The following is a 57,671-nucleotide window of genomic DNA, read 5'->3' as shown; positions in this document are numbered from 1 at the left end:
CTACATTTATGGTTATCGTAGCTAATACTTTAGATTTAATGAGTATGTGGAATTTATTCTTCTGGAGTACATTGGTTATTACTTTTATTGTAACGGCAATTTCTGCACACTTACCTCCAATTTCAGGTGAGTCAGAAGCTTATTATAATAATCAACAAGGTCAAAAAGAAGTTAAAGTTAAAGGCAATTATTTTAAGGCAGCATACAGAGAAGCAAAGCTTCAATCACATCAATCATTAACATTATTTAAAAACATCATGGCAAATTTAAAAGATGGTATAGAAATGACAATGGCAATATTACCTTCAATCTTATCAATTGGATTTTTAGGATTAGTGTTAGCTAATTTTACGCCTATTATTGACTGGTTAAGTTATATATTCTATCCGTTTATATATCTGTTCCCAATCGATGATAAAGCATTATTAGCAAAAGCTTCTACAATATCAATCATAGAAATGTTCTTACCATCATTACTTGTTGTGAAAGCAGCGATAGAAGTTAAGTTTGTTACAGCTATTACAAGTATCTCAGCAATTATATTCTTCTCTGCTTTGGTACCTTGTATTTTGGCAACAGATATCAAAATTCCAATTTGGAAATTGGTAGTAATTTGGTTTATTCGTGTCGCACTCACATTATTAATTGCGATACCGTTCAGTTTATTAATTTTTTAGAAAAGGGGAAATGACAAATGTCTAGAGAAATTAAAGCTAAAAAAGGTTTAGAAATTGAATGTAAAGGTTGGGAACAAGAAGCGGTACTTAGAATGTTATATAACAATCTTGATCCTGAAGTGGCAGAACATCCTGAGAAATTAGTTGTGTATGGTGGTATTGGTAAAGCGGCTCGTAACTGGGAAAGCTTTGATGCAATTGTTGAAACGTTAAGAAGATTAGAAAGCGATGAAACAATGCTTGTACAATCAGGTAAGCCAGTAGCTGTATTCAAAACTCATGAAGAAGCACCAAGAGTATTATTATCAAACTCTGTACTTGTACCTAAATGGGCAAATTGGGAACATTTCCATGAATTAGATAAAAAAGGGCTAATGATGTATGGTCAAATGACTGCAGGTAGTTGGATTTATATCGGTTCTCAAGGTATCGTTCAAGGTACTTTTGAAACATTTGCAGAACTTGCAAATCAACATTTTGGTGGTTCATTAAAAGGTACAATCACTTTAACTGCTGGGTTAGGTGGAATGGGCGGTGCTCAACCATTAGCAGTAACAATGAATGAAGGGGTAGTAATTGGTGTAGATGTCGATCCTTCAAGAATCGAAAAGAGAATTGAGACTAGATACTGTGATATTATTACGGAATCTTTAGATGAAGCTTTAGAAAAAGCTGAAGAAGCTAAAAAAGCAGGTAAACCACTTGCAATAGGTTTAGTAGGTAATGCAGCTGAAGTACATCATGAAATCTTAAATAGAGGATTTAAAATTGATATCGTAACAGACCAAACTTCAGCACATGATCCTTTAAATGGATATGTTCCAGAAGGTTATTCATTAGAAGAAGCGGACAAATTACGAGAAAGTGATCCTAAAAAATACGTTAAATTATCTTCAGCATCTATGAAAAAACATGTCGATGCAATGTTGAAATTCCAAGAAAAAGGTTCAGTAGCTTTTGACTATGGAAATAATATTAGACAAGTAGCATTTGATGAAGGTTTAGAAAATGCTTTTGACTTCCCAGGATTTGTACCTGCTTATATTCGTCCATTGTTCTGTGAAGGTAAAGGTCCATTTAGATTTGCAGCATTAAGTGGAGATCCAAAAGATATTGAAAGAGCAGATCAACTAATGAGAGAGTTATTCCCAGAAGATGAAAAATTAATGCGTTGGTTAGATATGGCAGCTGAAAAAATCGCATTCCAAGGGTTACCTTCTAGAATTGCATGGTTAGGATATGGAGAACGTGCAAAAATGGGCTTAGCTTTAAATGAACTTGTTAGAAATGGTGAAATTTCAGCTCCAGTCGTAATTGGTCGTGACCACTTAGATTCTGGATCTGTAGCATCTCCAAACAGAGAAACAGAATCAATGAAAGACGGATCAGACGCTGTAGGTGACTGGGCAATATTAAATGCACTTGTTAATACTGCGGCAGGTGGCTCTTGGATTTCAGTTCACCATGGTGGTGGCGTAGGTATGGGTTATTCATTACATGCTGGTATGGTAGTTGTAGCAGATGGTAGTGAACGTGCTGATAGACGTCTAGGAAGAGTATTAACAACAGATCCGGGTATGGGTGTAGTAAGACATGCAGATGCAGGTTATGACATTGCAATCGATACTGCAAAAGAAAAAAATGTAGATATTCCAATGTTAAAGGAGAAAGATAACAATGAATGATATTTTAATTCAAAACATAGGCGAATTAATTTTACCAAAAAAGACTGACCGACCTCTTAAAGGTAAAGAATTAAACGAATTAACAGTAATTAAAAATGGTACTGTAGCTGTTAAAGATGGCAAAGTTATATATGCAGGAGAGCATTCTGAAGAATATGAAGCAAAAGAAGTAATAGATGCTTCAAACAAAGTTGTCTCTCCAGGTTTAATAGATGCACATACACATTTAGTGTTCGGTGGGTCTAGAGAGCATGAAATGGCGCTTAAACAACAAGGTGTGAGTTACTTAGATATATTGAAACAAGGTGGCGGTATTTTAAGTACAGTTGAATCAACGCGCAAATCAACTGAAGAAGAACTTTACAATAAATCTAAAAAAGAAATTGTTAGAATGATCCAATTTGGTACAACGACAGTTGAAGCTAAAAGCGGTTATGGATTGGATAAAGAAACAGAATTAAAACAATTAAATGTTGCGCATCAATTGGATAAAGATACACCTATCAGAATGAAGCACACGTTCCTTGGACCACACGCAGTTCCTAAAGATGCTAAAGATAATGCTACATTTTTACAAGAAATGATAGATTTATTAGATGATGTGAAAGATAAAGCTGATTTTGCAGATATATTCTGTGAAACTGGTGTATTCACAATTGAAGAATCAAGACGTTATATGAAAGCAGCAAAAGAAAAAGGATTAAAAGTTAAAATCCATGCTGATGAAATTGATCCTCTTGGTGGATTAGGACTAGCAATTGATGAAGGTGCAATTTCAGCAGACCATCTTGTCGCTTCAAGCGAAGAAGATAAAGCTGCTTTAAAAGATAGTAATACAGTTGCTGTATTATTACCTGGTACAACATTCTATTTAGGCAAAGATCAATATGCAGATGCTAGAGGGATGATTGATCAAAATGGTGCAATTGCAATTGCGACAGACTTCAATCCAGGTAGTTGTGTAACAGATAACCTTCAACTAGTGATGAGTATTGCTGCTTTAAAATTAAAGCTTACACCTAATGAAATATGGAATGCTGTTACAGTGAATGCTTCTAAAGCAATAGATGCTGATGCAGGAACTCTTGAAAAAGGCGATCAAGCTGATGTAGTCGTTTGGGATATTCCAAACCATGAATATTTACCTTATCATTACGGAGTTAATCATGCTCAAACCGTTATTATCAATGGTAAAAAAGTGTATGAAAATACAGGCTTATTAACTGAATCATAAGTATATCTTGAAAATGTGATGTCGATTTGATATATTTAGGTTAATTTAATATCCATATTGTTTAGGAATAAGTAATTTAAGACGTAATGTAAAGAGAGCTTGTGGTTGGTGGAAACAAGACATGAAACTTAAATGAATCTATCCTTTTAAGAATAACAATCGGTTTAAACCGTTATATGACTTAGAGTGCAGTCCTAGTGACTGTTAAATAGGGTGGCAACGCGTAAGCACCACGTCCCTTGTGTAACAACAAGGAACGTGGTGCTTTTTTTCTTAAACAATATTGGAATAAGAGGGAGGAAATTATTATGTTAGACATTAGGTTAATTAGATCTGAACCAGAATTCGTTAAAGACAAAGTAGCAAAAAGAGGTGATGACCCAAAAGTCATCGATGAAATTCTAGAACTTGATAAAAAACGTCGTGAGTTAATTGCTCAAACAGAAGAACTTAAATCTCGTCGTAATAAAGTAAGTGGAGAAATCGCTCAGAAAAAACGTAATAAAGAAAATGCGGATGATGTTATTTTAGAAATGCGTCAAGTTGGAGACCAAATTAAAGAAATAGATCAAACTTTAAATCAATTAAATGATGATGTTACTTATAAATTAGTTAGAATTCCTAATTTAATTAGTGACGAAACACCAGTTGGTAAAGATGAAAATGACAATGTAGAAGTTCGTAAATGGGGTACACCTAGAACATTTGATTTCGAATCTAAAGCACATTGGGATTTAGTTGAAAGCTTGAAAATGGCAGATTTCGAAAGAGCTGCTAAAGTCTCTGGTGCACGTTTCGTATTTTTAACTGGTAAAGGTGCACAACTTGAAAGAGCACTTATGAATTTCATGGTAACGATGCATACAACACAACATGGTTATACTGAAATGATGGTGCCACAACTTGTAAATGCTGATTCTATGTTTGGAACTGGTCAACTACCTAAATTTGAAGAAGATTTATTCAAAGTTGAAAAAGAAGGATTATATACAATTCCTACAGCAGAAGTACCATTAACAAATTTCTATCGTAATGAAGTACTACAAAATGAACAATTTCCTATTAAATTTACAGGGCAGTCAGCATGTTTCAGAAGTGAAGCAGGTTCAGCTGGTAGAGATACAAGAGGCTTAATTAGATTACATCAGTTTAATAAGGTAGAGATGGTAAGATATGAAAGACCTGAAGATTCATTTAAAGCATTAGAAGAGCTTACAGAGCATGCTGAGAATATCCTTAAAACGTTAGAATTACCATATAGAACAGTTAATCTATGTACAGGTGATATAGGCTTTGGAAGTACTAAAACATACGATATAGAAGTATGGTTACCAAGCTACAATGATTACAAAGAAATTAGCTCATGTTCAAATATGACTGATTTCCAAGCAAGAAGATCAAATATTAGATTTAAACGTGATAAAGATGCGAAACCTGAATATGTACACACATTAAATGGTAGTGGTTTAGCAGTTGGTCGTACATTTGCAGCAATCGTTGAAAATTATCAAAATGAAGATGGATCAATCACAGTCCCTGAAGCATTAGTACCATTTATGGGCGGACAAAAAACAATTGAATTATAATTGAATTAAAACTTTGAAAAAGGGTAATCATATATTGGTTACCTTTTTTTTAGATTTAATGCTTGAATATACTTTTTATATCTGATATACTAAGTATACAATATAAATAAAGGGAGTTTTGACACATGACTAATTTCAATTTTGACAAAGCACACAGTAGTTTAGAATTTACAGTAAAACATTTAATGGTATCTCGCGTAAAAGGTACTTTTGAAGATTATGATGTAGCAGTATCAGGAGATATAAATGATCTTTCATCATTAAAAGCAACAGTAACAATTAAATCAAACTCAATTAACACTAAAAATCCTGACCGTGACGCACATTTAAAATCAGCAGATTTCTTCAGTGCAGATGATAATCCAAACATTACGTTTGAAACAAAATCTATTAGTGAAGATTCAATCACTGGTGATTTAACAATGGCTGGTACAACTCATGAAGAAACATTCGATGTTGACTTCAATGGCGTTAGTAAAAACCCATTAAACGGTGAAACAGTTACAGGTTTCGTAGTTAACGGTAAAATTGATCGTGAAAAATATGGCGTATCATTTAACCAAGCACTAGAAACTGGTGGCGTAATGATCGGTAGAGAAGTTAAATTCGAAGCAAGTGCAGAATTCGGTTTAAGCGAATAATTTAAAATAGATCATTTAATGATTAGAGAGTTTAGGACATGAATCCTAACTCAAAATAAATAAGCATATCACGTAACTGATTTTTTACAGGTTACAGTGATATGCTTATTTTTTAAATCTTACGATTTTGTACGTGCATGCTTGCCTAGGGGTATGGTTCGAGCCTGTAGTCTCTCACGCATACTATTCCCTCAGGCGTCTGCACTATACAAAATCGTTACTAATAATCTATTTTTATAAAATCTTATGATTTTGTACGTGCATGCTTGCCTAGGGTAGGGCACGATTCTGTAGTTTCTCACGCATACTATTCCCTCAGGTGTCTGCACTATACAAAATCGTAGCTAATATTTATTTTTATAAAATCTTACGATTTTGTATGTGCATGCTTGCCTAGGGTATGGTTCGAGCCTGTAGTCTCTCACGCATACTATTCCCTCAGGCGTCCGCACTTACAAAATCGTTACTAATAATCTATTTTTATAAAATCTTATGATTTTGTACGTGCATGTTTGCCTAGGATAGGGTACAATTCTGTAGTTTCTCACTCATATTTTTACCTCAGGTGTCTTTTTTTAGGCAAGAAAGGTTATGAAAATTGATTTAATATACAATCAGGTCTTATTGCTAAAGTGCGGTATGTATGATAAAAATAAGACATATTTAAAAATAAAAAAAGAGGTAAGTCAGACTGAGGTTAGACAAACGTTAGACTAACCTGAATGGCGTTATGTAGTTTGGAGGTAGGCAATTGACCAGTTCTAGTATGACGAATAAAACTTTATTTCTTCAAGGTGTTAAAGATTGTATACCTACGATGCTTGGGTATTTTAGTGTCGCATTAGCGTTTGGAATTGTAGGTGTTTCATCAGGCTTATCTATTTTAGAAATTGCTTTGTTATCTATCTTTGTATATGCAGGTGCGGCTCAATTTATTATTTGTGCGTTAGTTGCAATTCAATCTCCTATTTCTGCTATTTTATTAACTGTATTTTTTGTTAATTCTAGAATGTTTCTTCAAAGTTTAGCGCTAGTCCCAGCGTTTAAAGGTAATGGGTTTTGGTCTAACATCGGTATAGGAACACTCGTGACAGACGAATCATTTGGTGTTGCAATAACAAATTATGCTAAAGAAAAAGCTTTAAATGCTACGTGGATGCACGGTTTAAATATTTCTGCTTATTTATTGTGGATATTGACTTCAATAATAGGTGGTTTAGTAGGAAACTTGATTCCGAAGCCTGAAGCTTTTGGTTTAGATTACGCTTTAACAGCGATGTTTATATTTTTACTCGTTGCACAGTTTGAAACAATACATAAAACCAAAGTTTTCTTTTATATAATTTTAATTGTCTTAACAACCATTTGTATGATAATTCTTACATGTTTTATGCCGACTTATTTATCTATTATTTTAGCGACGATCATTGCTTCAGTCGCAGGGGTGGTGTTTGATAAATGAGTATTTCAATGTATTTAATGCTTATTATTATGGGCTGTTTTATTTTAACATGGGTTATAAGGGTATCGCCCTTTGCATTTTTATCAAAGGTTGAATTTCCTAAAAGTGTGATTAAATGGCTGCAATATGTGCCTGTATGTTTATTTACAGCATTGATTGTTGAAGGCATGTTAAATCAAGAGGGTCATTCTGGGTTCACATTCAACTACGAAAGTATTTTCGTTGCCATTCCAACATTGATGATAGCTTTAATTTCTAGAAGTTTAACGATATCAGTTATAGCAGGAATGTTCATCATGGCGATTGTTCGATTAGTCTTTTAATTTCATTCGTTAACTTATTGAAAGAAATGCACTTTTCTAGTATTCTTAATATAAATTATATAGCAAAGCTTATTCAGAGAAGTTAAGGGATTTGGCCCGATGACACTTCAGCAACCGGTCGTTTAAGATACGGTGCTACTACCAACGAGTTTACTCGCATAATAAGGATGATGAGGACTTCTTACTTCTTTAACGAGTAAGAAGTCTTTCTATTTAATAACAAGGAGGTTCTAATATGCTTATTTCTCGAGACACAGGTTTAGTTGAACTAGGACATTTCGAAACAGAATCTGGTGAAGTGATAGATAATTTAAAGCTTCAATATGAATATGTAGGTCACAAAGGACAGCCTTTAGTTGTTGTTTGTCATGCTTTAACAGGGAATCATCTTACTTATGGAGATGATGAAAATCCAGGTTGGTGGAGAGAAATTATTGATGGTGGTTATCTTTCAATCAATGATTATCAGTTTATAACATTCAATGTGATTGGTAGCCCTTATGGTTCAAGCTCTAGATTGAATACGCCCGACTTTCCTGAGAGATTGTCTATGAGAGATATTTCTAAAGCAAATATTTTAGCGTTAAAACATTTTGGCTACGAAAAAATAGATGTATTAATAGGTGGTTCTCTAGGTGGAATGCAAACTTTAGAAATGCTTTATGACGGATCTATTGAAGTTAAAAAAGCTGTTATATTAGCAGCTACAGAGAAGACCTCATCATATAGTAGAGCGTTTAATGAGATTGCTAGACAAGTTATAAATATGAATGGACAAGATGGCTTAAGTATCGCAAGACAGATAGGCTTCTTAACTTACCGTTCAAGTAAAGATTATGAATCAAGATTTTCAGCGGATGATGTAGTGAGTTACCAAAAATATCAAGGTAATAAATTTAAAGATGTCTTCAATAAAGATTGTTATTTAACATTGTTAGATGTATTAGATAGTCATGACATATTTAAAGGTCGTGATGATGTCGAAGAAAGATTACAACAACTCGAAACGAAAGTATTAACTTTAGGTTTCGCTGATGATTTATTGTATCCAGATGATCAAGTTAGAGCTTTAGGTAGATTCTTTAAATATCATAGACATTTCTTCGTACCAGACAATGTTGGCCATGATGGATTTCTATTAAACTTTGGAGATTGGGCACCTTACGTATATCACTTCTTAAAATTACATAAATTTAAAGCGCGGTAATATCATCTAAAAAGTCACGTACGTTGTTTTAAGCGTTAAAAATCTGTAAAATAGAGAAAGATGTTTAAATTAGATTGGGAAGTGAAAAATTTGTCTTTTAAAGTCGATATAAAAGCGACAATTATTGCAATATTAGTACTAGTGCTCAGTGTGGTTGTCATGAGTCTTGTACCATATTTAGCGATTATTATATTACCATTCATTACGATACCCGGAACAATACTCTGGTATCGATCTAAACCGTCATTTTTTGTGACAGTCGTCGTGACCTTATGTGCGACCGTATTATTCAATAATGTATTTTTATTAACAGTCATGACGCTTATGATATTTATGAGTGTTTTCATAGGTCAATTGCTCGTTGAACGTACATCAAAAGAACGTATTCTATACTTAGTGACAACGTTTATGAGTATTTTAACAATAGGTAGTGTATTAATTTTACAAATTACGGGAAACCTACCTTTAACAAGCAAGTTTTTCAGTCAGTATCATGATATTTTAATTTCTTACTTTGAAATGGGTGGAAATTTAACGACTGAAATTGAAGAAACATTACAAACTTCATTAGAAATATTACAAGCAAGTATTCCTGGGTATATAGTATTATGGGTATTTTTATTAGTATTTGTTAATTTACTTGTGACATTCCCTATACTAAGAAAATTCAAAGTAGCGACACCAGTATTTAGACCATTATTTATGTGGCAAATTAATAGAAGTGTAGCTTTTGTATTTGTGATAACCGTGCTGATAAGTTTGTTTGTAACGAAAGAAAATGTTGTGATGTATGGCATAGTCACTAACTTACAATTTGTGTTAGAATGGGTTATATTTATTCAAGCATTATCGTTGTTCCATTTATTTGTAAAAGTGAAAAAACTACCTGTTGTTGTAGGAGTTTTGATATTTGTATTGGCATTTGTGTTTAAACCATTTGCGTACTTATTTGGATTGATGGATATTTGGTTTAATTTAAAACAACGCATAAAAAAGTAAATTGAGGTGAGTTTATGAACCGTCAATCAGTTAAGAAAGCCCTAATATTTCCGTACATAATTATGATGATATTAGCTTTAGTGATACTTGTATTCAGTTTTTTTAATTCTATATATTGGGCGATTATTTCGACGGTTGTTACAGTAATTCTAATTGCAGTGAGCATATTTTTTATTAGAAAGAGCTTCTTAAAATTAGATTTATATATTGGGAGTTTAGCCGGAAGAATTACTAAAAGTAAAACGAGTGCTGTCAGTGACTTACCAATAGGTGTAATACTATTAGATAAAAAAGATCATATCGAATGGATTAATAATTTTATAAATAAACGTATAGAACGAGATGTTTTAGACGAACCAATTAATGAAGTTTTTCCAAATATTTTAAAAAGATTAGAAAACACACATGAAGTAGAGATTGAAGAAGGTTCTTATAAATATAAAGTTACATATACTGAAGATGAAAAAGCTATTTATCTGTTTGATATAACAGAGTCTTCACATGTATATGAATTATATGAAAATGAAAAACCGATCATAGCGACAATTTTCTTAGATAACTATGACGAAATTACTCAGAACATGAATGATTCTCAACGTTCTGAAGTCAATAGTATCATTACACGTGTTGTAGACGATTGGTCATCACGTTATCAACTATTTATTAAACGATATAGTTCTGATCAATTTATAGCATTATTAAATAACAGTATTCTAGAAGATATTGAAACATTGAAGTTCAATTTATTAGATGACTTAAGAGATAGAACAAGAGAAATTGGACACCAGTTAACATTGAGTATCGGTATTGGTGAAGGTAGTGAGAACTTAATTGAATTAGGTGAGCTATCACAATCAAGTTTAGACTTAGCGCTCGGACGTGGTGGAGATCAAGTTGCAATTAAGAATAGTAATGGTAATGTGAGATTTTACGGCGGTAAAACAGACCCAATGGAAAAAAGAACAAGAGTCCGTGCCCGTGTTATTTCACATGCATTAAGAGATATCTTAATTGAAGGTGACAAGGTTATTATTATGGGTCATAAATCACCTGATATGGATGCAATCGGTGCAGCAATCGGTGTTTCTCGTATAGCCAAAATGAATAATTTAGAATCTTATATTGTGTTGAATGACTCTGATATTGATAGTACATTAGAACGTGTTATGACTGAAATAGACGAGAAGCCTGACCTTAAGGAAAGATTTATTACTTCAGAAGAAGCATGGCATGAAATGACACCACGTACAACACTAGTGGTTGTAGACACACATAAACCTGAACTTGTAATAGATGAGAACTTATTGAATAAAGCAAATAGAAAAGTAGTGATCGATCATCACCGTCGAGGGGAAAGCATTATATCTAGTCCGCTACTTGTTTATATGGAGCCTTACGCAAGTTCAACTGCTGAACTTGTAACAGAATTGCTAGAATATCAACCAACAGAACATCGTTTAACAAGAATAGAATCAACCATTATGTTAGCAGGTATTATAGTCGATACACGTAACTTTACGTTAAGAACTGGATCACGAACATTTGATGCAGCAAGCTTTTTAAGAAGTCATGGCGCAGATACAATTCTTTGTCAGCATTTCTTAAAGGATGATATAGATACGTACATTAAACGTTCGGATTTAATTAAGACAGTTAAACTGTTACGCAATGGTGTCGCAATTGCTCATGGAGAAGATCATCAGACTTATCACCCTGTTACAGTTGCACAGGCTGCAGATGAGTTGCTAGGCTTAGAAGGTGTGGAAGCATCTTACGTAGTAGCAAGACGATCTGAAGATACAATTGGTATTTCCGCACGCTCGTTAGGTGAAGTGAATGTACAATTAACAATGGAAGCATTAGGTGGAGGCGGTCATTTATCAAATGCCGCAACACAAATTAAAAATACATCAGTAGAGAAAGCAATCGAAGAATTAATTAAGGTTGTTGAATCAGACGAAAAAGGAGTGGAAGAATAATGAAAGTTATTTTCACACAAGACGTTAAAGGTAAAGGTAAAAAAGGCGAAGTAAAAGACGTACCAGTAGGTTATGGTCAAAATTACTTAATAAAAAATAATTTTGCTGTTGAAGCAACTCCAGGTAATATGAAACAATTAGAACAACAAAATAAACGCCAAGAAGAGTTGAAACAACAAGAAATAGATGATGCAAAAGCACTTGCAGAAAAATTAAAAGAATTAGAAGTTGAAATTTCTGCTAAAACAGGTGAAGGTGGTAAATTGTTTGGTTCAGTAAGTACTAAACAAATTACACAAGCATTAGAAAAACAACACCAAATTAAAGTAGATAAACGCAAAATGGACTTACCTAATGGCATTCATAGTTTAGGTTATACAAATGTTCCTATTAAACTTCATAATAAAGTTTCTGGAACATTAAAAGTACATGTTGTTGAAGCTTAAGTAATCCATTAAAATGGTCGGTATTTGATTTACCGACCTATTTTAATGCGTTATAATAAAAAATATTAAAAACGGAAAGGAGTAATCAGTATGGATGGTATGGATAATATGATGAATGCGAAACAAATGCCCCATAGTATAGAGGCTGAACAATCTGTTATCGGTGCAATCTTGATTGATCCTGAACTGATTAACTCAACAGGTGAAACATTAATACCTGAAGCTTTCTATCGTGCAAATCACCAACATATCTTTAGAGCAATGTTGATGTTAAGTGAGCAGAATAAAGAAATTGATTCGGTAACACTGATGGATGAGTTAGCAGCTGAATCTTTGTTAGAAGAAGCGGGTGGCCCAGCATACTTAGCTGAATTAGCAAACAATGTCCCAACAACTAGAAATATTCATTTCTACATAGATATAGTGTTTAAACATGCAGTGAAACGTCAATTGATTCGTGTAGCAGATAGTATCGCTGAAGATGGGTATAATCCAGAGCTTGATTTAGAATCGTTGCTAGGTGACGCAGAAAAAAGAATATTAGAAATTTCTGCTTCAAGAGGTACAGAAGGATTCAAAGACATAAAAGATGTCTTAAGTATAGTATTTGATAATGCTGAGCAACTAGACCAAAACAGTGGTCAAACGCCAGGAATACCAACAGGATATAGAGATTTAGACCAAATGACAGCAGGATTTAACCGCAATGATTTAATTATTATTGCTGCACGTCCTTCTGTCGGTAAGACTGCCTTCGCATTAAATATTGCTCAACAAGTAGCAACACATCAAGATCTATACTCTGTTGGAATCTTCTCACTTGAAATGGGTGCAGACCAGCTGGCAACACGTATGATTTGTAGTACGGGTAATGTTGATTCAAATAGATTGCGTACAGGTTCTATGACAGAAGAAGACTGGAGCAGATTTACAGTTGCAGTAGGTAAGCTGTCTCGTACAAAAATATTTATTGATGATACACCAGGTATTCGTATAACGGATATTCGTGCAAAATGTCGTAGACTGAAACAAGAGCATGGATTAGATATGATTGTAATTGACTACTTACAGTTAATTCAAGGTAGCGGTTCACGAAGTTCGGATAACAGACAACAAGAAGTATCTGAAATATCTCGTATGCTTAAAGCAATAGCAAGAGAATTAGAGTGTCCAGTTATCGCATTAAGTCAGTTATCTCGTGGCGTTGAGCAAAGACAAGATAAGAGACCGATGATGAGTGATATTCGTGAATCAGGTTCTATTGAGCAAGATGCTGATATTGTTGCCTTCTTGTATAGAGATGATTATTATTCAAGAGGCGGAGAAGACGAAGATGGTGAAGCAGTTGATGCTGGTGCACAAGATGATAATGGTGAAATAGAAATTATCATTGCTAAACAACGTAACGGTCCAACCGGCACAGTTAAACTGCATTTCATGAAACAATATAACAAATTCACAGATATCGATTATCAACATGCAGGAATGGAATTTGGATAAAAAAGTTTTTTAGCTCAAAGACGTACATTTATAGAACTTTCTATTATAATGTACGTCTTTTGTTTTGTGTAAAGACACTATTATTTCTTTATGTTTGTGTTTTTATAGTTAGTGATTTTGGTTTAAAACCTTTTAATTACTATGGTTAAGGCGTTTATTAGACATTGTGATGTGATTACAAAATGTAAAAAAACACTCATAACTAATGTTCGTTTTTAGTTTGCAATTTAGTTATAGGACTGATAGAATACTTAATGGTTAATGAGAAAAAGCGGAGGTGCTCACATGTCATCAATCGTAGTAGTTGGGACGCAATGGGGAGACGAAGGTAAAGGTAAAATTACAGATTTCTTAGCAGAGGATGCAAACGTTATTGCACGTTTTTCAGGCGGTAACAATGCAGGTCATACAATAAAATTTGATGGAGAAACTTATAAATTACACTTAGTACCATCAGGTATATTTTATAAAGAGAAATCAAGTGTTATCGGTAATGGCGTAGTAGTTGATCCAGTAGCTTTATTAAAAGAATTAGATGCTTTAAACGAACGCGGAGTTGAAACAAACAACTTGAGAATTTCTAACCGTGCACAAGTAATCTTGCCATATCATTTAAAACAAGATGAACTAGAAGAAGAAAAACGCGGTGATAACAAAATTGGTACAACTAAAAAAGGTATCGGTCCAGCTTATGTAGACAAAGCACAACGTATCGGTATTCGTATGGCTGATTTATTAGATAAAGAAACATTTGAAAAGCTTTTAAAAAATAATCTTGAATATAAAAATGAACTATTTGAAAAAATGTTCAATGCTGAAGGTTTCACTTTTGAAGAAATCTTTGAAACATATTTTGCTGCAGGTCAACGTTTGAAAGATTACGTTACTGACACAGCTAAATTATTAGACGATGCTTTCGTAAACGAAGAAAAAGTTTTATTTGAAGGTGCACAAGGTGTTATGTTAGACATCGATCATGGTACTTATCCATTCGTAACTTCAAGTAATCCAATTGCTGGTAACGTTACAGTAGGTGGCGGAGTTGGCCCAACATACGTATCAAAAGTTATCGGTGTATGTAAAGCTTATACATCACGTGTAGGAGACGGCCCATTCCCAACAGAACTATTTGATGAAGATGGTCATCATATCCGTGAAGTAGGTCGTGAATACGGTACAACAACAGGACGTCCTCGTCGTGTAGGTTGGTTTGATTCAGTAGTATTACGTCACTCACGTCGTGTAAGTGGTATTACAGACTTATCAATCAACTCAATTGATGTATTAACAGGACTTAAAACAGTTAAAATTTGTACAGCATATGAAATTGATGGCGTAGAAATTACAGAATACCCAGCAAACTTAAACGAATTAGAACGTTGTAAACCAATCTTCGAAGAACTACCAGGTTGGGAAGAAGACATTACAAGTTGTCGTTCATTAGATGAACTACCAGATAACGCACGTCGTTACTTAGAACGCATCTCTGAATTATGTAACGTGAAAATTTCTATCTTCTCAGTAGGACCAGATAGAAACCAAACAAACTTATTAGAAAACTTATGGAACTAAGTTTTTATATAGATAAAGTAGGAGGCAATTCAGCATATAGCTGAATTGCTTCATTTTTGTTTGGATTAGACGTATTTAGTGTTTCTGGACCGATAAAATAAAATTAGCGGTCCAGAAACGAGAAATACGGACCGATAAAATAAAATACCGGTCCAGAAATGAGAAATACGGACCGATAAAAATAAATAGCGACCCGGAAATTGAAAATACAGGCCGATAAAATAAAATAGCGACCCGAAAACGAGAAATACAGGCCGATAAAAATAAATAGCGACCCGGAAATCGAAAATACAGGCCGATAAAAATATTTATCGGCCTGTAAATTTCATAATATATTAATCACTACATAAAATTGAAATAAAAAAGCACAAGAACTCAATTTGTAAGAACTACTATGACTGTCGGCATGAATCTCGACCATCTACTATGTAACTAACAATTCTTTAGACTACCCGCTCACATAGATGTCTAAAAAAACGATAGTGTAATCATTAATTCTCATGCGTTTTTATTCAATTTGTTAATGGATTTCTCTCTTTTTAAAGCGTCCACCTTTTACTTCGCTAACATCTCCTATTGATAGGAATGCTGTATTATCTATTTCTGTAACGATATCTTTTAATTTAGATTCTTCTAATCGTGTGATTACGCAGAACACTACTTTTTTATCTTCTCCTGTATATGCGCCTTCTCCATTAAGATATGTAACACCTCTACCTAGACGGTCGTTGATTGCTTCTCCTATGTCTCGATATGTATCACTGATTATCCATACTGCTTTAGATTCATCAAATCCTTGTACTGTTACGTCAATCATCTTAGCTGCTATAAAATATGCGATAACCGAAAACATAGCTGACTCCCAATTGAATACAAAGCCTGCAGCTGTGAATATGAAACAGTTAATAAGCATCACGATTTCTCCGACTGAAAACGGTGCTTTACTACTTATCAATATTGCACTGATTTCTGAGCCGTCTAAAGATCCACCATATCTAATAACTAGACCGACGCCTAGTCCTATAATTGCCCCTCCGAAAATAGTAACTAGAAATGTCTCTTTGATAAAAGGGTCAAAATGATGTAAATAAGCAGTTGTAATTGATAAGACTGTTATGGCATATATTGTTGAAATCGTGAATGTTTTACCAATTTGTTTATAACCTAAAAAGAAAAAGGGGATATTTAGTAAGAATATAAATAGCCCGAGCTTCAAATTTGTTAAATGGCTTAAAATAATCGCAATCCCTACAATTCCTCCATCGAGTAATTTGTTTGGTACTAGGAATAGTTCTAACCCAACACCCATTAAAACACTCCCGATTGTGATAAAAATGAACCGTTTAAGGATTTCTCCTTTACTTAATTTACGGTGTCCTTTTTTAATAACTTGCGCTTGCTCCATATCATCATCCCTTTTTATTACTTCTATTTTATATTATATAAAAAATTTAAAATAAAATCTTGTCTTCTGTATAATAGTCATGCTATAATCAATCTTGTGTCTAATATAGGCCCCTTGGTCAAGCGGTTAAGACACCGCCCTTTCACGGCGGTAACACGGGTTCGAGTCCCGTAGGGGTCACCATCTAAATTAAATACATATAAGGTCCCGTGGTGTAGCGGTTAACATGCCTGCCTGTCACGCAGGAGATCGCGGGTTCGATTCCCGTCGGGACCGCTTTTAATGCTTATCGTAATAACGATAAGCATTTTTTTGTTGTTCAATTATAGAATAACATCAAACAATAGAATTAATGGACAAATAGTGTTAAATTATAGTATAGGATATCATGCACAATTGTGTGCTTGAAGATACTTATTTTCAAAAAGAAATGAGGTAAATAGCATGGCTAGAAAAATAGTAGTCGTTGATGATGAAAAACCAATTGCAGATATACTTGAATTTAACTTAAAAAAAGAAGGTTATGATGTTTATTGCGCGTATGACGGTGATGACGCAGTAGATTTAATATATGCAGAAGAACCAGACATAGTGCTCTTAGATATTATGTTACCAGGTAGAGATGGCATGGAAGTATGTCGAGAGGTTCGTAAGAAATTTGAAATGCCAATCATTATGTTAACAGCTAAAGACTCAGAAATTGATAAAGTTTTAGGTCTTGAGCTTGGTGCAGATGATTATGTAACTAAACCATTTTCAACACGTGAATTGATTGCGCGTGTTAAAGCGAACTTGCGTAGACATTATTCTCAACCTACTCAAACTGAAGATGAAGAAACAAATGAAATTGTTATTAAAGATATTACAGTATACCCGGATGCATATTCAATTAAAAAACGTGGTGTGGATATCGAATTAACACATCGTGAGTTTGAATTATTCCATTATTTAGCTAAACATATTGGACAAGTTATGACGCGTGAACACTTACTTCAAACAGTGTGGGGTTATGATTACTTCGGTGATGTGCGTACTGTAGACGTGACAATACGTCGACTACGTGAAAAAATCGAAGACGATGCATCTCACCCAGAATATATCGTTACACGTAGGGGTGTGGGTTATTTCCTACAAACTCAAGAGTAGGCTGATCATATGAATTGGCTAAAGAAATTTCAGTCCTTACACATTAAACTTGTCGTCATTTATGTTTTATTAATCATTATTGGTATGCAAATTATCGGTTTATATTTTACAAATAGCCTTGAGAAGGAACTGACACGTAACTTCAAGACGAACATTGAACAACACGTGAAACAGATTAATTACAACATAAAGAAAACGTACAATTCAGAAGATCCTAATCGGAACTTCCAAAAAGAGATACAAAGTATATTAGATGACTACGCAAACCGAACTGAAATTGATGAGATTAGGTTTATTGACCAAGATCAAATCATCGTTGCGACATCTAAAGCTACAAATCAAAATACCGTCAATCAAAAAGTAAACGATAGCTCTGTAAAAAAGGCGTTATCATTAGGCAAAGCAAATGATAAAATCGTTTTGAAAAATGATTCCTCGGATAGTAACCGAGTATGGATTAAAAATAAACCTGTTGAATACGAAGGTAAAGTTGTCGGGGATATTTATGTAGAATCAGATATTGATTCTGTATATGAACAGTTAAACAACATTAACCAAATTTTCATTATAGGTACAGCAATCTCATTATTGATCACAATTGTGCTCGGTTTCTTTATTGCGAGAACAATTACGAAACCAATATCAGATATGCGTAACCAAACTTTAGAAATGTCTAAAGGTAACTATACACAGCGCGTTAAAATATATGGGAATGATGAAATTGGCGAACTTGCACTTTCATTCAATAATTTATCGAAGCGTGTACAAGAAGCTCAAGCGAATACTGAAAGTGAGAAACGACGACTTGATTCAGTTATTACACATATGAGTGATGGTGTATTAGCGACAGACAGACGTGGTCGTGTACGTATTATCAATGAAATGGCACTTAAAATGTTAGGTTTAGAGCGTTCAGATGTAGAAGCTAAACATATACTAGACATTCTCAATATTGATGATAATTATTCATTAGATGATTTGCAGGAGAATAATGATAGCTTCATTATTGATGTAAACGAAGAAGAAGGCATAATCGCTCGTGTTAACTTCAGTACAATCATACAAGATACAGGCTTTATAAATGGTTATATTGCGGTATTACACGATGTTACTGAACAACACATTCTAGAAAATGAACGACGCGAATTTGTTGCGAATGTTTCACATGAATTACGTACGCCATTAACATCAATGAGAAGTTATATAGAAGCACTAGAAGAAGGGGCTTGGCGTGATCCAGAAGTTGCGCCAACATTCTTAAATGTTACGCGTGAAGAAACAGATCGTATGATTCGTTTAGTTAACGATCTCTTACAACTATCTAAAATGGATAGCTCAAGTGATCAGATGAATTCAGAGTTGATTGACTTTAATATGTTCATTAATAAAATTATTAATAGACATGAAATGACTCAAGGTAAGAATGTAACGTTTATACGTGATATACCTGTTAAAGGATTATTTGTTGAAATCGATCCTGATAAAATGACTCAAGTGTTTGATAATGTAATTACAAATGCGATTAAATATTCTCAAGAATCTCATAAACGTGTAGAGTTTCATGTGAAACAAAATACGTTATATAACAGAATGACGATACAGATTAAAGATAATGGTATTGGTATTCCAGTTAATAAAGTTGATAAAATATTTGATCGATTTTATAGAGTAGATAAAGCAAGAGCACGTAAGATGGGCGGCACTGGATTAGGTTTAGCGATTACTAAAGAAATCGTAGAAGCACATAAAGGTAGAATATGGGCGAATAGTAAAGAAGGTCAAGGCACATCCATTTATATTACTTTGCCATGTGAATTCATAGAAGATGAGTTTGGTGATTGGGATGCGTAATAGAGAAGTTATTAAATCTGTTATTCTCATAATTCTCGTTCTAATTAGTGTGTTTATGACATACCGTGTATGGACATTTACACCTGAATTGACTGACTTGGAAACGGATGTTAATGCTGATACACCTTCTATTGGACCTAAGATTAGTAAGCCTATCGATAGTGTGATTATGCCTTTTAGAATGATTAATCGTAATGGTACGGACGTGAAAGGGACGTCTAATATGAAAGATATCAAAAAGGTAACGGATCAAATGTTGAGTAAAGAAGTTAAGAAGGTAGATGTCTTAAGTAGCGAATCAGTTGTACAACTTGAAGATTTATCTGAACGCTATACAATTTTAGACTTCCCTGACAGTGTCCCTAGTGAAATGTATTTGAATCAAGTATTAGGTATGAATATGAGTTATTATCCTAGTGTTAATTTTGATAGAATTTTAGTAGATACGAAGTCAACAAATGAAGCGAATGTTTATTTGTTAAGTGAGAATAAGCAAAAAGCAGTAAAGCTACAGACAACGATGAAAAGTCATAAATTTGATCAAATGAATAAAGAAGTTGCGAAAGATTTAAAACCTTATACAGGCATTATTACGAATGAAACAACGACGAATGAAATTAATCAAATTTATGCACCTGAAAATGCTTATAGTATGAATGTATATCGTTATGTGTCTAACAAAATATCTGTTTCTGACTTAAATGATGTCATTCTTGGAGATTCTGTTATTGCGCGCAGTAACGAAGATCAAGTTTCAACGTATAATAATAACACGGGTATTTCTACAGTAAACGAAGAGAAGCAAACATACCGTTATACAAATTTATCCGAAGATGAAAATCAGCAAAAAGATATTTCTAAATCTATTACGAATTCATTTAAATTTATTAATGAACATGCAGGGTATACAGATGAATTCCGATTATTTAATACAGATCAAAAGACAGGTAAAATAGATTACCAAATGTTCTTAAACAACTACCCAGTATTTAATGATGATAAGTTATCTTCAATCGAAGCTGTGTGGGGTAGAAATGCTATTAATGAATACAACAGAGGCTTAATTACAACTGGTGTAGCTGTGCCATCTAAAAAAGAAGCAGATGAATTACCTTCATCTGAAGAAGTTAGATATGGTTTAGCTTCTAATGGAGAAATAGATTTCAATAAAGTTACGAATATGGCAATTGGATATGATTTATCATTACCAAATGATGAACTTGATAACTTACAAGATACAATTGAATTCACGCCAAAATGGTACATTAAATATGACGATGAATGGAAAAGATACGAGAATGGAGGGCTAGCTTAATGGATTGGAAACATGCCAAGTCACTCTTCATTATTGTGTTCATTCTAATCAACATTGGATTAGTCGTTGTTTACTTTAATAAAGTGAACAACTCGATAGTCCAAGAATCTAATGCACAATCAGAGGTAAACTTTTCAAAAGAAGGAATAGATATTCCACAGTTACCAGATTATAAAAATAAAGAAATGCAAGCTATAACAGGAAGCAGTAAGTCATTTAATGCGGATGAGCTTGAAGGTGTGTATTCATTAACTGAAAAAGACACACAGATTAATAAAGATATAAATGTAGATCTAGATAAAGATAGTAAACAAGAATCGTTCAAAAACTTTATCAACAAAGAATCTTTTAAAGGTAAAGAATATCAATATCAGAACAATAACTCGAATAAAAATAAAGTAGTCTACGAACAAAATTATGAAGATTTGCCAATACTAAATAATAGTAAAGGTCAAATCGTCTTTGAAATGGAAAACGGTAAAGCAAATAAATATACACAAACATATTTAGATAAACTTAAACCTGGTAATGGAGATAATAACAATAAGCAAAAAATTGTGAACGCTAAGACAGCTTTAGAAACATTGTATTACAACACGTACCTAAAAAAAGGTGATAAAGTAGAATCCGTGAGATTAGGTTATTACAGTGTCGTTAAAGAAATTGGAGGACAAGTACTAGTACCTTCATGGGAAGTGAAAATTAAATCCGAAGAAGACGGCAAAAGTAAAACAAAAGTATTGTACATCGATGCAATCAAACCTGAATCAACCGTACTAGAAGAATCTTAAGAGAAGCAGTAATTAAAGGAGATGAACACTTGTGATCGCAATGAGCGTACTCGCAAGTGGCAGTACAGGAAATGCCACTTATATAGAATCAGATAATGGAAGCCTACTCGTAGACGCTGGATTAACAGGTAAAAAATTAGAAGGCCTGTTTCAACAAATAGACCGTAATATCAGCGACTTAGAAGGCATCTTAGTAACCCACGAACATATCGATCACATAAAAGGATTAGGTGTGCTTGCAAGAAAGTATAAATTACCTATCTATGCCAACAAGAAGACTTGGCAAATGATAGATGATAAAGATAAAAATATACCACTTGATCAAAAGTTCAACTTTGAACCATATGAAACAAAGACATTAGCAGGTATTGATATTGAATCATTCAGTGTGTCACATGATGCAATAGATCCACAATTCTACATCTTTAATCATGACTATAAGAAATTAACAATGATTACAGATACAGGATATGTATCAGACAGAATGAAAGGTATGATACATGGAAGTGATGCATTTGTATTTGAAAGCAATCACGATGTAGATATGTTAAGAATGGGTAGATACCCATGGAAGACCAAACAACGTATATTAAGTGATATGGGTCACGTATCAAACGAAGATGCAGCACATGCTATGTGTGATGTTATAACAGGAAGTACGAAGCGTATTTATCTATCTCACTTAAGTCTAGATAACAACATGAAAGACTTAGCAAGAATGAGCGTAGGACAAGTATTAAATGAAAATGATATAGATACAAATAAAGAAGTCATATTGTGTGACACAGATAAAGAAAAAGCAACACCAATATATTATATATAAACAAAAGATATCCTCAATTTCAGAATTGGGGATATCTTTTTAGTTTGTGCACATATATACCCACAGTTATACACAACTGTCCACAATCTGTGTATAAGTAAGCAGGTTATCCACTGATTTGTCCACAATGTATATAATTCAGTGGATAAATCACAACAAAATGTATAAAAATAAACAACTAAATATTAAGAAAACATTCACAAATTTTCGATTGTTGATATAATAAGAAATAAAACTGTGTATAAGTTAATAACTTGTGGATAACTTTTAAGTTAATGAATAAAGGTGGATAATGATGAAAATAACAATCATAACAGTCGGTAAACTAAAAGAGAAATACTGGAAACAAGCCGTCGAAGAATATAATAAAAGACTAGGTGCTTATACCAAGACCGAATTAATCGAAGTAGCAGACGAAAAAGCACCAGACAATATGAGTGAAAAAGACATAGAAATCGTGAAGGAAAAAGAAGCGGATCGAATCATGTCTAAAATCAAACAAGACAGTTACGTTATTACCCTGGAAATACAAGGTAAAATGCTCACAAGCGAACAACTCAGTAAAGAAATAGATAGTCTGATGACAAGAGGAAACTCACACATCACATTTATCATCGGCGGATCAAACGGATTACATAGCAAAGTATTACAACGCAGCAACTACGCACTATCATTCAGCAAAATGACATTCCCACATCAAATGATGAAAGTCGTGTTGATGGAACAAGTATATAGAGCATTTAAGATAATGCGAGGGGAAAGTTATCATAAGTAGGTGGGAATTATTAGTTATAATGTTTAATAGTGATATGAGAGGACTGATTAAATGATTAGTGAAATTATACTTCCGCAAGATCGATTTTTAGATGTAAGGCTTACAAATCTGAAACGAAAAAACTTTATTTATGGGAAAAATGGAACTGGAAAAAGTTCAATTACACATGAAATTCTGAAGCAGTATTCAGAAAGTCATACTGTTCTTGTATTTCAAGGATTTCAAAGTGTTATTGCAGAAAATGGTAAATTAAACGCAATATCTTTGGGAGATAAAAATTCAGAATTGCAACCTCAAATTGATAGTCAAAATGAACTAGTTAAGAAATTGTATGAAGACTTAACGTATTTAAACGAAACCAATGACAATACTTTAGCAAAATTAAAAAAATCTAAAGAGAAAAGTAGAGAGTTAGAAAGAAAAGTTGAAAATTTTTACAAAAAAGCAGCTAGCAGGATAAAAAATGAGCACTCGGAATGGACAGGTATAAAATATGATAAAAATGATTTTGAAAAAGATATTAATTTTTCTAATTCCTTGAGTGATAAAGAAATAATAGAATTAAAAAAAAATGAAAAGCAAACTACTATGGATAATATAAAAAGAACTTATATCAATGATGTTAAAGCTGGAGACTTTTTAGATTCTGTAAATCACATTATTACAGTGAATATTACAGAGTCAGCAGTTTTAAACTTTCAATCAAAAGAAAAGAGGAATTGGGTAAAAGAAGGATTGTATTTACATAAAGAAGGAGAACTATGCGCTTTCTGTGGTTCAAAAGTAAATAAGAGACGATTGGAAGAGTTAAATAGCTACTTTAATGATGAAATGAAAGGGTTAGAAAAAAAGATAGATGATGAAGTATTGAAAATTAATAATAAAAAAATAGAAGTGGAAAATATCAAAAAAATAGATAGTAACAACTTTTATCCAAATTTTCATTCTGAAATAGATAAGCTAAATTTAGAAATAATGGATATAAAAGATAATTATACTAAATATTATGAATTGATGCTTCAAGCACTTAAAGAAAAAAAAGAGAATATTTTTTTACCTTTAAAAAAGTTGATAATAGATACTCCTTCTGATTTTAGTGGAATAATACAAAAAAATAATGATTTATTTGCAAAAAATCTACACTTTAATGATAATTTAGAAGAAATAAAAAAAGAGGCACAAAGGAAACTCAAACTCAATGAAGTATCAAGGGAACTTAATGAAAACGATTATTTCGAAATGAAAAAGAAACTTGATGAACTTCAAAACCATGAAAAAGAAATGCAACAAAATTTTGATAATCAACAAAATAAACTATCAAATGAGGAGCAGAAGTTGAAAGAATTGATATCCAAAACAGTTGATGAAAGTAAGGCCGCAGAGAATATAAATAAGTTTTTAATAAATTTAGGAAATCAATCTTTTACATTAATTAATGTAAAAGAAGGTGAACAAAAAGGGCAATATAACATAAAAGGTCACGATAATGTACCTAGGGATATTGAAACATTGAGCACGGGAGAGAAAAATATAGTAGCATTTCTTTGGTTTATTTCTAAATTAGAAGATAATGATATAGAAACCAAAGATAACACAATAATTATTTTTGATGATCCGATGAATAGTAATGATGATACAGTACAATATTTAATAATCACTGAACTTCAAAAATTACTTAGGAACATTGGAAAAAGGCAAGTATTTATTCTTACACATAATGTACATTTTTATTTAAATACTAGATATCAATGGTGGAATGGTTCTTCAAAGTCTAATTACGATAAAACTACTTATCATTTAATTAAAAATGGTGTTAAGACTCAAGTTAGTCGTATAGACAATAAAGATGATGATTTGAAAACTAGCTATGACTCGCTGTGGTCTGAAGTTAAATGGCTTAATAGTTATAAAAAGCCAGATATGATGCTAAATCCTTTAAGGAGAATCTTTGAAACATATCAAAAATTTAATAAAATAGAAGATATGTTTTACAATGATACTGAGGCCAGTAAATTATTTAATGTAAATTCTCATTCAATAGATGATTTTGAGGCAGATTTAAATGGTAAAAACGAAGTAGAACTTATGAATAAAGTAAAAAGAATATTTTATGATTTAGGTGCAGAAGAACATTTTAATCATTATTGGAAATGAGTTTTTATTAAGGAGAATAAGTATGATTACAGGAATAATGAAAAACAAAATAGATCGTATATGGACGATACTATGGACAGAGGGAAGCACAAATCCTTTAACTAACATTGAACAATTAACTTATCTAATCTTTATGAAAGGTCTTGATGAATCTGAACTTGAAAAAGAAAAAGATAACGAACTTTTGGGTATAAACGATTATATAGGTATATTTCCCAGAGATAAACAACATATTAGATGGAATAGTTTTAAAAATTTAGGTGATGCTCAACAAATATATTCGATTATTCAAAATGAAGCATTTCCTTTTATAAAATCACTTGGCGGTAAAGAGGAATCAGCATTTTCTGTGTACATGAAAGAAGCTATATTTCAAATAAATAAACCTGCTACATTACAACGAATTATAAGTATAATTGATGAATTACCTACTGAAGATAATGATACTAAAGGGGATATATACGAATATTTACTTTCTAAACTTGCTCAATCTGGAACAAATGGTCAATTTAGAACACCACGTCAAATTATAGAGATGATGGTAGAATTAATGCAACCGAAACCAGAAGATTCAATTATTGATCCAGCTATGGGAACTGCAGGTTTTTTAGTACAAGCTAGTGAATACTTAAGAAAGCATCACGATGACTTATTTAATATTCATTCACTTAATGAACATTTCCATAAGTCAATGTTCTTTGGTAATGATATGGATAATACAATGTTACGCATTGGTGCAATGAATATGATGTTACATGGTGTGGACGAGCCACAAATATCTTATCGAGATTCCCTATCTGAAGATAATGTTGAGCGTGATAAATATACTTTAGTACTTGCCAATCCTCCATTTAAAGGTTCATTAGATTATGAGTCTGTATCTAATGATTTATTAACAATAGCTAAAACAAAGAAAACAGAATTATTATTTCTCAACTTATTCTTGAGAATATTAAAACCGGGAGGTCGAGCGGCAGTTATAGTACCTGATGGTGTGCTATTTGGTTCATCAAAAGCACATAAAGATGTCCGTAAAGCCATTGTTGAAGATAATAAATTAGAAGCTATTATAAAAATGCCTAGTGGTGTATTTAAACCATATGCAGGTGTTTCCACGGCAATATTAATTTTTACAAAGACTAATGATGGTGGGACGGATAATGTGTGGTTCTATGATATGAAAGCTGACGGATATTCTCTTGATGACAAACGTTCACCAATTAAAGAAAATGATATTCCAGATATTATAGAGCGTTATCATAATATTGATAAAGAATTAGAAAGAAAACGTACTGATAAATCTTTCTTTGTATCGTTTGAAGAAATTAAAAAGAATGATTGGGACTTATCTATCAATAAATATAAGGAAATAGAATACGAGAAAAAAGAATATCGTAAACCATCTTCTATCATAGAAGATATAAAAAAAGCAGAAAATGATATTATAAATAGTGTTAGAACATTGGAGGACTATTTAAATGAAAACAGTTAGACTTGGCGATTATGTGAATATTCGTACTGGAAAGCTTGATGCTAATGCAAGTGATGAAAATGGAGAATATCCTTTCTTTACATGTTCAATTAAGCCATTAAGAATAGATTCATATTCATATGATTGTGAGTGTGTACTTGTAGCAGGGAATGGAGATTTAAATGTAAAATATTACAACGGTAAGTTCGATGCTTATCAAAGAACATATATAATACAAACAAAAGATAAAAGTATTTTAGATGTTAAATTTTTGTATTATTTTATGAGTAAATATATTAGAATATTACGTAATCAGTCAATTGGTGGAGTAATAAAATACATAAAATTATCGAATTTAACTGATGTAAATATTGCTTTACCGGATATTGATTTACAAAAAAAATATGTTGAAATTGTAGACTTAACAAAAGAAACACTATTTCATACGCAACAACAAGTAAATTTATTTGATGAATTAGGAGAAAGTTTATTTATTGATATGTTTGATGATATATTAATTTCAAGTAATAATTTGGTTTTGTTTAATGAAATAATAAGTATAGATACAAATAGTACAAAGAACTTCGAATTTTATTCAGAATTCCCTCATGTTGGTATTGAAAATATAGAAAAACAAACTGGGAAATTAAAAAATTTAAAAAAAGTAAAAGATTCTAATTTAAAAAGTATTAAATATATATTTAATGAGAATCATATTATATATAGCAAAATACGACCTTATCTAAACAAAGTTGCTATGCCAAACTTCTCTGGATTATGTAGTTCTGATGCTTATCCTCTAGTAGTTGATGAAGATTTTACTAATAAAATCTTTATAGGTCATTTGTTGAGACAAGATATATTTCTAAATTATATTGAAAAAAATAGCACAAGAACTAATATTCCAAAAGTAAATAAAGCACAACTTAACAATTTTTCTTTTAATCTTCCTCCTTTATCTTTACAGAACGAATTTGCTGAGAAAATTGAAAAAATCGAAAAACTTAAAAAGCAATGTCAAAAAAGTTTGAAATACTGTGAAGAATTGTATGAAACAATGCTACATAAAGCGTTTAATGGTGATTTATTTAATTAATAATTTGTCTATTTAATTAATAAAGGAGTAATTAGATGAGAAACTTTGATTTTATTGTACAAAAGAAAAAATATAAAGATTTTGCACATAATTGTTTGGAAGCAGAGCAATCATTAATGATAAGCCCAAGTTCCTGTGCGATGTTGACACGTCGTGCACTTGAATTGGCTGTAAAGTGGGTGTATCGATTCGATGACGATGTGAAGGTTCCTTATCGGGATAATCTATCGAGTTTAATCCATAATAGATCATTTATTGAAATTATTGATGGCGATTTATTACCAATGATTAAATTTATTATTAAATTAGGTAACTCAGCTGCACATACTAGTGTTCAAATTACGCGTGATGAAGCTATATTATCATTAAACAATTTATTTCAATTTATTTCATGGATTGATTACTGTTATTCAGATAAATACACAGCAGGAGAATTTCGTGAAAATATTCTTCCAAAAGACGGACTTAAATCTAGTGTTGGGCCTGAATCCACTATCAATTATGAAGTGACAATGGGTAGGAAAGATAAACCATTAATTGAACAACGTGAAAAAGACTATCAAATTAGAAAAGATGTTTCTAATCAGCGTCATGAACATAGTGAATTTTATGACTTTGAAGTAGCTACACCAACTGAAATGGATACACGTAAAATTTATATAAATTTAGATTTAAAACTTGCCGGTTGGGTCTTTAATCGTAATATGCAAGCAGAGTATCAAGTTCAAGGAATGCCAAATAAATCTGGAAAAGGATATGTAGATTACGTATTGCGAGGAGATAACGGTAAAATTATTGGATTAGTAGAAGCTAAAAGAACAACTAAGACACCTGAGGCAGGCAGACAACAGGCCGTATTATACGCTAATTCTATAGAAAGAGAACAAGGATTAAGGCCAGTAATATTTTATACAAATGGTTTTAGAACATTTATATTACATGATGATTATCCTTCTCGCGAAGTTTCTGGATATTATACTAAAGATGAACTTGAATTATTAGTTCAAAGACGAACTACAAAGAAACCTCTAATAAATTATGAAATTAACAACGACATTACAAATAGATATTATCAAAAAGAAGCAATAGCAAATATATGTGATGCTTTAATGAATAAACAGAGAAAAAATTTATTAGTAATGGCTACTGGCAGTGGAAAAACACGTACTGCTATTTCGATTGTAGATGTATTGAGAAAAAATAATTGGGTGAAAAACGTGCTTTTTCTTGCCGATAGAACAGCTTTGGTTAGACAAGCAATGAGAAGTTTTAATTCGTTGTTGCCAGATTTATCAATGTGCAATCTTTTAGACAAAAATGCTGATCCTGAAAGTAGTCGTATGGTGTTTTCAACGTATCCCACAATGATGAATGCTATTGATAATATAAAATCAAAAGACGGTGAACGTTTATTTACGGTTGGTCATTTTGATTTAATAATCATTGACGAATCACATCGTAGTATTTATCAAAAATATCAAAGTATCTTCGATTACTTTGATAGTATGTTAATAGGGTTAACAGCAACTCCGAAAGACGAAGTAGATCGTAATACTTATTCGTTATTTGAATTAGAAAATGGGGTGCCTACCTATGCTTACGAATTGAAACAAGCTGTTGATGATGGGTTTTTAGTTGAATATAATACACTAGAATCTAAAACAAAATTTCTTGAAAAAGGCATAATTTATGATGAATTAAGTGAAGAAGAAAAACAAGAATATGAAGATATGTTTGATGAAGAAGATTTAAGAGATATCGATAGTAGTGAAATAAATGAGTTTTTATTTAATGCAAATACTATCGATAAAGTAATTGAATCATTATTAGAGAATGGATTAAAAGTTGAAGGTGGAGATAAATTAGGTAAAACTATTATCTTTGCCAAAAGCCACAAACATGCGATGGCAATCAAGGAAAGATTTGATGTGAGGTATCCTAATTTAGGAAGTCACTTTGCTGAAGTTATCGATAATACAATAAATTATCATCAAGACTTAATAGATAACTTCTCAGTAGTCGATAAATATCCTCAAGTTGCAATTTCTGTAGACATGCTCGATACCGGTATTGATGTGCCAGAAGTCGTAAATCTTGTTTTCTTTAAAAAGGTACGTTCTAAGACAAAATTCTGGCAAATGATTGGTAGGGGTACAAGACTTTGCGAAAATTTATATGGACAAGGTATTGATAAAGAGAGGTTCTTAATATTTGATTGGTTGAACAATTTTGAGTTTTTCAGAGTGAATCCCATTGGTGTGGAATCTACAATAGGATTAAATTTAACGCAACGCATTTATAATATGCGTTTAGATATTGTTCGAGAACTACAAGATTTAAAATATCAAAAAGAACATTTACAAACTTATAGAAAATCACTCATAAATGATTTGAGCAGAGAAGTAAACTCTTTAAATCAAGAAAGTTTTAGAGTTAAGCAAAATATTCAGTATGTAGATAAATATCGAAATAAAGATAATTGGAATGCTTTAGCTGTTCTTGAAACTAATGAAATAAAAGATCGTGTTACACCATTAATTGAAGCAAAAGAAGAAGAGGAGTTAGCTAAACGATTTGACTTGTTAATATTAACAATTGAACTTGCAGTTTTAGCTTCAAATAATGCATCTGCTCCAATTAAAAAAGTAATGAGAACAGCAAAAGAATTATCTAAATTAGGTACAATTCCCCAAGTCAAAAAACATTCACAATTAATAATAGATGTTCAAGAGAAGGAATTTTGGGATAATCCTTCAATTAAGAGTTTGGAAGACGTGAGAGATGCTTTACGAGAGTTAATTAAATTTATAGAAAAAGAAAAGAGAAAGATTTATTATACAAACTTTGAAGACGAAGTAATAGAACAAATATCTGGAGAACCTATTTTTGATGTGAATGACCTTAAAAGTTATAAGGAAAAAGTTAACCATTATATAAAAGAACATAAAGATCACGTTGTAGTGTATAAACTATATCATAATAAGCCTCTGACAAATAAAGATATAGAATTGCTAGAAGAAGTGTTATGGAGAGAACTAGGATCTAAAGAGCAATATGAAAAAAATTATCCAGAAAAACCAATTACTGTTTTAGTCAGAGAAATTGTAGGCTTAGATAAACAGGCAGTAAATTATGCTTTTTCTGAATTTTTAACAGAAGGAAGATTGAATTCACATCAAATTGACTTCGTGAAAAAGATTATTGATTATATTTCTCAGAACGGCATATTGGATAAAAAAGAATTACAAAGAGATCCATTTAGGAAATATGGTAGCATTACAAAATTATTTGAAGATAATCAAGATGATGCGCAAAAAATTATTGAGATAATTGATTATATTAACAAAAATACGAAAGTTAATGAATCAAATATGAAAAATATAACTTAGATAAGTATATTTAGTTTAATTTGAAAATAGATAGGTACAATCATCGATGTGATGATTATTAAAACACCACTTGTTAATACGGTGATTAATAGGTGGTGTTCACATGAAAAAGTTTATAGTTATAGGAGACTACACTCTCATGTACTTTTCAAATAGATTCAAAAATTGAAAGGTGTATAATCTAGAAACTACTATTAAATTTTAATGACCACTCTAGAAGTCTGACTTAAAAATATAACTTAATTAATTGTATTTTTTATAAATCAATATGTGATTATTTAGATTGCCAACCAGGTGATATTATTGTGAATGAGAAGAGTTAAAATACTCCTTACTTCTAAAATTAAAAGTTATATTGCAATTAAAAAGAATGACATCAAAGACAGTGGTAATTTAAATGTGTAAAAAATACTTATTATATTAATTGTTTTTGTAATAAATAAAAAGGCTCCTAAATTCTTAGTGAATTAGGGAGCCTTTAATATTATTTTGAAAAAAATGAATTGTTTGAGTTTGCGTTATTCATCATCCTTTCTACTAATTTTTAACACTTCTCACCAAATTATTTTTAGGCCAACCTAAAATAATTTGTCAACAAACAAAAAATGTGTGACAATTGTTAAGAGATTTTTAAGAAAGGGTAAAATAATGTTAAAAATAATAAGAAGCATTAGAATTCGCATGAAGTATTTAGATTTAGGTATTATGTCTTGTTTTATAATTCTAAGTATTATAGGTGTGGTTATGATTTATAGTGCGAGCATGGTAGCTGCTTCAAGAGGAAGTTTAACTAATGGAGTGCCGGTAGAGGCTAATTTTTTTATGAAGAGACAATATATTTTTGTGATTTTAGGATTTATTTTACTTTTAATTATTTGTATGTACTTTAATATCAACGCACTTAAAAATAGTAATATGCAAAAGTTTATTGTTTTGGGAACAATAGCATTACTATTTCTGACATTGATAGTAGGTAAAGAGATCAATGGCTCAAAGAATTGGATTAACTTAGGGCTATTTAGTATTCAAACATCAGAATTTCTAAAGTTAGTGGCTATTTTTTATCTTGCATTTATATTAGATAAACTTCTAACAAATAGGCGAAGTTATCAATTGAAAAATTTGGTTCCACCATTATCTATATTAGGTTTAGGTTTAGTACTTGTATTAATGCAAGGAGATTTAGGTGGAACATTGCTAACATTGGCAATTATTGCCTCTATTTTAATATATTCTGATATTAAAAATAAAATTAAATTGCAGATATTCTCTATAACTTCAGTACCTATAGTGCTATATGTATTTTATACATTGGTTTTTGATTCTAACAATCTATATAGGATGAAGCGTATAAAAGTAGTTTTAAACCCTTTTAAGTATGAAAATGGCGATGGGTATCAGTTAACTAATGCTCTGATATCCATCAGTAATGGTGGAGTGTTCGGCCGTGGATTAGGAAATGGCATTTTAAAATTAGGATATTTACCTGAACCTCATACAGATTTTATATTTACAGTTATTGCTGAAGAGTTAGGTCTTATTAGTGTGATATGCATATTACTTATTTATGGATTTATAATAACGAGAGGTTTGATTTATGCTAATAAAACGAATAATCATTTTTACAAACTTATTTGTGTTGGTGTCGTAAGTTATTTATTTATGCAAATTTTTATAAACTTAGGTGGTATATCAGGACTAATACCATTAACAGGTGTAACTCTACCGTTATTAAGTTATGGTGGATCATCCATGCTGAGCATCAGTATAGCACTAGGAAGTATGCTAGCAGTAATAAGACAAATTAAGAAAGAGAAGTTTATATAAATACAAAAAATATACAAACAAAAATATCAATTTTAATATTTATCATATCATTTTTCTTTCAAATTGAATTTGTTCATAATGAGTTCATATAATAGGTGTTAAATAAGTATATGAAATTTGGAACAAATAAACGAAAGAAGGCATGAACATGAAAGAGAAAAAATATGATATTGTTGTAGTATTTTTATTGATTGGTGTATTTATGGCTGCGCTTGATAACGGGATTATTAGTGCAGCATTAACTACAATTAACCAGTCTTTTGAAATTACGGCTCAGATGGGGTCATGGGGTATTACGATTTATACGTTAGGTATGGCAATATCAACACCTATTGCCGGTAAACTTGCTGATATGTTTGGTCGAAAAAAAGTATTTATTGTTGAAGTGATATTATTCGGGTTAGGATCATTACTTGTGGCACTGAGTCCAAATTATACATTCTTCATCATTGCACGATTAATTCAATCATTTGGTGGCGGGGGTTTGTTTGTAATTGCGAGTTCGCATATTATCTCTGCTTATAAAAAAGAAAAACAAGGAAGCATGCTCGGTGGTCTTGGTGCAATGAATGGTATAGCATCAGTTCTTGGGCCAAACATAGGTAGTTTGCTCATTAATGTTAGTGGAACATGGCATTGGTTATTCTTAATTAATGTGCCAGTAGCAATTATGATTGTTATCTTTATGATGATCAAAATGCCTGAAACACAAGAGAAAGTTAGAACTAAAATTGATAAATATGCAATAATGCTATTCTCATTTTCTACTTTATTAATGATGTTTGCGATTAATAATATTCAAACTGGGAACATCACTGGAAGTATATTTAGTTTGTCAGTTATCGGATTGATTATACTAGCGATTATTGGATATGCCATCATGATTTTAATAGAATATAAAAACGAATCCTCTAATGTAGATTCATTTTTGCCTTACTTTTTATTAAAAAAACCAGCATTTTCAATTACTTTAATCATGGGTGTATTATCTGGAATGTTAATCGGTGCTATTATCTTTATTCCATCATTCGTTGAAAATGTATTACACGTAAGCGCCGCGAATAGTGGTTATTGGATGACACCACTTGCTTTAGCTTCAGGAGTTGGTGCTTCAATGGGCGGTAAAATTGTAGATAAAAAAGGACCAATATTTGCCTTAGTTGTTGCGAGTATTGTAAGTATTATCGGCTATGGTGGCTTAGCACTCTTTACGTATGAAGCCGTTGCGTTTTTTGTATTTTCAATTATTGCAGGACTAGGATTTGGCTTTACAATTGGAGCGCCAATGACGGTATTAGCAACACGCTCAGCAGACTCTAGTAAAAATAATAGCACAGTTATAGGTACTTTATCCGTATCGAGACAAGTAGGTATTACAATTGCACCAACACTATTTGCTACATTTATACAGGTTGGTTTCAGTCAAACGGGAACTAAAATAAAAGAAAACTTAAGTCAAGCACACTTTAATATAAAGGATATACCACATAAATTTATGAATTCAATGCAACCTGATTCAGGTAGTATATCTAAGACACTAGATCAAATTAATCAGATTCCAAATAAAGCAATGAGAGACGCTATTACAAACGGTATTATAGAGGCAACACATTTAGCTTATATGCCAGTATTTTTGACAGCAGCAATTGCATCAATGATTATTTTGATACTTGTTATTGTCTTTAAAAAAGAATTTAAATATTAATGTTCAAAGCCTGTACTATCATAATAAGAATATCTAAATTGTTTTGAATACTTCAATATTCGTATATAATCATATTAAATACTAGAATTGAGGTTTTCAAAGTGAAGAAATTATTCATTTTAGGCGTGTGTTTAATAGCTTGTGTTATCATAATTGGCTTTATATTTTTAGACGTAAATCAACAAACACATTCAGATAAACAGCAACATACGAAACAGACTGGACATGCTAAGTTTGTTAGTAACCAAACACCTACTTTATTTCTACATGGATATTCAGGTAGTGCTAACTCTGTAAAATTTATGGTAAATGAAGCAAAGGATAAAGGTGTCACGAAGAATATAATTAAAGCATATGTATCTCAAGACGGAGAAGTTCAACTTAAAGGAAAATGGGCGAAAGATGCAATTAATCCGATTGTACAAATTGAATTAGAAAATAATAAGCAAGGATATTTTGATGTAAATGCTAAGTGGATTAAAAATGTATTAACGAGTTTACAAAATGAATATAACATTAAAAATTTTAACTTTGTAGGACATTCAATGGGAAATTTGTCATTCGCAACGTATATGCTGACATATGGCGATGATCAATCACTACCAAAATTAAATAAACAAGTAAACATTGCAGGCACATTTAATGGCGTATTAAATATGAATGAAAATGTTAATGAAATTAGTGTAGACGCTAATGGCAAACCGAGTCGCATGAATCCACCATATCCTGAATTACGAAAGCTTAAAGAAATTTATAAAGGTAAGCGTATAGAAGTGCTGAATATTTATGGTGATTTAAAAGATGGCACACACTCAGATGGAAGAGTATCCAATAGCTCTTCAAAATCGTTGAAATATTTACTCGGTAATAGCCCTAAAAGTTACCGTGAATCAAAATATGAAGGCCATAACGCACAACACAGTCAATTACATGAAAACAGCGAAGTAGCTGATGAAATAATTAAATTTTTATGGGAAAGATAAAGTGGATAGTACAATCTATCGGAACTGTCCATATATTCCAAACAAAAACACCACGCTTTTTTAAGCGTGGTGTTTTCCATTTCTAATACTTATTGATTGTTGTTAACGTAAGATTCTGGGTTAACTGCATATTCATTACCTACGCCACCTTGCATGCGTTGGAAATGTAAGTGAGGTGCAGTTGAATTACCTGTACTTCCTGATTGACCAATTTGTTGACCTGCTTTAACTTCGTCACCTTTTTGTACATTTAATTTATTCATGTGCATGTACCATTGGTAATAGTCACTGTTTTTTTCTTTAATTGTTACTTGGTTACCGCCACCATAGTTACTCCAACCGCTTTGGATTACAGTACCATCAGCTAGTGAGTATACAGGTGTATTTTCATCCATAGCATAATCTACGCCATAGTGTGCACCGCCGCCATGATATTGACCGTATTCTTGTAATTTTTTATTTTTAGTTAACCAATTTGATGAAGCTTCTGCATTGCCTTCACCTTCATTAGAACTTGCTTTAGAATTGTTATAAGTTGCTTGGTCTTGAGATGCGTTATTGTTATATTGTGTAGTTTCTTGATTGTTATTAGTCGCATTAGAAGTCGTTGAAGTAGCTACATTTTCATTGTTTCTAGCTTCTTGATTTGATTCTGCTGCTTGATCTTCGTTTACATTATTCTCTTGATATCCATTTTGTTCAATAGAATCATTTGATTGAGCAGGATAATTTTCATTATTGTCTGTCTCAAAATAGTAATAATGTGTGATACCACTTGCATCTACTACATAAGATTTATACTCTTTATTATCGAACATAGATTGATTCCAATTGCCATCTAATGTGTGATGGTAATTACCATTACTATCTATTGTATAATAAACACCATTTTCAATACCTGTATAGTTTTGAGTATTTTGTGTAGATACATTATTTTGTTCTGCTGCTTGAGCATCATGTTGAACAATACCCGTAGTTAAAATTCCAATAGTAGCTATTGAAGTTGTTAATAATTTTTTCATTTTAGTAAACCTTCCTTTTTTAAACTATAGAGCTCAATTTATCATGCGTTTAAGAGAAAATAAACACTTGTAATCGATTTGTACTTGCTAATTAAAAAGTTGTAATATTTTTTAAATATTATTACTGAAGTCTGAATTTTTGAATTAAAATTAACTCCTTATTTCGCCTAATATACACGGTTTTAGTGATGATTTTATTAAAACTGAGTATTACAAACAAAAAATCTAAAGCACTTTAAAAGATGCCTTAAACGGAATAAACGTTGGTTTCTAAGGCTTTATTCTGTAATAAGGTGAAATAAATATATTTTAAAAACCAAATTCTACAATTTTTAATCGATAAATGAAAAAAAGCAGTCTTATGAGAAATCTCATAAGACTACTGAGGTAGTTTAAATGATGAGTTGAATAATTGCGACGATGATTAAAATACTAATAATCCATTTCTGTATGATACTTGGGACTTTTTCTCCTAATTTTAAACCTAAGGGCGCGAAAATAATACTTCCTATTATTAAAATTAAAGCTTCTCCAAGAGGAATGTAACCTTGTAAAAGTTTAATAACAAAGGCGCCAATTGAAGAAATAAAAGCAATGATTATACTATTTGCAACAACTGTATTCATTGGTAATTTAAAGACAACTAATAATATAGGAATAATGATAAAGGCCCCACCTGCGCCAACTACACCCGAAATGATACCGACGAAAAGACCGATTATTGCTAATAAAGGATTATTAAAGGCAGTTTGGTCTGGATTAGGTTTCACGTTAATAAACATTAATATTAATGCAAGTAAAGCAATGATTATATACACCATATTTACAAATGAATCATCAAAGAGATTTGCTAAAAAGGCGCCAATCGTACTCCCCGTAATCATTCCTCCACCCATGTAAAACACTAATTTTGGTGAGAATTCTGGTTTTTTTCGTGCTTTCAATGAACCGCTTAAAGTACTGAAAAATACTTGGCTAGAAGTTAGTCCTGATGCTATGTACGCACTATATGAAGGTGCGCCAAGTAAGGGTGGTATTAATAAAATAGCCGGATAAATGACGATAGCACCACCAATGCCTACTAGTCCTGATATAAATCCTCCGAGTATCCCAATGAGTAATATGATAATAACAGTTAAAATGTCCACTATTTACTTTTTACTAATAAGTTGATAGCTTCATTAATTATTTCTTGAGAATCTTCATCGTTTTCATCAACTGATTTTACACATTCTATTAAATTTTCACTAATAATAATACCCATTAAACGTTGTAATGAACTTTTAGAAGCACTAAGTTGAGTTACTACGTCTTTGCAGTGCTTTTCTTCTTCCATCATTTTAACGACACCATTTAATTGACCTTGTATCCTGTTAATACGATTGATCATTTTTTTATCATACTTCATAGATTTGTCCTCCGCTTTTAATTGAATAAAGTCATAATAATGGATAAAAACAAATATGTCAAATACCATGTGGGGTATTTGACAAGGCGTGCATAATGTTTTAGTATACCCCTATAGGTATTTATAGGAGGATATTATGAAAAAATATAATGAAGAGCATATCAACAATTTAAACAAACTAGAACTAGAAAAATTGGGTTCACAAGGTTTACTGATTGACGTAAGGACACAAGAAGAATATGAGATAGGACATATAAATGGTGCTATATTACATCCTTTAGATAAGATTGAATCATTCAATAAAGCCCAAAATGAAACATACTACATATACTGTAAAAGTGGTAACAGAAGTGGTCAGGCTAGTAAATATTTAGCTGAACAAGGTTATGACGTTGTGAATTTAGACGGCGGTTATAAAGCTTTTGAAGAAAAAAACTTCGATGATAGTGTGTTTGAAAGCAATAGAATTATAAATATTAAGGATAATCGTAAAAAATTTAATTATAGTAATTTACAATGTCCAGGTCCTATTGTAAACATCAGCAAAGAAATGAAAAATATTGAAGAAGGTGACCAAATTGAAGTTATGGTAACAGATATTGGATTCCTTAGTGATATTAAGAGCTGGGCAAAACAAACCGGACATACTTTAGTAAAGCTCGATGAAAGCAACAATAGCATTAGAGCAATTATTCAAAAAGAAAAGCCTAAAGAATTAGAGGTAAGTCATACTTCAAATGGTACTACAATCGTACTATTTAGTGGTGAGTTGGATAAAGCAATAGCAGCATTGATTATTGCTAACGGTGCTAAAGCTTCAGGAAGAAATGTAACGATCTTCTTTACTTTTTGGGGGCTTAACGCATTGAAAAAAGATCAAGTACGTAAAGTTAAAAAGAAAGGTATCGCAAAAATGTTTGATTTTATGTTGCCGAAAACACCTTTGAAAATGCCAATTTCTAAAATGAATATGTTCGGTTTAGGAAATATCATGATGCGTTACGTAATGAAAAAGAAAAATGTTGATTCTTTACCATCACTTATAGACCAAGCAATTGATCAAGATATCAAATTAATCGCATGTACGATGAGTATGGATGTTATGGGAATTCAAAAAGAAGAATTAAGAGATGAAGTTGAGTACGGAGGAGTAGGTACTTATATAGGCGATACTGTAAACGCGAGTCATAATTTGTTTATTTAATTAAATTTATTAATATAAGGAGTTTTCATAATGTTTTTCAAACAATTTTACGATAATAATTTATCACAAGCATCTTATTTAGTTGGCTGCCAACGTACAGGAGAAGCACTAATCATTGATCCTGTTCGTGATTTAACGAAATATATAGAAGTTGCAGATGCAGAAGGTTTTACAATTACAAAAGCTACAGAAACACATATTCATGCAGATTTTGCTTCTGGTATTCGAGATGTTGCAGAACGTTTAAAAGCACATATATATGTGTCTGCTGAAGGAGATGATCAACTAAGTTATAAAAATATGCCAGAACAAACACATTTTGTTAAACATAAAGATATTATTCGTGTAGGTAATATTAAATTAGAAGTATTGCATACCCCTGGTCATACCCCTGAAAGTATTAGTTTCTTACTTACAGATGAGGGTGGCGGAGCAAGCGTTCCAATGGGCCTATTTAGTGGTGACTTTATTTTTGTTGGTGATATCGGTAGACCTGACTTATTAGAGAAATCAGTTCAAATAGAAGGTTCTACAATAATTAGTGCAAAAAAAATGTATCAATCTATAAAAAGTATTAAAGATTTACCAGACTATATTCAAATTTGGCCAGGTCATGGTGCAGGAAGTCCTTGCGGCAAAGCATTAGGCGCAGTACCAATGTCTACGCTAGGATATGAAAAAATAAATAACTGGGCTTTTAATGAAACTGATGAAAACACATTTATTGAAACATTGACATCCAATCAACCAGCACCACCACACCATTTCGCACAGATGAAAAAAATTAATCAAATCGGTATGAATTTGTACGAACCTTACAATGTTTTTCATAGTGTAAATAATGAAAGAATAGCATTTGATTTGCGCGATAAAGAAGCTTTTCACGGTGGCCATACACATGGAACGATTAATATTCCTTTCAACAAAAATTTTATTAATCAAATCGGTTGGTATTTAGATTTTGAAAAAGGTATAGATTTAATCGGCGATAAAGATACAGTAGAGCAAGCAACACATACACTGCAATTAATTGGTTTTGATAAAGTAGAAGGATATCGTTTACCAAAATCAGAAGTTTTAACAACATCCATTCACAGCGCCGATATAACAGGTAAAGAAGTAAATGTACTAGACGTACGTAATGATGAAGAATGGAATAATGGTCATTTAGAGCAAGCAGTGAACATACCACATGGTAAATTATTAAATGACAATATTCCATTTAATAAAGAAGAAAAATTATATGTCCATTGTCAGTCGGGAGTCAGAAGTACAATAGCAGTAGGGATCTTAGAATATAAAGGCTTTAAAAATATTGTAAATGTTAGAGAAGGATATCAAAAATTTCCAGAATCATTAAAGTAATTTAATAAAGAGGGAAATGAGTCCTAACTCAAAACAAATAAGCATATCACTCAACTGATTTTTCAGTTATGCAGTGATATGCTTATTTTTTATTAAAATTTAAGATTGTATTTCAGTGTCCATTTGGGCTTCGAATTCATCGAGTAATGCACGAACTTCGTCTGCTGTGTTTGTATTCATCAATTGATTGCGCAGTTCGCCAGCACCTCTCATGCCACGTACATAGATTTTAAAGAATCTGCGTAAACTTTTAAATTGTTTAGCTTCATTTGTAGAGTATTTTTCGAACAATGTTAAGTGTAATCTCAACAGATCTAATAATTCTTTACTCGAATGTTCACGTGGTTCTTTTTCAAAGGCAAAGGGATTATGAAAAATACCTCTTCCAATCATTACACCATCAATGCCATATTTTGTTGCAAGTTCAAGACCTGTTTTTCTATCTGGTATATCACCGTTTATCGTTAGCAATGTATTTGGTGCGATCTCGTCGCGCAAATTTTTGACTTCTTCGATTAATTCCCAGTGTGCGTCTACATTACTCATTTCTTTACGCGTACGTAAGTGTATAGATAAGTTTGCTATGTCTTGTTCAAAGACGTGTTTTAACCAATCTTTCCACTCTTCTATTTTATAGTAACCGAGGCGTGTTTTAACACTTACCGGTAGACCACCCGCTTTAGCTGCTTGAATTATTTCAGCTGCAGTTTCAGGTCGTAGAATCAAGCCAGACCCTTTACCTTTGCCAGCAACATTAGCTACAGGACAACCCATATTCAAATCAATACCTTTAAAGCCCATCTCTGCCATACCGATACTCATTTCTCGGAAATGCTCAGGTTTGTCTCCCCATATATGAGCGACAATAGGCTGTTCATCTTCACTAAAAGTTAAGCGACCACGAACACTGTGTATACCTTCAGGGTGACAAAAGCTTTCAGTATTTGTAAATTCAGTGAAAAACACATCTGGCCTAGCAGCTTCACTGACAACATGACGAAAGACGATATCAGTTACATCTTCCATAGGTGCCAATATAAAAAATGGACGTGGTAATTCACTCCAAAAATTTTCTTTCATAATATATTTAAACCTTCTTTTCTATTAATATCTCGACTTTTTGTCCATGATGATATTACCACAAATTTTCAATTTACACAAAAGGATGTTGACCAGTCACATACTAAAATGAAGAGATGTTTTTAGCTAAACAATAAGAATAAATGTATTTTAATCATTTTATTTATAAAAAATAATGCCCATATATTATGGACACCATTTTTAAAAATATTACATTGTACTTGTATCAATAACGAAACGATATTTAACATCTGAAGATAATACTCTATCATACGCTTCATCAATTTGATCAGCCGAAATTAATTCGATTTGTGGTTCAATGTTGTGTTTTGAACAGAAATCTAACATTTCTTGTGTTTCTCTAATACCACCAATTGCTGAACCTGCAAATGATCTACGATGTCCTATTAAATTTGCAACTCGTAATGATATAGGCTCTGCTGGAGCACCAACGTTAACGATTGTACCGTCTAATGCTAACAATTTAAGGTAATCATCTATTTTTAAATTAGCACTTACTGTATTAATAATTAAATCAAATGAGCTTGTAAGTTGTTCAAATGTTGCTTCATCACTTGTTGCATAATAATGAGAAGCACCTAATTTCAAGCCGTCTTCTTTTTTATTTAATGTTCGTGATAATACTGTTACTTCAGCACCCATAGCATGTGCAATTTGAACAGCCATGTGTCCAAGTCCACCCATACCGATAACAGCTACATTTTTACCTTCATATGCTTTCCAGTGATTTAAAGGTGAATACGTCGTAATACCAGCACAAAGTAATGGTGCAGCGGCGTCTAAACCAATATTATCAGGAATGCGTAGTACAAAATCTTCATGTACGACTATATGTGTTGAGTAGCCGCCTTGAGTTGGTTCACCATATCTATCCGTACCTGCATATGTTCCAACGTTTCCTTTTAAGCAGTACTGTTCTTCGCCATTTTGACAATGTTCACATTCACCACAAGAGTCTACCATGCAACCAACACCGACACGGTCATCGATTTGATATTTACTTACATCAGAACCGATTTCTTTAACAATACCAGCGATTTCATGACCCGGTACTAATGGGTAGTTAACAGGACCCCATTCTCCATGTGCAGTGTGAATATCTGAATGACATATTCCTGCGTATTTAATTTCTATTAAAATATCATGTTTATCAAGATCACGTCTTGTGATTTCTGTAGCGTAAAAATTGGAATCCGGACTGTTTACAGCTCTTGCTTTAGCATTCATCATAAATTAATTCCTCTCTTACTAATGTGATAGAATATCATTATTAATATTCTTCATTGTACATAATAGACCCCTGAGTATAGGCTACGTCAATTAATATGACTCACATATGAAGTGTGTTTTAACACTTACCGGTAGACCACCCGATTTAGCTGCTTGAATAATTTCAGCATTAGCTACAGCACAACCCATATTCAAATCAATACCTTCACTGATATATTAAAATTGTGTTACCAATCTAACTTAACTATTTTTTAATGTAACCTAGGTTACCATTAACTGTTTCGTAAAAACCGAATTGCATTTCTGACTTAATAGCAGATCCATTTAAATCTTTATCAAGTACTGTTAATGCTATTTTTCCTTTTGGAAGTTTATTTTCTTCAAATTGAACTGAGTATTCCCCGGATTTGAAACGATTTTTCTTAATATTTAAAACTGTATATTTTGTTGGGTCTTTTCTGTTTTTTACTTCAAGATATTTTAATTCTGAATTCTTAGAGTATAATTTCAGGAATATGTTTCCATTTTTTTGATATATTTTTTGTAATGTAATATGCATTCTCTTTTTATATATATTCTCGTCATATGAGTAATAATAAGTATCGTTTGATACATAAAGTGGCTTTTCGTCTTTCTTCAAATAGAAGTTAACAAAGTCTATAATATCTTTTTTGTTTCCATTTTTAATGAGTTTTAGTGCATGTTCATTTAATGTATCGTCTGCATAGTCTAGAGAATTAAAGTCTTTATCTATCATGTTTAAGATATCTTGGAAAACAGGAAGTAGCGTATCAATTTCTTTAATAAATATTTTCTTATAAAACTTTCCTTCTAGAATATCTTTGTTAATGATTCGATATAACAAGCTAGCAAAGATTCTATTATCTTTGTATTTGTTCATTAAATAACGATAAGCTTCATTTTGCCATTTCATACGATTGAGTACAGTAGATTCGTTAGACTTTATTAAAGAGCTATTTTCTTCATATCGATTTGCACAATAAACAACATCTTGAGTTGTACTGATATTTTTAGTATTAAAAAATACTTCGGCAAAAAATTGTAAATCCTCTCCATATATCATTTCTGGAAAACGAATATTATTATTTTTGATTACAGTAGATTTAATCATTCGCCCAGCAGGTGCTAGATGATAGAATGATTTTCTGAAATGATTTAAATCAATCTTTTTATATGCAATTTTAGATAAAGCAACGCCACTTCGAGCAATACGATCATTATATACATACTTTGTAAGGCCAGTAGCACAGTCTGTTTTATTTGATTTTAAAAGTGTATATAAATTTTCTATGGAGTTTGAAGGTAACCAATCATCGCCATCTACAAATATAATATATTTCCCTTTACTTAAATCAATTGATAAATTACGAGGCTTTGCTGGTGTTCCTGAATTTTCATCTAATTGGACAAATTGATAATTTGAAAAACTTTCAATTTTTTTAGATACAAGTTCAAATGTACTATCTGTTGAACAATCATCTACAACGATTATTTCAAAATCTTCTTTATTCATTGTTTGGTTTAATATACTATCTAAGGTTTTATCAATAAATTTTTCTTTATTGTATGTACTTATTAGTACACTAACTTTAATTTTCTTATTAGTTTGATTCTGTTTTATAATTTTCATTTTGTATTCCCTTCTGTACTATTTTGATTTTAAAATATGTACAACTTTTTTACTGTTGATGTAAATGATGAGTATACTTTGTAGTAGAAATTTGAAGAATCATATGAACAAGTGAAAATACAAAAATAGATAGTTGTAGCAGAACAGCATATACAAATAACAAGAATTAACAAGAAATATAATACTTTAATGTGTTATGTTGACGATTAAAAAATCGAATTATTTCTTGTGTAATTTCAAATGTAACGCGTGAACTTTTTCTGCTAATTCTTGAACTGGACCATCGACGTCTGCATTTTCAATAATTTGATGGATTGGTAAACTTTTTACTGGTGATGGAGGTGCGCCGATCTCACTTAACCATGTATTTAGTTGTTCAGAAGAACTTGCATAAACGATTCTACCAAGACCTACCCAACCATGTGCGGCGGCACACATCGGGCAGTGTTCACCTGAAGTGTAAACCGTTGCTAGCTTGCGTTCTTCAGGTGATAAATGATTTGCTGCCCATTTTGCTATTTCAAACTCAGGGTGTCTTGTATGGTCACCACCACTAACATGATTATGATCTTCAAATATAATGTCACCTTCAGAACTTACTAAAATAGAACCAAACGGTTCATCACCTTTATTCAATGCTTGTTCTGCTAACGCTACACATCGGTTCAAATAAGTAATATCAGATTGACTAATCATCTAATAGCCTCCTCTGTCTTTATAATTTCAACGTTAATAAAATATATCATTCATTACAAATGAATAGTAATACTATATATAACTAAAAAATAAGAAGGCAGAGACAATTAATTGCCAGAGCCTCCTTGTTTTTATTATTTTTTTAAGACATCTTGATATTCAGGAGTCTTATCTATTAAAGCTTTAGCGAAAGGGCATAATGGAACCACTTTCAAGTTGTTTTCACGTGCGTAATTTACACCTGATTCAACCAATAATTTCCCAACATTTTGTCCACGTAATTCATCAGACACTTCAGTATGGTCGATAATCATTAAATCTTCGCCACTAGGTACATAAGTCATTTGTGCTGAAAAATTTTGCTCATCTTCACCGACATAAAATTTATTTGTGCCATGTTTAATTTCCATCAGAGTCACCACCTTGAGAATATAAATAGCTAACCTATTTTAAATGATAAACTTAAAACTGGAAATGTAAAATAATATGGTTTATATTTTAATTGAACACTATTTATAATTATCAAATATCAAAGGGGGATAAAAATGAGAAAAAATTATACAGGTGACACTATCGATGTTTCATTCGAACCTAAACGATGTATTCATGCAGCAGAATGTGTGAAAAATCTTTCCCAAGTGTTTGATACAGCAAAACGCCCATGGATTATGCCAGATAATGCAACAGCAGATGAAATTGCAAGAGTTGTAGAACTCTGTCCAAGCGGTGCATTAGAATATAATAGAAAAGATGGCAAACCGAACGAACACCACGAAACAACAGAAATTAACATCGGAGAAGACAATCAAATATATATAAAAGGCGATTTCACATTGGATGTAAATGACGAAAAATTACATTTAAACCGCGCCATTTTAAAAGGAAACCAACAGCTTAGTGAGAATCCATTTTACGAAAAGTAGAATGAATGTGTAGATGATTATGAATAAAAAAGAACAAGAGCTTTTAAATAATTTATAGATATTGAGTTAGCCAATGATGAGGTTAACTCAATATTTTTGTTTTTAGTGAGTAAATTAAAGTGTTTTTGTAACGACTCGCAATTAAAAATTTCCCAATAATATTTAAAGTGTAAAATGATTTTTAGTTTCTTTGTTCACAAAAGTAAAAATTACATTGCTATAAATTGTTAAACAAGTATATAATATTGTAAAAATAGTGTATTTTACACAATGAAAAAAGGGGACGGATATAGTGAACAAAGTTTTGTGGGTGGGGAGACATACTAATAGTGTCATTATGATATTAATTATGCTTTGGTTTTCTGTATTATTTTCAGCGAATACGGCACATGCTGCTGTTAATTCTAGTAATCCAATAACTGAGGGAAATGTGAATGAACTAATGTCAGTCGAGCAAATTAATACAACTGATAAATCGACTGAGACAGTTAATGGTAGTAGTACGTATACTCAACAAAAGGAAACAGTGCTTCCTAATGAAAATAAAGTTCTAGAACAAAAAACAATAAATTCTATTCCAATAGAGATAGTTAAAAGCAATTCTTCGAAAGAAGCTACACCAGTAGTTTCAAATGCTAAAGTGCAGCCTAAATCACAAACTGCAACAACTAAAACAGTGAAAGTCGCGCCAAAAGTTGTACCAAACAAGAATACAACTAGCACTCCAAAAGTAGCTAAACAAACTACTAAACAAATTAAAGCTAAAGCACCATTAAAGACTGTTAAATCCAAAACGTCTAATACTAAAAAGACTCAAACTACAAAGGTAGTAACAAAAAATAAAAAAACAACAGCTCCAAGTAAAAAGAAGACAGTAAAAGTGGTGTCAAAAGCAAAGGCAAAACCAAAGGCAAAACAAAGTAAGACAACTAAAAAAGCAAAAACTACAGCAAAACCTGTTAAAGATATAAAGCCAAAAGTTACGTCAAAAACAACTAAAAAGAAAACAACAAAGCCTAAAAAACTTAGTTACTATAACCAAGCTCCCAAAGCATGGTCTTCAAAAATACCTGGTAGTGACAATGTACGAGACTTTGGTCAAGCTACAAAAGCATCAGGTATCGATGATGCATTGAAAATTATGAAAGCTTCTGGTAATAAAGGTGTGTCTATATCACATACGAAAGCTAAAGCAGCTAATATTGCAATTGTATTTAACTGGAATCCTACTGCAAAAATGTTAACTTACGGTACTGGCACAGCAATTGGTAAACATACAATATTAACAGCAAATCATGTTATCAATAATCAACAAGCACATAAACCAATGACTCCTTCAAAAGTACAAAATCTTAGAGTGAACATTCTGCAAGAAGGTTCAAAAATTACACGTACACTCAATGTCATTGGTGTTAAAATGATGAAATATGGCGATGTTGCCTTATTATATACAAAAGAAGATATTTCAAAATATATGAAAATACGCAAAATCGCACCAGAAAAATCAATTAACAATATAAAAGCCAACACACCAATTCATATGTATCATTATGGATTACCTACTGGAAAATACAAAAAAGATCCTATGGGTACGATGTATTATTCAAAAGGGAAGTATTCGCTTATGGCACGTAATGTAAATCCAGTAGGTTATTATCAAATGATGGCAGAACCAGGATCTTCAGGCGGCGCAGTTTTAAATAGTAAAAATGAAGTAATAGGTGTGCATGCTTTCAGAATAGATTCAGGAGATTATAAAAAATATCATTTGAACACAATGGCAGAATTAAGAAGTAAGTTACGCAAAGAAATTATGAAATTAATAAAGTAACTGGATAAAGATTATATATTTAGGTTATTTCTTGGGAAATAAAGTAAGGGAGTGGGATAGAAATATCCTAGAAATTTAATAAGAGCAGAAATTCATTATTAAAATTGAATCTCTGCTCTTATTTTTTATGAAAATCATTGATGTACCAGAAACTTTTCATTGTATGGTGTTGATTTTGAGTATGTCTTCGATTAACTAGAGACTTAATCTACAACTTGGTCAAACTCTTAGATTAACTTCCGACTTAATCTACAACTTGGCGAAACTCTTCGATTAACTATGGACTTAATCTACAACATGGTCGAACTCTTAGATTAACTCCAGACTTAATTTTCATGTTATTTTTTCAAAAACTTATCTATGTCTCAGTTTCGTCTTTTAAAATAATTTTCCTAAAAAATAGACATTGGACAACTAAATCCGTTATTATATTGATATTCATTCTATCGTTATGGGACAATGTATTTACTACAATAAGGGGTGTCATATGAAGATAAATAAAATCATTAATAATAATGTGATTAGTGTCACCCAAAACAACCAAGAACGTGTTGTGATGGGGAAAGGGATTGGGTTTCGTAAGCAAGAAGGCGATATTGTAGAGGAGTCAAAGATTGAAAAGATTTTTGAATTGAATAACCAAGAAATATCTGAGCGCTTTAAAACGTTATTAATTGAAGTACCAATTGAGGTTGTTCAAGCGGTTGAAAAGATTATTGAGGTTGCGAAGAATGAATATAATAAAGATTTAAGTGATACGATTTATGTTGCACTTACTGATCATATTAACTTTGCTATTGAACGTCAACGTGAAGGTATGGCTATAAAGAATGGCTTGTTATGGGAAATCAAGAAATTCTATCCTACTGAGTATGAGATTGGTTTACGTGCTTTGGACTGGATTGATGAAATTGTAGGCGTTAAATTATTAACTGATGAAGCGGGATTCATCGCAATACATTTATTAAATGCAGAACATAATAATTTTGCAGATTTTAATCAAGTGACAGAAATGGTGCAAAATATTTTAAGTTTAGTGAAGTATCATTTTAGGTTGGATTTTGATGAAGAGAGTTTAACTTACTTTAGATTTATGACGCATTTGAAATTTCTTGCACAGCGTATCATTTCTAAGAAACCGCTGAATACAAACGAATTTGAACTGTTCGATATTGTGAAAGAGAAGTATAAAGATGCGTATAAATGTGTGAAGAAGATTGAAGTATTTTTATTGAAAAAATATCAATATGAAATGACACACGACGAAGCTTTATATTTAACGATTCATATACAAAGATTAATATCTAGAAATGTAAGCGTTGACAATTGATAATTTTGTGATATATTTATGTTAAGAAAAACAAAATAAACAATTAATTGTTTAGGATTGTAACTGTTCGGCAGGCGAGACCTAAACCATTAATAGATGAATTTATCTTAGGATAAGTGTATCTATTTGTGGTTTAGGTCTTTTTTTATTGTTCTAAACAAGACGGGAGTGAAAGTAATGGCAAATGATCAAAAAATGGCTGATGAAATACTAAAAAATATCGGTGGAAGTGGTAATGTAAAGAATTTAACACATTGTATGACACGTTTAAGATTTGTGTTAAAGGATGAGAGTAAAGCAAACGATGAGAACATTAAAAATATTGATGGGGTAATGGGTTTACGTAAACAAGGGGGACAATACCAAGTTATCGTTGGTAATAACGTTTCACAAACATATACTGAGTTAATGAAATTAGGTGTAAGCGGTGGCGCTAAAAGTAACGAACCTGTTGAAAAGAAAAAATTAACATTTAAACAAGTTGGTATTAATATATTAGATGCTATTATTGGTACGATGTCACCATTAATTCCTGCCATTATTGGTGGGTCAATGATTAAATTATTAGCAATGCTTTTGAATATGACAGGCGTATTATCTGTTGATAGTTCAACTTATAATATTTTAAATACTATAGGAGATGCACCATTCTTCTTCTTACCAATGTTAGTCGCAGTATCTGCAGCTAGGAAGTTTAACAGTAACGTATTCTTAGCACTCGCAATAGCAGGCGTCATGGTTCACCCAGTATTTATGGAAATTATGGAAAAAGCAGCTGAAGGAAAAGAAGCAACATTCGCATTTGTTCCAGTTATGTCAGTAAAATATACGTATACAATTATTCCAGCAATTGTTATGACATGGTTGCTGAAATATATTGAAGATTTTGCAGATCGTATTACACCAATCGTAATGAAGAATTTCTTAAAACCAATGTTAATCTTATTAATTGCAGCACCAATTGCAATTATTATTGTTGGACCGACGGGAATTTTAATAGGTACAGGATTATCTGAAATTGTGTTCTTTGTACATGATAAATTAGGATTCTTAGCAGTAGCAATTGTTGGTGCGTTATGGCCATTATTAGTTATGACAGGTATGCACCGTGTGTTCACACCAACGATTGTTCAAACAATTGCAGAAACTGGTGAAGAAGCTATGGTTATGCCATCTGAGATTGGTGCAAACTTATCTCTTGGTGGGGTTTCACTTGCAGTAGCACTTAAGACAAAAAATAGAGAATTAAGACAAACATCATTAGCAGCAGCGTCATCTGCAATTATCGCTGGTATTACTGAACCTGCATTATATGGGGTAGCGATCCGACTAAAACGTCCAATGATTGCATCAGTTATTACAGGTTTTGTGGCAGGTGCAGTAGCCGGTTTAGCAGGTCTTGCGAGTCATTCTATGGCAGCACCTGGACTATTTACGAGTGTTCAGTTTATAGATCAAGATAATCCAATGAGTATTTTATGGGTAGTTGTTGTAATGGTACTATCAGTTGTCCTTTCATTTATTTTAACTTTAGTGATTGGATTTGAAGATATTCCAGAATCAGAAGATGAATTATTGGATTTAGGTACGAAAGATAATATTACGGTTTCTTCACCAATTGAAGGTATAATCAAACCAATTTCAAGTGTACAAGATGATGTCTTTAGTAGAGAAGTAATTGGAAAGAGTATCGCGATTGAACCAACAGGTAATACAATATATGCACCAGTAACGGGTACAGTGACTTCAGTCTTCCCGACTAACCATGCTATTGGTATTACTGGTGATAGTGGAATTGAAGTATTAATTCATGTAGGTATTGATACAGTGAAATTGAATGGTGAACCATTCACAACTGCAGTTGAACAAGGAGACCATGTCAATGTTGGTGATGTAGTTGGAACGTATGATTTAGCTCAAATTATTGAAGCGGGTTATGATCCTACAACAATCGTAGTCATTACAAATACAGAAGACTATGAATCTATTACATCATTTGACAGAACGGACGTTGAAGCATATACATCAATATTAGGAGCGGTTAAATCATGACAATAAAGACTTTTCCAGAAAATTTCCTTTGGGGCGGTGCTATAGCAGCCAACCAAACTGAAGGTGCATGGACTGAAGGTGGCAGAGGGTTAAGTAATATAGACTTAATCCCTCATGGTGCTAACCGACGAGATATTAAAATAGGAAATAAAAAATCCGAACTAAGTGATGAAGAATATTATCCAAGCCATACTGGTATTGATTTTTATCATCATTATAAAGAAGATATTGCAATGCTTGCTGAAATGGGATTGAAAGTATTTAGAACATCTATTTCTTGGAGTAGAATTTATCCGAATGGTGATGAATCAACACCGAATCAAGCAGGTATTGATTATTACACTGATTTATTTAAGACATGTAAAGAACATAATATGGCGTTACTCGTAACTCTTGCACATTTTGATATTCCGATGGGGATTGTTGAAAAGTACAACGGTTGGAAGAATAGAGAAACAATCGATTTATATGTTAAATTTGCAGAAACATGTTTTGAAAACTTTGGAGAATACGTGAACTATTGGATTCCATTTAATGAAATTAATGTTGTGTTACATAGTCCATTTTCAGGCGGTGGCTTAAACTTTGATGAAACTGAAAATAGAGAAGAACTATTATATCAAGCAGCACATTACATGTTAGTTGCAAGTGCTAAAGCTGTAGAAAGTTGTCATCGCATCACACCGAAAGCACAAATTGGTTGTATGATCGCAGGCGGTAGTTTCTATCCTTATAGCTGTAACCCAGAAGATGTTTGGCAATCAATGAATGATGAGAGAACAAATACATTCTTTGTAGATGTACAAGCAAAAGGAAAATATCCTTATTACATGGATGCATTCTTTAAATCTAAAGGAATCAATATTGAAATCAGCGAAAGTGATAAAGAAATATTAAAGCAAACCGTTGATTTTGTTGCGTTTAGTTATTATGCATCTCGAACATCTATTGCAGATATATCAAGAGTAGAAGCAAACGAAGGCAACATTATTGTATCCGCCAAAAACCCTTACTTAAAAATGAGTGATTGGGGATGGGTCATAGATCCACTTGGATTAAGAATTACAATGAATCAAATATATGAAAGATTTGAGAAGCCACTATTTGTCGTAGAAAATGGATTAGGAGCAAAAGATAAAATAGAAGCGGACGGTACTATACAAGACGATTACCGAATTGATTATATGCAACAACACATCGACGCAATGTATGATGGCATACAAGATGGCGTACCACTACTAGGTTATATCAGTTGGGGTATTATAGATTTAGTATCAGCATCAACAGGCGAAATGAGTAAACGATACGGTATGATTTATGTTGATAAAGATAATGCTGGTAACGGAACATTAGAACGAAGAAAGAAAAAATCATTTGATTGGTATAAACAAGTGATAGCACAAAATGGAATAGAAATAAGTTGATGAGTTAAGGCAAAACTTCTGGATTGCGCAGAAGTTTTGCCTTTTTATTTTTCTATATAATTAGATTTCTGCTCCGCTCTCTTATTTGTTTTATACTTAAACAAGGTATTTATCAATTCAATGATAAATTGTTCAGCAGAAACTTTTGAAATATATTAATATAGAATAATAGATATCAAATGTAAGATATTAGACAAAGTTTTATCAATATAATAATGAAAGGGTATTGATTATGTTAAAAAGTACCTTAAAAAAGATACCAATTGCTATAAGTGGATTAGCATTGGGGATAATGGCGTTAAGTAATTTGCTTTACCATATACACTTAACGTCAGTTGGAATGATTTTCTTTATTATTTCCTGTGCAATAATTTTAATCTTTAGTTTGAAATGGATCATCTATCCTAAAATGTTTTTACAAGAACTTAAAAATATAAATACATTCGCAATTCTACCTACTTTTCCTATGGCATTAATGCTTTTAGTGTTTATTGTTAAGACAGAATTTATGGTAGATAATGTTGTTCTGAGTATAATTTGGTACGTTTCTATTTTATTACATGTGAGCTTTATTGTTATATTTATTAGTTCTTATGCTTTTAGAAATTATAAGTCATTACCAAATACGAGCTGGTTTGTAATGTTTGTTGGAATAGGTGTTATCGGTGAAACATCAACAGGTTTCAATATTAGTATTGGTCATATATCAACTATTCTTGGGTCTATATTTTTAATATTGATACTTGGTTATGTGTTAATTAATAAAGCGTGGCAACACTATAATCAAGAACAATTCCCTATGGTAATTATTATGAGCGCACCTGCAGCATTATGTTTAAATGGATATATTTTGAATAATGAAAGTTATGCTATGTGGTATGTATGGACGTTTCTAGTTCTTTCACAAATATTATTTTTATTAACTTTAATATTTTTACCTAAAATCATTCAAAATGGATTTAAAGTTTCCTTTTCAGCACTAACATTCCCATGGGTCACAACGGCAGCCTCATTATTTAATGTGAATCAAAAAATTTATTTTATTGATATATTATCTAACGGTTTCAATGTGCTATTCCTTATAGAAATTATATGGGCAGGAATCATCGTGCTCTATGTCCTATACAAATATATTATGTTCTTAATTACTAAAGATGTAGTTTATAACTAGACTGATAATTTACTATATGCTCTCTACCTTGATAAATAAATTGAGGTAGAGAGCTTTTGTATTAATTGTCTAAATATTAAAAAATAATCTACACTTTTTAAAATATGTAGATTTTTAATAAAAATTAAAATTTATTAAAAAAAGTAGTGGAAAATTACAAGACAATTATGTAATATAAAAAAGCATGATTTTTTAGACGACAAATTAATGCGAATAAAATATCATGTAAATCACTAAAATAAAGTTTAAGTTTTATTTTTGTGAAATTTATTAACTTAATTACGGGAGATTTATTCTAATTAAAAAAATGGAGGTAGGGTTTTTGAACAATAAAAAGAACAGTAAACGACTTGATTTTTTGCCTAATCGCATTAATAAGTACTCAATTCGTAAATTTTCAAACGGGATAGCATCAGCGCTTGTAGGTGCATTAATGGTTATTGCATTATCAAATGATAATAAGGCAGAGGCATCGGAAGAACAGCAAGTAGTAGATTTCAAAAAGGTTCATCAAGAAAGTAATAATAGGAACGTTGAAATATCACCAGCTAGAGAAGAAATAAAGCCAAGCATAGATCAAAAAGCTAGTGAACCAGTACAAGAAACAGAAGATGTGAAACCGGAAGTAAGCTCGGAAGACAATAAAGCAGTACAAGAAACAGAAACAGTAAAACCAGAAGTAAACACAGAAGATAAAGAAGCAGTACAAGAAACAGAAGCAGTAAAACCAGAAGTAAACACAGAAGATAAAGAAGTAGTACAAGAGACAGAAGCAGTAAAACCGGAAGTAAACACAGAAGATAAAGAAGTAGTAAAAGAAACAGAAAAAGAAAAGCCAGAAGTAAACACAGAAGATAAAGAAGTAGTACAAGAAACAGAAAAAGTGAAACCGGAAGAAAAGCCTGAAGACAATAAAGTAGTTCAAGATAAAGAACAAGTAAAACCAGAAGTAACTACTAAAGAAAAAGAACCAGTTCAGAAGCCAGAAGAAGAACAATCGAATGAAACGCCAGTGAAAAAAGAACCAATTCAAGTAACAGAAGAAAAATCGAAAAGTAGAAGCAATACGCCTTCAGAGAAAAGCACTGTTTCTCAACCTGCTAGTAGAAATGAGAAAATAGTGAATGGTTTCTATACAGAGAACAACATTGGCAAAGATGACCAAGCTAAGATTAATAAATATTTACCTAAAAATATAAGTGAATTATCAGAAGAAGAAATTAAAAAGCAAATTTTAATGCTTGCTTTGAAATACAATGTTCTGAAAGAAGAGACTACACCAACTGTAACAACAAGTTCTGTAAAAAAAGAAAGTTCAAGTTTGAGATCTAAAAGAAGTCTAAGTGCTACTGCAAGTGGTAATAATGTGACAAATCAAATAGATTTTACTAACACTACAATAAACGTAAAAAATAATACAGTTAAACCTTTAAATGCTGAAAGTTATAATCTTTTAACTACGTTCAAAACTAATTCTTCAGTTAAAAAAGGTGATTATTTTATTATTAAAGGTTCTGCTAACACTATTAATGACGATTTAAATCATCAAAATTCAAGTGCACCAGTAATTAAAGATAAGAATGGCAATATTATAGCTATAGGGATATATGATCCTAAAACAAGAGAATATAAATATACATTTACTGATTTTGTAGAAGATAAAGCGAGTATTAGTGGTAGTTTGAAATTTTCACAATATATCAATAGAGATATTGTTCGAAATAGTTCTGTTGAAAAGATCACTTATACTTTTGGTGATAAAGTTGTTTCAAAAACAGTTAATGTTATTTACGAAAACGGTATTATAGAACAGGCATCATCAAATATTGGTTCATCGTATACGCACTATAATAGCGAGACAAAAAAATACGAACAAACAATTTATATTAATCCTAAGAAAAAGAATGCATATAATTCAACAGTGTATATTAGGGGTTACAAGAATGATTTAGGTGATAGTTCAGCGCAAATAAATTCAAATACTCAAATTGTGATTTATAAAGTTAAAAATGGCGTTGCTTTAAGTGACAGTTATTACAATGATGCTGAGAATCTTGTTGATGTAACGAATGATTTTCGTTTTACAAATTATCAAAATGCTGTTGGTATAAACTTTGGGAATATATATGGCGCAACATATATAATAAAAGTCATTTCTAAAGAAAATGAAGCGGTTAATAAAGACTTAATACAGTCAGCAGATATGCACTCTACAAGTCAAAATGGAATTTATAACTCAGTGAGTTTTTATAATTATATTGAATTAACGGATAACTCAGCCGAAGGTGAAGGAGAATCCCAATCAATAAGCGAATCAATCAGTGAAAGTATATCCATAAGTGACTCAGAGTCAGTTAGTGAAAGTGAATCATTAAGTGAGTCAGAATCAATTAGCGAAAGTGAATCATTGAGTGAGTCAGAATCAATCAGCGAAAGCGAATCATTGAGTGAGTCCGAATCAATTAGTGAAAGTGTGTCTTTAAGTGACTCAGAGTCAGTTAGTTTGTCACAGTCAATTAGTGAATCAGAATCGATCAGCGAGAGCGAATCATTAAGCGAATCAGAATCAATTAGTGAAAGTGTGTCTTTAAGTGACTCAGAGTCAGTTAGTTTGTCACAGTCAATTAGCGAGTCGGAATCTATTAGTGAATCCGAGTCAATTAGTGAATCAGAATCTATTAGCGAGAGCGAATCATTGAGTGAGTCCGAATCAATTAGCGAATCAGAATCAATTAGCGAATCAGAATCAATCAGTGAATCAGAGTCTATCAGTGAATCAGAATCAATTAGTGAGTCAGAATCAATCAGTGAATCAGAATCAATCAGCGAATCCGAGTCAATCAGCGAATCGGAATCAATTAGTGAGTCAGAATCAATTAGTGAATCAGAATCAATAAGCGAATCGGAGTCGATCAGCGAAAGCGAATCATTAAGCGAATCCGAGTCAATTAGTGAATCCGAGTCTATCAGTGACTCTGAATCAATTAGCGAGTCAGAATCAATCAGTGAATCAGAGTCATTAAGTGAGTCCGAGTCAATCAGTGAAAGTGAATCATTAAGTGAGTCAGAGTCTATTAGCGAATCAGAATCAATCAGTGAGTCAGAGTCTATAAGCGAATCAGAATCAATAAGCGAGTCAGAATCAATCAGTGAATCAGAGTCATTAAGTGAGTCCGAGTCAATCAGTGAAAGTGAATCATTAAGTGAGTCAGAGTCTATTA

Annotated in this window: 45 protein-coding genes, 2 tRNA genes, 1 riboswitch and 1 other annotated feature (1 of these 49 running past the window's edge); of the genes, 38 read left to right on the top strand and 9 right to left on the bottom strand. The window is 32.0% G+C overall.

The genetic code is table 11. The features are described 5' to 3' along the window. The 13 genes from LQ608_RS08100 to LQ608_RS08040 form a co-directional block, all read left to right on the top strand. On the top strand, nt 1–677 hold the 3' portion of the coding sequence (locus LQ608_RS08100) for a YjiH family protein (protein WP_239751174.1). It extends 637 nt beyond the left edge of the window; only the last 677 of its 1,314 coding nucleotides appear in the window; the start codon falls outside the window, past its left edge; its stop codon occupies nt 675–677. A gap of 17 nt (nt 678–694) precedes the next feature. Next, a complete protein-coding gene (hutU, locus tag LQ608_RS08095) occupies nt 695–2,362 on the top strand; it encodes a urocanate hydratase (RefSeq protein WP_239751172.1) in 1,668 nt (555 codons plus the stop codon). Beyond that, nucleotides 2,355–3,596 (top strand): imidazolonepropionase, encoded by a 1,242-nt coding sequence (hutI, locus tag LQ608_RS08090; RefSeq protein WP_239751171.1) that lies wholly within the window; start codon nt 2,355–2,357, stop codon nt 3,594–3,596. The genes hutU and hutI overlap by 8 nt, the downstream gene beginning before the upstream one ends. A 48-nt stretch (nt 3,597–3,644) precedes the next feature. Then, nucleotides 3,645–3,839: a binding site (T-box leader), on the top strand. 65 nt (nt 3,840–3,904) lie between these two features. Continuing rightward, nucleotides 3,905–5,182, top strand: a complete 1,278-nt coding sequence (serS, locus tag LQ608_RS08085) for a serine--tRNA ligase (protein ID WP_239751169.1) — start codon at nt 3,905–3,907, stop codon at nt 5,180–5,182. A gap of 125 nt (nt 5,183–5,307) precedes the next feature. Next, a complete protein-coding gene (locus tag LQ608_RS08080; protein WP_078357202.1) occupies nt 5,308–5,823 on the top strand; it encodes a YceI family protein in 516 nt (171 codons plus the stop codon). 766 nt (nt 5,824–6,589) lie between these two features. After that, nucleotides 6,590–7,285: an AzlC family ABC transporter permease gene (locus LQ608_RS08075; protein WP_239751304.1), complete on the top strand. Its 696-nt coding sequence runs from the start codon at nt 6,590–6,592 to the stop codon at nt 7,283–7,285. Continuing rightward, nucleotides 7,282–7,608: an AzlD domain-containing protein gene (locus LQ608_RS08070; protein ID WP_239751167.1), complete on the top strand. Its 327-nt coding sequence runs from the start codon at nt 7,282–7,284 to the stop codon at nt 7,606–7,608. Before LQ608_RS08075 ends, LQ608_RS08070 begins: the two co-directional genes overlap by 4 nt. Nucleotides 7,609–7,674: 66 nt before the next feature. Then, nucleotides 7,675–7,776: riboswitch (SAM riboswitch) on the top strand. 67 nt (nt 7,777–7,843) lie between these two features. After that, nucleotides 7,844–8,815: a homoserine O-acetyltransferase MetX gene (metX, locus tag LQ608_RS08065; protein ID WP_208144362.1), complete on the top strand. Its 972-nt coding sequence runs from the start codon at nt 7,844–7,846 to the stop codon at nt 8,813–8,815. 81 nt (nt 8,816–8,896) lie between these two features. Then, on the top strand, nt 8,897–9,814 hold the full coding sequence (locus tag LQ608_RS08060; RefSeq protein WP_239751302.1) for a DUF2232 domain-containing protein: 918 nt from the start codon (nt 8,897–8,899) through the stop codon (nt 9,812–9,814). Nucleotides 9,815–9,828: 14 nt separating this feature from the next. Then, a complete protein-coding gene (locus LQ608_RS08055) occupies nt 9,829–11,793 on the top strand; it encodes a DHH family phosphoesterase (RefSeq protein WP_115336937.1) in 1,965 nt (654 codons plus the stop codon). Further along, entirely contained in the window at nt 11,793–12,239 is a 447-nt protein-coding gene (rplI, locus tag LQ608_RS08050) for a 50S ribosomal protein L9 (RefSeq protein ID WP_078357207.1), read from the top strand. The genes LQ608_RS08055 and rplI overlap by 1 nt, the downstream gene beginning before the upstream one ends. A 99-nt stretch (nt 12,240–12,338) precedes the next feature. Then, entirely contained in the window at nt 12,339–13,739 is a 1,401-nt protein-coding gene (gene dnaB / locus LQ608_RS08045; RefSeq protein WP_174221873.1) for a replicative DNA helicase, read from the top strand. Nucleotides 13,740–14,024: 285 nt separating this feature from the next. Continuing rightward, entirely contained in the window at nt 14,025–15,311 is a 1,287-nt protein-coding gene (locus LQ608_RS08040) for an adenylosuccinate synthase (protein WP_078357209.1), read from the top strand. Nucleotides 15,312–15,831: 520 nt separating this feature from the next. Here the strand turns inward: LQ608_RS08040 and LQ608_RS08035 are convergent. Beyond that, nucleotides 15,832–16,716, bottom strand: a complete 885-nt coding sequence (locus tag LQ608_RS08035; protein WP_078357210.1) for a YitT family protein — start codon at nt 16,714–16,716, stop codon at nt 15,832–15,834. 108 nt (nt 16,717–16,824) lie between these two features. Here LQ608_RS08035 and LQ608_RS08030 point away from each other — a divergent pair. The 16 genes from LQ608_RS08030 (at nt 16,825) to LQ608_RS07960 (ending at nt 36,042) form a co-directional block, all read left to right on the top strand. Further along, nucleotides 16,825–16,899 (top strand) — tRNA-Glu (locus LQ608_RS08030). Between the two features lie 20 nt (nt 16,900–16,919). Further along, nucleotides 16,920–16,992 (top strand) — tRNA-Asp (locus LQ608_RS08025). A gap of 168 nt (nt 16,993–17,160) precedes the next feature. After that, nucleotides 17,161–17,862 carry a response regulator YycF gene (gene yycF / locus LQ608_RS08020; protein WP_078357211.1) on the top strand — a complete coding sequence of 234 codons (702 nt, stop codon included), beginning with the start codon at nt 17,161–17,163 and terminating at the stop codon, nt 17,860–17,862. Nucleotides 17,863–17,871: 9 nt separating this feature from the next. Next, nucleotides 17,872–19,713: a cell wall metabolism sensor histidine kinase WalK gene (gene walK, locus LQ608_RS08015; protein ID WP_078357212.1), complete on the top strand. Its 1,842-nt coding sequence runs from the start codon at nt 17,872–17,874 to the stop codon at nt 19,711–19,713. Next, nucleotides 19,706–21,028 carry a YycH family regulatory protein gene (locus LQ608_RS08010; protein WP_239751164.1) on the top strand — a complete coding sequence of 441 codons (1,323 nt, stop codon included), beginning with the start codon at nt 19,706–19,708 and terminating at the stop codon, nt 21,026–21,028. The genes walK and LQ608_RS08010 overlap by 8 nt, the downstream gene beginning before the upstream one ends. Further along, complete coding sequence (locus LQ608_RS08005; RefSeq protein WP_239751162.1) at nt 21,028–21,819, top strand: two-component system regulatory protein YycI; 792 nt, start codon at nt 21,028–21,030, stop codon at nt 21,817–21,819. The genes LQ608_RS08010 and LQ608_RS08005 overlap by 1 nt, the downstream gene beginning before the upstream one ends. Before the next feature lie 40 nt (nt 21,820–21,859). Next, on the top strand, nt 21,860–22,642 hold the full coding sequence (locus LQ608_RS08000; RefSeq protein ID WP_239751300.1) for an MBL fold metallo-hydrolase: 783 nt from the start codon (nt 21,860–21,862) through the stop codon (nt 22,640–22,642). Between the two features lie 295 nt (nt 22,643–22,937). Then, a complete protein-coding gene (gene rlmH / locus LQ608_RS07995) occupies nt 22,938–23,417 on the top strand; it encodes a 23S rRNA (pseudouridine(1915)-N(3))-methyltransferase RlmH (protein ID WP_239734614.1) in 480 nt (159 codons plus the stop codon). 51 nt (nt 23,418–23,468) lie between these two features. Further along, nucleotides 23,469–25,571 carry an AAA family ATPase gene (locus LQ608_RS07990; RefSeq protein ID WP_239751161.1) on the top strand — a complete coding sequence of 701 codons (2,103 nt, stop codon included), beginning with the start codon at nt 23,469–23,471 and terminating at the stop codon, nt 25,569–25,571. Nucleotides 25,572–25,593: 22 nt separating this feature from the next. Continuing rightward, nucleotides 25,594–27,063 carry a type I restriction-modification system subunit M gene (locus LQ608_RS07985; RefSeq protein WP_239751159.1) on the top strand — a complete coding sequence of 490 codons (1,470 nt, stop codon included), beginning with the start codon at nt 25,594–25,596 and terminating at the stop codon, nt 27,061–27,063. After that, nucleotides 27,050–28,138, top strand: coding sequence for a restriction endonuclease subunit S (locus LQ608_RS07980; protein WP_239751157.1), 1,089 nt, complete (start codon nt 27,050–27,052; stop codon nt 28,136–28,138). The genes LQ608_RS07985 and LQ608_RS07980 overlap by 14 nt, the downstream gene beginning before the upstream one ends. A gap of 35 nt (nt 28,139–28,173) precedes the next feature. Beyond that, the gene (locus LQ608_RS07975) at nt 28,174–31,527 is read left to right on the top strand and encodes a DEAD/DEAH box helicase family protein (RefSeq protein WP_239751154.1); all 3,354 of its coding nucleotides are present in this window, start codon (nt 28,174–28,176) and stop codon (nt 31,525–31,527) included. Nucleotides 31,528–31,769: 242 nt separating this feature from the next. Then, the gene (locus LQ608_RS12545; RefSeq protein ID WP_481817132.1) at nt 31,770–31,850 is read left to right on the top strand and encodes a helix-turn-helix domain-containing protein; all 81 of its coding nucleotides are present in this window, start codon (nt 31,770–31,772) and stop codon (nt 31,848–31,850) included. Nucleotides 31,851–32,175: 325 nt separating this feature from the next. After that, nucleotides 32,176–33,354, top strand: coding sequence for an FtsW/RodA/SpoVE family cell cycle protein (locus LQ608_RS07970; protein WP_239751153.1), 1,179 nt, complete (start codon nt 32,176–32,178; stop codon nt 33,352–33,354). 148 nt (nt 33,355–33,502) lie between these two features. Next, complete coding sequence (locus tag LQ608_RS07965) at nt 33,503–35,059, top strand: MFS transporter (RefSeq protein ID WP_239751151.1); 1,557 nt, start codon at nt 33,503–33,505, stop codon at nt 35,057–35,059. A gap of 101 nt (nt 35,060–35,160) precedes the next feature. Further along, nucleotides 35,161–36,042 (top strand): alpha/beta hydrolase, encoded by an 882-nt coding sequence (locus tag LQ608_RS07960; RefSeq protein ID WP_239751149.1) that lies wholly within the window; start codon nt 35,161–35,163, stop codon nt 36,040–36,042. Nucleotides 36,043–36,131: 89 nt separating this feature from the next. Here LQ608_RS07960 and LQ608_RS07955 read toward each other — a convergent pair whose 3' ends face one another. The 3 genes from LQ608_RS07955 to cstR form a co-directional block, all read right to left on the bottom strand. Further along, nucleotides 36,132–37,064, bottom strand: a complete 933-nt coding sequence (locus LQ608_RS07955) for a M23 family metallopeptidase (RefSeq protein ID WP_239751147.1) — start codon at nt 37,062–37,064, stop codon at nt 36,132–36,134. A 392-nt stretch (nt 37,065–37,456) separates the two neighbouring features. Further along, nucleotides 37,457–38,212: a sulfite exporter TauE/SafE family protein gene (locus LQ608_RS07950; RefSeq protein WP_239751145.1), complete on the bottom strand. Its 756-nt coding sequence runs from the start codon at nt 38,210–38,212 to the stop codon at nt 37,457–37,459. Further along, nucleotides 38,212–38,472 carry a persulfide-sensing transcriptional repressor CstR gene (gene cstR / locus LQ608_RS07945; RefSeq protein ID WP_239751143.1) on the bottom strand — a complete coding sequence of 87 codons (261 nt, stop codon included), beginning with the start codon at nt 38,470–38,472 and terminating at the stop codon, nt 38,212–38,214. The genes LQ608_RS07950 and cstR overlap by 1 nt, the downstream gene beginning before the upstream one ends. Nucleotides 38,473–38,608: 136 nt before the next feature. Here cstR and LQ608_RS07940 point away from each other — a divergent pair, with 136 nt between their 5' ends. Both LQ608_RS07940 and cstB read left to right on the top strand, forming a co-directional pair. After that, nucleotides 38,609–39,676, top strand: coding sequence for a DsrE/DsrF/DrsH-like family protein (locus LQ608_RS07940; protein WP_239751141.1), 1,068 nt, complete (start codon nt 38,609–38,611; stop codon nt 39,674–39,676). 30 nt (nt 39,677–39,706) lie between these two features. Continuing rightward, entirely contained in the window at nt 39,707–41,041 is a 1,335-nt protein-coding gene (gene cstB / locus LQ608_RS07935; protein ID WP_239751139.1) for a persulfide dioxygenase-sulfurtransferase CstB, read from the top strand. Between the two features lie 99 nt (nt 41,042–41,140). Here cstB and LQ608_RS07930 read toward each other — a convergent pair whose 3' ends face one another. From LQ608_RS07930 to LQ608_RS07910, 5 genes are all read right to left on the bottom strand, one after another. Beyond that, entirely contained in the window at nt 41,141–42,121 is a 981-nt protein-coding gene (locus LQ608_RS07930; RefSeq protein ID WP_239751138.1) for a tRNA dihydrouridine synthase, read from the bottom strand. Between the two features lie 210 nt (nt 42,122–42,331). Then, a complete protein-coding gene (locus LQ608_RS07925; RefSeq protein ID WP_078357236.1) occupies nt 42,332–43,372 on the bottom strand; it encodes an NAD(P)-dependent alcohol dehydrogenase in 1,041 nt (346 codons plus the stop codon). A gap of 244 nt (nt 43,373–43,616) precedes the next feature. Then, complete coding sequence (locus LQ608_RS07920; protein ID WP_239751135.1) at nt 43,617–45,023, bottom strand: glycosyltransferase family 2 protein; 1,407 nt, start codon at nt 45,021–45,023, stop codon at nt 43,617–43,619. Nucleotides 45,024–45,242: 219 nt separating this feature from the next. Beyond that, complete coding sequence (locus tag LQ608_RS07915) at nt 45,243–45,719, bottom strand: nucleoside deaminase (RefSeq protein ID WP_239751134.1); 477 nt, start codon at nt 45,717–45,719, stop codon at nt 45,243–45,245. 134 nt (nt 45,720–45,853) lie between these two features. Beyond that, nucleotides 45,854–46,132, bottom strand: a complete 279-nt coding sequence (locus LQ608_RS07910; RefSeq protein WP_239751298.1) for a GNAT family N-acetyltransferase — start codon at nt 46,130–46,132, stop codon at nt 45,854–45,856. Between the two features lie 132 nt (nt 46,133–46,264). On the opposite strand from LQ608_RS07910, the gene LQ608_RS07905 reads away from it, so the two are divergent. From LQ608_RS07905 to LQ608_RS07875, 7 genes are all read left to right on the top strand, one after another. Continuing rightward, nucleotides 46,265–46,642, top strand: a complete 378-nt coding sequence (locus LQ608_RS07905) for a (4Fe-4S)-binding protein (protein WP_239751132.1) — start codon at nt 46,265–46,267, stop codon at nt 46,640–46,642. Nucleotides 46,643–46,934: 292 nt separating this feature from the next. Next, entirely contained in the window at nt 46,935–48,473 is a 1,539-nt protein-coding gene (locus LQ608_RS07900; protein WP_345773101.1) for a trypsin-like serine peptidase, read from the top strand. Between the two features lie 487 nt (nt 48,474–48,960). Continuing rightward, a complete protein-coding gene (licT, locus tag LQ608_RS07895; RefSeq protein WP_239751129.1) occupies nt 48,961–49,803 on the top strand; it encodes a BglG family transcription antiterminator LicT in 843 nt (280 codons plus the stop codon). Between the two features lie 177 nt (nt 49,804–49,980). Further along, nucleotides 49,981–51,855 (top strand): PTS cellobiose/arbutin/salicin transporter subunit IIBC, encoded by a 1,875-nt coding sequence (gene ascF, locus LQ608_RS07890; RefSeq protein ID WP_239751127.1) that lies wholly within the window; start codon nt 49,981–49,983, stop codon nt 51,853–51,855. Further along, complete coding sequence (gene ascB, locus LQ608_RS07885; RefSeq protein WP_239751125.1) at nt 51,852–53,279, top strand: 6-phospho-beta-glucosidase; 1,428 nt, start codon at nt 51,852–51,854, stop codon at nt 53,277–53,279. Before ascF ends, ascB begins: the two co-directional genes overlap by 4 nt. Before the next feature lie 232 nt (nt 53,280–53,511). Further along, nucleotides 53,512–54,450 carry a TDT family transporter gene (locus LQ608_RS07880; protein WP_239751122.1) on the top strand — a complete coding sequence of 313 codons (939 nt, stop codon included), beginning with the start codon at nt 53,512–53,514 and terminating at the stop codon, nt 54,448–54,450. Nucleotides 54,451–54,772: 322 nt separating this feature from the next. Next, on the top strand, nt 54,773–57,671 hold a 2,899-nt coding region (locus tag LQ608_RS07875; protein WP_239751121.1), incomplete at its 3' end, for an Ig-like domain-containing protein.

Origin of the sequence: Mammaliicoccus sp. H-M34, from assembly GCF_022386495.1 — a bacterium.
Taxonomy (GTDB): Bacteria; Bacillota; Bacilli; order Staphylococcales; family Staphylococcaceae; genus Mammaliicoccus; species Mammaliicoccus fleurettii.
This window is presented reverse-complemented; position numbering and strand designations above follow the sequence as displayed.

Coding starts and splice junctions, on each gene's coding strand:
- LQ608_RS07920 (WP_239751135.1), bottom strand. CDS start 45,023: ATGAAAATTATAAAACAGAATCAAACTAATAAGAAAATTAAAGTTAGT.
- dnaB (WP_174221873.1), top strand. CDS start 12,339: ATGGATAATATGATGAATGCGAAACAAATGCCCCATAGTATAGAGGCT.
- LQ608_RS08055 (WP_115336937.1), top strand. CDS start 9,829: ATGAACCGTCAATCAGTTAAGAAAGCCCTAATATTTCCGTACATAATT.
- LQ608_RS08035 (WP_078357210.1), bottom strand. CDS start 16,716: ATGGAGCAAGCGCAAGTTATTAAAAAAGGACACCGTAAATTAAGTAAA.
- LQ608_RS07990 (WP_239751161.1), top strand. CDS start 23,469: ATGATTAGTGAAATTATACTTCCGCAAGATCGATTTTTAGATGTAAGG.
- rlmH (WP_239734614.1), top strand. CDS start 22,938: ATGAAAATAACAATCATAACAGTCGGTAAACTAAAAGAGAAATACTGG.
- serS (WP_239751169.1), top strand. CDS start 3,905: ATGTTAGACATTAGGTTAATTAGATCTGAACCAGAATTCGTTAAAGAC.
- LQ608_RS08075 (WP_239751304.1), top strand. CDS start 6,590: ATGACGAATAAAACTTTATTTCTTCAAGGTGTTAAAGATTGTATACCT.
- LQ608_RS07985 (WP_239751159.1), top strand. CDS start 25,594: ATGATTACAGGAATAATGAAAAACAAAATAGATCGTATATGGACGATA.
- LQ608_RS07915 (WP_239751134.1), bottom strand. CDS start 45,719: ATGATTAGTCAATCTGATATTACTTATTTGAACCGATGTGTAGCGTTA.
- metX (WP_208144362.1), top strand. CDS start 7,844: ATGCTTATTTCTCGAGACACAGGTTTAGTTGAACTAGGACATTTCGAA.
- LQ608_RS07955 (WP_239751147.1), bottom strand. CDS start 37,064: ATGAAAAAATTATTAACAACTTCAATAGCTACTATTGGAATTTTAACT.
- LQ608_RS08010 (WP_239751164.1), top strand. CDS start 19,706: ATGCGTAATAGAGAAGTTATTAAATCTGTTATTCTCATAATTCTCGTT.
- LQ608_RS07930 (WP_239751138.1), bottom strand. CDS start 42,121: ATGAAAGAAAATTTTTGGAGTGAATTACCACGTCCATTTTTTATATTG.
- LQ608_RS08080 (WP_078357202.1), top strand. CDS start 5,308: ATGACTAATTTCAATTTTGACAAAGCACACAGTAGTTTAGAATTTACA.
- LQ608_RS07925 (WP_078357236.1), bottom strand. CDS start 43,372: ATGATGAATGCTAAAGCAAGAGCTGTAAACAGTCCGGATTCCAATTTT.
- LQ608_RS08070 (WP_239751167.1), top strand. CDS start 7,282: ATGAGTATTTCAATGTATTTAATGCTTATTATTATGGGCTGTTTTATT.
- LQ608_RS08040 (WP_078357209.1), top strand. CDS start 14,025: ATGTCATCAATCGTAGTAGTTGGGACGCAATGGGGAGACGAAGGTAAA.
- LQ608_RS07940 (WP_239751141.1), top strand. CDS start 38,609: ATGAAAAAATATAATGAAGAGCATATCAACAATTTAAACAAACTAGAA.
- hutU (WP_239751172.1), top strand. CDS start 695: ATGTCTAGAGAAATTAAAGCTAAAAAAGGTTTAGAAATTGAATGTAAA.
- LQ608_RS08005 (WP_239751162.1), top strand. CDS start 21,028: ATGGATTGGAAACATGCCAAGTCACTCTTCATTATTGTGTTCATTCTA.
- LQ608_RS07980 (WP_239751157.1), top strand. CDS start 27,050: ATGAAAACAGTTAGACTTGGCGATTATGTGAATATTCGTACTGGAAAG.
- rplI (WP_078357207.1), top strand. CDS start 11,793: ATGAAAGTTATTTTCACACAAGACGTTAAAGGTAAAGGTAAAAAAGGC.
- licT (WP_239751129.1), top strand. CDS start 48,961: ATGAAGATAAATAAAATCATTAATAATAATGTGATTAGTGTCACCCAA.
- hutI (WP_239751171.1), top strand. CDS start 2,355: ATGAATGATATTTTAATTCAAAACATAGGCGAATTAATTTTACCAAAA.
- LQ608_RS07965 (WP_239751151.1), top strand. CDS start 33,503: ATGAAAGAGAAAAAATATGATATTGTTGTAGTATTTTTATTGATTGGT.
- LQ608_RS08000 (WP_239751300.1), top strand. CDS start 21,860: ATGAGCGTACTCGCAAGTGGCAGTACAGGAAATGCCACTTATATAGAA.
- cstR (WP_239751143.1), bottom strand. CDS start 38,472: ATGAAGTATGATAAAAAAATGATCAATCGTATTAACAGGATACAAGGT.
- LQ608_RS07880 (WP_239751122.1), top strand. CDS start 53,512: ATGTTAAAAAGTACCTTAAAAAAGATACCAATTGCTATAAGTGGATTA.
- walK (WP_078357212.1), top strand. CDS start 17,872: ATGAATTGGCTAAAGAAATTTCAGTCCTTACACATTAAACTTGTCGTC.
- yycF (WP_078357211.1), top strand. CDS start 17,161: ATGGCTAGAAAAATAGTAGTCGTTGATGATGAAAAACCAATTGCAGAT.
- LQ608_RS07975 (WP_239751154.1), top strand. CDS start 28,174: ATGAGAAACTTTGATTTTATTGTACAAAAGAAAAAATATAAAGATTTT.
- ascF (WP_239751127.1), top strand. CDS start 49,981: ATGGCAAATGATCAAAAAATGGCTGATGAAATACTAAAAAATATCGGT.
- ascB (WP_239751125.1), top strand. CDS start 51,852: ATGACAATAAAGACTTTTCCAGAAAATTTCCTTTGGGGCGGTGCTATA.
- LQ608_RS07970 (WP_239751153.1), top strand. CDS start 32,176: ATGTTAAAAATAATAAGAAGCATTAGAATTCGCATGAAGTATTTAGAT.
- LQ608_RS07905 (WP_239751132.1), top strand. CDS start 46,265: ATGAGAAAAAATTATACAGGTGACACTATCGATGTTTCATTCGAACCT.
- cstB (WP_239751139.1), top strand. CDS start 39,707: ATGTTTTTCAAACAATTTTACGATAATAATTTATCACAAGCATCTTAT.